Genomic DNA, 57,671 nt, shown 5'->3' on the forward strand with positions numbered 1-57,671 from the left:
GCCATCGGCAGCGTGTTCAGCACGAGGACGAGGCGACCCGGGTCCTCGGGACTGGGGAACGCGTAGACGTCGGTGATGTCCGCGATCGGATCGGACAGGGCGCGCGGCCCGGAGATGTGGTCAGACATGGGGTCCGTTCGGTCCGTCCCAGCCGCGGCTAGTCCGCGGCCTCGTCGAGCAGGGGCCGCAACGCCGGCTGCTGGAGGGCCTCGGCCGCCTGCGGATGGTCCAGCACCTGCTGGAACGCGGCCGCCACCCGCAGCGCCTTGCGGATCTCCTTGACGGTTCCGCCGTAGTTGCGGGCGTAAGCCGCCGCGGGCTGCTCCGCGTCGAGGACGAACTCGCGCAGCGCGCGCACGTCCGGTAGCCCGTCGTACCCCTCGACGTGACGGAAGATCACGTCGAACAGCGCCAGCGTCGGACCCGAGGCGAAGAAGTCGTCCATGTAGGCCTCCCACGGCCCGTCAAAGCTCGTGATGAACGCCAGCTGCGTGTCGTCGTCGAACAGCACGAAGCGCGCCTCGTGGATCGTCTGCACCGCCATGCCGTAGTCGCCCGGGCGGTAGCCGGGCGTGTCCTGCAGGCTGGCCAACGCCGACCGCAACGATGCCGCGTCGCCGTCCTTGACCCGGAAGAACAGGCTGAACTCGCTCGTCGGACCGACGCTCCGCCCCGGTGCGGCCGCTCCATCGTCGGGTGCCGCCATCGTCTACCTCCGTCGTCCCGAGCGCGACAGGTCACGCCCACGCAAGCCCGTATCCAGGTCCGCACATCCGTCGGGCAGTGATGACGCTAGGGCCGGCCCGGGTGGGGGCGCCCCACCCGGCCGAGGGTGAGGTCGAACAACCTCGCGGTCTGCCACACTTCGCCAGATCCTCGGGTTGACACGACCGGTCCGACAGAAGAGGCGCGCCATGGACTCCATCACCAACGACTTCGGAGACGTTCTCCTCTGGTCGTTCTGGTTCTTCATCTGGATCGCAGCGTTCATCGTGTGGTTTCGCTGCCTGTTCGACCTGTTCGGCGACCACACGCTGAGCGGTTGGGGCAAGGCCGGATGGGCCGCCTTGCTGATCTTCGTCCCCTGGGTCGGCGCCCTGATCTACCTGATCGCGCGCAGTCGAAGCATGAACGAGCGTCAGCTGGCCGAGGCGTCAGAGCCGCAGGCCGCCAGCACGTCCAGCTCGGCGGCCGACCAGATCACCAGCGCCAAGGCCCTGCTCGACTCCGGCGCCATCACCCAGTCCGAGTTCGAGAGCGTGAAGGCCAAGGCACTCGCCTGAGGGCCAGGTCACGGGCTCCACCGTCGGACGTCGAGGTGGGTCCTCATCGGAGGGATCGCTCTCGGCGGCGGAGTGGCTAAAGGAGCGGCTGAGGGCGCGGCAGGCTCAGCAGTACTAATGGAGACGATTCGCCAACGAGTCTGCAGTGACGCGCCATTGAAGGCGCACACCTGGGGCCCGAGCATGGTAAAGCAATTCCTCGCAGTTGACCGTGTAGCAGGGTGTCATTGTCAAGTCGCAGGACTTCGCACCGCTCGCGCATAGGAAAACGCGCAACAGCGTGCTCGACACAATAGGAAAGGCCGCTCAGCAGAAGACACCAAACTCACGCGTTGGCTCGAAGAGCTCGCACACAACCAGAACGCGGGCAGGGGCGTCACGGGATCACGAGCTTCTCCTCGACGGTGACGACCGCGTCGCCCGAGATACTGTCCTTGCTGACGGCGGAGCCGGTCAGATTCTCGCCGTGCGCCCCGATAATCGCCCGCACCGCCGCCGGCTGGTTTCGGGCGATCGGCATCGTCACCGAGACGTCATAGGTGCCCGAGCGCAGCGGCTGACCCTTGTCGCTGAAGGGGCCGAACGCGGCCGCGCCGGCCTGGAGCGTTTGTGGATCCTGAGCGACGAATCCGCCCTCCTGGAACACGGATGCCCCAAGCTCGGTCCCGTCAGGCAGGTTGGAGCGCGCTGACACCGACACGGTTCCGTCGTCGTTCAAGGCGACGTCCATCTCCAACTTGGCCTCGAGCGGCGAGGCGGTCGTCAATGTCGCGGTAAGCGTGGTGTGCGACGACGAGCACCCTCCGAGGAGGAGGAGCAATCCCGCGGTTCCGAGAGCGAGGAGCGACCGAGTCATGGCCTGAGGCTACGAGCCAGGTCGGGCTCTCGGGACCATCGATGTGTGGGTCTGCCGGGTTAAGCGCGAGGTACCGGCTACTCGCGTCCCTTGATCGCCTGGTCGACGATCCAGGCGAGGGCGACGCCAAGGACCATGAGGGCTGGCAGCACCCAGATGTCGGTCGCACCAGTGATGAGCCCGCCGACAATTCCGACGGTCCCACCTCCCACGAAGAAGCACAGGAGGACGAAGGCGGGAAGTGTCATCCCTGCGATGCGGCGAGTTCTGCGCAACGTACGCCCTTCATCTCTAGCTGAGCAGCTATGCGCCCAGCGGACCGAACGGGCCCGCAACGAAGCCTGTGGCGGGCCCCTCGACAGCGCCCTCCACAACACTAGTGGGACTGCTGCACGACGAGCTGACAGGTCGTCTCAGGCGGCGAGTGCGACGATGATGGCTTCGAACTCGATCGGGGTCAAACGTCCGAGGCGCTGCTATCGGCGGCGTCGGTGGTAGGTGCGTTCGATCCAGGTGATGATCGCGATCCGCAGGTCGTGGCGGGTGGCCCACCGTTGCCGGTCCAGGACGTCCATCTGCAGGGGCGCGAAGAACGATTCCATCACGGCACTGTCCCTGCGGAGGCGACCTGGCCCATGGACCCGACCAGGTCGTGACGACGCAGCGCGGCCAGGAACTTCCTGGAACGGAACTGCGACCCGCGGTCGGAGTGGACGATGCAGCCGGCCACGTCGGCGCCGCACCTGGTGGACGCGAACCGCTGGACGTCCGCCGAACGGGTCGGGGGCACCACGGGGGCATCCGTCACGGATACGGGAACGGAGAAGGCCCCCGAAGTCGTGTGACTTCAGGGGCCTGGCCTGCGGGTTTCCCCACCGGAGCCGCCTAAGAGAATCGAACTCTTGACCTTCTCATTACGAGTGAGACGCTCTACCGACTGAGCTAAGGCGGCCTGCGCTACCGTCCGAAGCCCCTGAGGGCCACGGCGACGAGCGCGCGCCCTACTCTAGCGGGCGGGAGGCCGAGACTCCAAAGCGGATCCGAGACGTGCGACTCGAGGCCTTCCTACGCCCCCGCCCGGCCGCGGCCGCTCAGGAGCAGGTCGTGCCGTCGTCGGGCACGTCACCGTCCACGAGGTACCCGTCGACCGCCTTGGCGATGCAGGTGTTGTCCGCGCTGTAGGCGGTGTGCCCCTCGCCCTCGTAGGTGAGGAGGACGCCCGAGTCGAGGGTCTTCGCGAGGCCCTGAGCCCAGCGGTACGGGGTGGCCGGGTCGCCCGTGGTACCGACGACGACGATCGGCGGCGCGCCCTTCGCGTGCAGGTCGAAGTCCTGGGCGACCTGCGGGTACGGCCACGGCTCGCAGCCGATCCCGCCGTACGTGAAGAACGAGCCCACGGTCGGCGCCTGGGCCTCGATCTTCTCCGCCTGGGCCTTCATTGCCGCGAGGTCGGTCGACCCGGGGTCGTCGAGGCAGCCGACGGCGCGGAACGCCTCCGCGGAGTTCGTCGAGAACGTGCCGTCCGAGTTCCGGTCGTTGTAGAAGTCGGCGAGGGCGAGGAGCTGCGTTCCCGTCCCCTGGGTCAGCGCCTCCGACAGCGCCGACGTCAGGTACTGCCACGAGTCCTGGCTGTAGAGCGTGACCGCGACGCCGTAGAACGCGAGCGTCGCCGTGAGCGGCCGGTCCGCGTCCTTGGTCTTCAGGGGCTGGCGCTCCGTGCGCAGGAGGAGGTCGTGGATCTGGCTCATCCCGTGGTCGACGCCGCCGGTCAGCGGGCAGCCCTTGCCCGACTCGCAGTCCTTCACGTAGGAACGCAGCGCGTCCTCGAAGCCCACGGCCTGCTCGAGCCCCGTCTCGTCGGCCGACAGCGTCGAGTCGATCGCGCCGTCGAGCACCATGCGACCCACCCGGTCCGGGAAGATGCCCGCGTAGGTGGCGCCGAGCTGCGTCCCGTAGGAGAACCCGAGGTAGTCGAGCTTCTTCTCGCCGAGCACCGCGCGGACGAGGTCCATGTCGCGGGCCGCCGACTGCGTGTCGACGTGCGCCAGGACCGGTCCGGTGTTGGCCTTGCACGCGTCGGCCCACGCGGACGCGGCCTTCTCGTTCGCGGCGAGCCCGGCCTCGGTGTCCGGGTACCAGGCCGACAGCTGCGCGTCCTTCTCCTTGTCGCCCAGGCACACCACGGGCGTCGACTTCCCGACGCCGCGCGGGTCGAACCCGACGACGTCGTACGCCTTGAGCACGTCCGAGCCGAAGAGGCTGGTGGCCGAGTCCACGAAGTCGAGGCCGGAGGCCCCCGGGCCGCCCGGGTTCGTGAGGAGGGCGCCGACCCGCGTGCCCGTCGCGCTGTGGACCTTGATCGCAAGGTCGATGTCGCCCGACGACGCGTCCTGCCACGACACCGGCGCCTTGAGGGTCGCGCACCGGAAGCCGTCGCCGCACTTCGACCAGTCGACGTCCTGGCCGTAGTACGACTCGAACCCCTTCGGGGCGCTCGCCGTGTCAGGTGTGGACGACGTGACCGGGCCAGTCGGCCCGTCGTCGTCGGAACCCGACGTGCACCCGCTCAGCGCCAGCGCGAGCACCGCCGCCACGGCGCCGGCGACGACCGGCGCGCGACGGCGTCGGGCGCGGGGGATCGCGCGGGTGGAGGCGGAGGGTCGGAGGGCGTGGGTGAGGCGAGCGTGGACTCGGTGGGCGCGGGTCACCGAGACACCGTACCCGCCGCCGCCGACCGTTCCCCCGGTCGTCCGGCCTGCGTTGCCCGGGCGGGGGCCGTCAGCCCTGCGGGCGCAGCGCCACGGCCATCGCCTCGACCGCCAGCAGCGGCGCGACGTTCGCCGCCAGACGCTCCCGGGCGGTGCCGATGGCGTCCATGCGCCGCAGCGTCTGCTCGGGCGTGGAGTCCGCGGCGAGGGTCGCGACGGAGTCTGCGAGCTCGACGTTGACGAGGTCGATGCCGCCGTCGGCGCCGGCCGCTCCGAGCTGGACGAGCAGCACGTCCCGGTAGAGCGACAGCAGGTCGGTCATCGCGCGGTCCAGGACGTCGCGCTGCGCGCGGGTCGCGCGGCGCTTCTGCTCGTCCTCGAGGGCCTTGAGCTGCGAGCGCAGCGCCGGGGGCAGGGGTTTGCCCTCCTCCGCGCCGAGCGCCCGGTAGAGGCGCGACTTCTCGTCGGCGTCGCGCTCCTCGGTGGCCGCCTTCGACTCGGCCTGCGCCACCTCGACGAGCTCGCCGGCCGCCAGCACCGCGTCGGGCACGCCCCGGATGCGCCGGGCGAGGTCGAGGACCTCGCGCCGCCGGGCCCGCGCGTCGGGGTCGCGCGCGAGGCGCCGGGCCAGCCCGATGTGCGACTGGGAGGCGTGCGCGACGGCGTCCGCGAGCGCTGGCTCGACGCCGTCGCGCTCGACGAGCAGCCGCGCCACCGCGTCGACCGGCGGGACCCGCAGCACCACGGAGCGCGAGCGCGACCGGATCGTCACCAGCACGTCCTGCGGGCTGGGCGCGCACAGCACCCACACGGTGCGGGGTGGCGGCTCCTCGATGGCCTTGAGCAGGACGTTCCCGGACGTCTCGTTGAGACGGTCCGCGTCCTCGATCACGATCACGCGCCACCGCCCGCCCGACGGCGACCGCTGCGCGAGCTGGACGAGCGGCTCGACGTCCTGGCGGCGCAGGATCGACGCCTCGGTCGCGACGACCTCGACGTCCGCGTGGGTGCCGGCCAGCGCCGTCGTGCACTCGTGGCACTCGCCGCACCCGCCGCGCGGGCACAGCAGCGCCGCGGCGAAGGCGCGGGCGGCGTTGGACCGCCCGGACCCCGGCGGACCGGTGAGCAGCCACGCGTGGGTCATCGCGCTCGGGTCCGCGACCGCGCCCCGCAGGACGGCGACGGCCGCCTCCTGCCCGACGAGGTCGTCCCAGACGCTCACGCTCGCGCCTCCGCGGCCCCCGGCGTGGGCGCCCCCAGGCCGAGGCGGGCGGCGACGTCGACGCGCACCTGAGCCTGGACGTCGTCGACGGCGCCCGCCGCGTCCACGACGACCCACCGGTGGGGCTCGCTCGCGGCCCGGTCGAGGAACGCCTCGCGGACGCGGGCGGCAAACTCGGCGCCGACCGACTCGAGCCGGTCGGGCGCGCCCTTGCCCTCCACGGACGCCCGGCGCTCGGCGGCGAGCACCGGGTCGGCGTCGAGCAGGACCGTGACGGCCGGCATCAGCCCGCGGGTCGCCCAGAGCGAGATCCGCTCCACGTCGTCGGCGGCGAGCTCGCGTCCGGCGCCCTGGTAGGCGACGGACGAGTCGAGGTACCGGTCCGTCACGACCACGGCGCCTCGCTCGAGCGCCGGCCGCACGAGCGTCGCGACGTGGTGGGCGCGGTCCGCCGCGTACATGAGCGCCTCGGCGCGGGCGTCGACGTGGTCGCCGTGGAGGACGGCGTCCCGCAGGACCTGGCCGAGCGCGGTCCCGCCCGGCTCCCGCGTAAGCACGACCTCGCGGCCCGTGACCTCGCCCAGCCACACGCCGAGGAGGCGCGCCTGCGTCGACTTGCCGACGCCGTCGCCGCCCTCGAAGGAGATGAAGATGCCCGGCTCGTCCACGGGCGCCACCCTATCGGGGGCCACCGTCACCCGCGGCGTCACTCCCCCGGGTAGACGACGCCGACCTGCCGGCGGACCTCGTCGAGCGTCCGCATGACGTCGAGCGTGGCCTGCCAGGGCATGCGCTCGCTCTCGAGGAGCCCGGCGTCGAGGCAGCGGGCGACCTCGGCGGCCTGGTACTGCTTGCCCTCGCCGCGGAAGCCGTCGTACCGCCGCTCCGTGCCGTCGGCCCGCACGACCGTGAAGCCGCCGCCGCCGAACGTCCACGGGTCCGCGGCCACGTACCCCTCCGTCCCGGCGATGCGGACCGTCTGGGGCGTGTGCACCCACAGCGACGACTGCACGGACGCGAACCGGCCGTCCCCGAAGTCGAGCGCCACGACGCTCTGCCCGTCGACCCCGGTGTCGGTGAGCGAGCCGACCGCCTCCACGCGGTCGGGCGACCCGAGGACGTCGTGCGCGAACGAGACCGGGTACACGCCGACGTCGAGCAGCGCCCCACCCGCCAGGTGCGGGTTGTACAGGCGGTGCTCCGGGTCGTGCGGGAACGCGTAGCCGTAGTCGCCGAGGACGGTGCGGACGTCGCCGATCTCCCCCGCGTCGATCGCCCGGTGGATCGCAGCGACGTGCGGGAGGAACCGCGTCCACATCGCCTCCATGACGAACAGCCCGGCCGCGCGGGCGGCGTCGAACACGTCGCAGGCCTCGCTGTGCGACCGCGTGAACGCCTTCTCGACGAGCACCGGCTTGCCCGCGGCGAGCGCGAGCAGCGCGTGCTCGCGGTGGTGGGAGTGCGGCGTCCCGACGTAGACGACGTCGACGTGCTCGTCCTCGACGAGGTCCTCGTAGCTGCCGTGGGCGCGGCCGGCGTCGTGCGCGGAGGCGAACGCCTCGGCCTTGCGCCGGTCACGCGAGCCGACGGCGGTGACCGTCCCGTTCGTGAAGCGGCGGACCGCCTCCGCGAACGACCCCGAGATGCCGCCCGCCCCGAGGATCCCCCACCGCACGGGCGGCGCCGTCCGGGGATCGGGGACCAGCCCGGCCGCGGCCGCGGCTTCCTGCGCGGCCAGGACGACGTCGTCGGTGCTCATCCCCCCAGGCTAGACGCCGACGGCGCTCACCGGCTGGTCGCACGGCGGAGCGCCAGGGCGGCGAGCCCCGTGAGGATCAGCAGCGCGCCGAGCGCGAGGGGCGCGCCGACGGAGGCGCCCGTGGCCGCGAGGCCCGACGGTGGTCCTCCCGCCGCGGGTGCCGCCCCCGGCACGACCGCCGACGTGCCGTCCGAGGCCGGGCCCCGGTCGGACGTCGTCGTCGGGGTGGGCCCGGGCGTGGACGTGGCTGCAGCGCCCGCGCCGGGGGTCGGCGTCGGCGAGTCCGTCGGCGAGTCCGTCGGCGTCTCCGTCGGCGTCTCCGTCGGCGTCTCGGTGGGAGTCTCCGTCGGCGTCCCCGTCGGCGTCCCGGCCGCCGTGGCGGTGACCTCGGCCGCCACGCCGCCGCTGCACCCGACCTCGACGGTCTGCTCCGCGGGCTCGAGCGTGACGGCGTCGCCGCCCACGACCGTCACCGTCACGGCGCCGGGCTCGAGGCCGGCGACGGTGTAGCTGCCGTCGTCGGCCGTGGTCGTCGTGCGCACGTCGCCGTCGGACGTGGTGACCCGGACCTCGAGCCCTCCGACCGCGTCGCCCGTCACCGTGCCGGTCAGCTCCACTAGCGGCACGGCGCGCAGCTCGACCCCGCTCACGTCCGAGCCGTCCAGCGCCACGGGCAGCGAGCCGACCGCCCACCCGTCCGGCGCGACCGGGCGCAGCACGGTCCCCGGCGCAGCGACGGCGGGTCCCAGCGCGAAGGCGCCCGAGCCGTCGGTCACGCCGGACGCGAGCCTGGCGCCGTCGGCGGCGAGATCGATCACCGTGCCGGTCGGCGGGGGGCCGCAGGGCCCGGTCACGACGCCGGACACCCGCGACGCGAGCGACGCGAACCAGGTCTGGTAGGTCGGCAGGCCGGCCCTCCACGCGGCGCGGACCGTGAGCGTGCGCACCGGCACGGTCGGCACGAACCAGGCCGACGCGCCGGTGGTGTCGCAGGTCGTGGGGCAGCCGTCGTAGGCCAGCGCGATGTCGTCGTCACCCACGGTCGCGGTGGGTACGGGTAGCTCCGTGACGCCCGAGCAGGCGCTCGAGCGAGGGCTCGCGTCGCAGTAGTTCCAGGTCGACCGCAGCCCCAGCTCGGCGGGCGTCAGCGGCTGGCCCTGTGCCCCGGTCGCCGAGACCGTGAGGGCCTCGGCGTCGATGTCGCCGAAGTTGACGCCCCACGTGCCCGCGGGCGTGGGGGCGGAGAACGAGTACGTGGTCACGGAGTCGCCGCCGACGTCGTTCCTCGCCGGCCCCAGGTTGAGGTACGGACGGCCCTGGCTCGCGCCGAAGAGCGCGCCGAACTGCGTGCTCGGGGGCAGCCACGTGCTCGCCCCCGTGGGGCTCGACAGGGTGCTCGACGTGGAGGTGAACGTCGCGACGGGCAGGCCGGGCGCGAGGGTCACGGTCCCCGTGCGTGCGCCGGGCGTGCCGCTCGTCGTGAACACGGCGTACCCGTCCGAGGGACCGGCACCGGCAGGGGCCGCGAGCGCTACACCGAGCGCGGCGGCGAGGAGCACGACCCACGCCGCCACGACCGACCCGACCACCGGACGGCGGCGCACCCGGCCAGGCTACGTCGGGCCGCCGCTCCGCGCCCGCGCGGCTACTTCGCCTTGGCGGTCGACCTCGTGGCCGTCCGACGCGCCGGCTTCTTGGCCGGCCCCTTCGCCCGCTTCTCCGCGAGCAGCTCCTGCGCCCGCTCGGGGGTGATGGCCTCGACGGCGTCGTCCTTGCGGAGCGTCGCGTTGGTCGTGCCGTCGGTGACGTACGGGCCGAAGCGACCGTCCTTGACGACGATCGGCTTGCCGGACACGGGGTCGTCGCCGAGCTCGCGCAGGGGCGGGGTTGCGGTGGCGCCGCGGCCGCGCTTGGGCTGCGCGTAGATGGCGAGGGCCTCGTCGAGGGTGACCGTGAAGATGGCCTCCTCGCTGGGCAGGGTCCGCGAGTCGGTGCCCTTCTTGAGGTACGGCCCGTAGCGGCCGTTCTGCGCGGTGATCTCGGCGCCCGTCTCGGGGTCGGTGCCGACGACGCGCGGCAGGGACAGCAGGGCGAGCGCCTCGTCGAGGGTGATGGTGCCGAGGTCCTGGGACTTGAGCAGCGAGCCGGTGCGCGGCTTGGGCAGCGCGGCCTTGGCCTTCTTGAGCGCGGCGGCGGACAGGCCCGGGTCGAAGGTGGGCTGAGGCAGCACCTCGGTGACGTACGGCCCGTAGCGGCCGGCCTTCGCGATGATCGTGTGGCCCGTGGCGGGATCGACGCCGACCTCGCGCCCGTCGTCGGCGCCGGCGGCGAGGAGCTCGCGGGCCTTGTCGACCGTCAGCTCGTCGGGCGCGACGTCGTCGGGGATGGACGCACGGGGCGGGGTCTCGCCCTCCTTGACCTCGGCGCCGTTGTCCTCGACGTAGGGCCCGTAGCGGCCGATCCGGACCTGGAGGCCCTCACCGATGTCGATCGAGTTGATGCCGCGCGCGTCGATGTCGCCCAGGTTGTCGACGAGCTCCTTGAGACCGGCGTCCTTCGCGGACTCGCCGCCGAAGTAGAACTCGGTGAGCCACGCCACGCGGTCCCGCTGGCCGGCGGCGATCTGGTCGAGGTCCTCCTCCATCGCGGCGGTGAACCGGTAGTCGATCAGCTCGCCGAAGTGCTCCTCGAGCAGGCGGACGACGGCGAACGCGATCCAGCTCGGCACGAGGGCTTGGCCGCGGGTGGTGATGTAGCCGCGGTCCTGGATGGTGGAGATGGTCGACGCGTACGTGGAGGGCCTGCCGATGCCGAGCTCCTCGAGCTTCTTCACGAGGCTGGCCTCGGTGTAGCGCGCGGGGGCGGACGTGCTGTGGCCGGCGGCCTCCAGGTCGCTCCCCGTGAGCGCGTCGCCCTCGGCGACACGCGGGAGCCGCGCCTCGCTCTTCGAGCCCTCGGCACCCGCCTCGGTCTCGTCGGTGCCCTCCTCGTAGGCGGCGAGGAACCCGCGGAAGGTGATGACGGTGCCCGACGCCGCGAACACGGCGTCCGTCCCGGCGTGCGGCCCGGCGCCGGTCACGGTGCCAGCGACGCGCAGCGACGCCGTCGAGCCCTTCGCGTCGGCCATCTGCGACGCGACCGTGCGCTTCCAGACCAGCTCGTAGAGCCGGAACTCGTCACCCCGGAGCTCGGACGCGACCTGCGCGGGCGTGCGGAAGGAGTCGCCCGCGGGGCGGATGGCCTCGTGCGCCTCTTGCGCGCCCTTGGACTTCGACACGTACGACCGCGGCGACGCGGGCACGTACTCGGGCCCGTACAGCTCGGCGGCCTGGCGACGGGCGGCGTCGGTGGCCTCGGCGGACAGCGCCGGCGAGTCCGTACGCATGTAGGTGATGTAGCCGTTCTCGTACAGCGACTGCGCGACGCGCATGGTCTGCCGCGACGACCACCGGAGCTTGCGCCCCGCCTCCTGCTGGAGCGTGGACGTCGTGAACGGCGCGGTCGGACGGCGCGTGTACGGCTTGGTCTCGAGGGACCGGACGGCGAACGGGGCGCTGTCGAGCCCGGCGACGAGCGCGTCGGCGGCGGGCTCGTCGAGCGTGACGACGCGGTCGCGCGCGGCCGCGGCGGTGAGCTGCCCGCGGTCGTCGAAGTCGCGGCCGGTGGCGACGCGCGACTCGCCCAGCTGCACGAGGCGGGCGGTGAACCGCTGCCCAGCGTCCGGGCCGTCGTCGGGCGCGAAGGCCCCGGTGAGGTCCCAGTAGGCGGCGGGGACGAACGCCATGCGCTCGCGCTCGCGCTCGACGACGAGGCGCGTCGCGACGGACTGGACGCGCCCGGCGGACAGCCCCTGGCGGACCTTGCGCCACAGGACGGGCGAGACCTCGTAGCCGTAGAGGCGGTCGAGGATCCGGCGGGTCTCCTGGGCGTCGACCAGGTTCTCGTCGAGGTCGCGGGTCGTGTCGAGCGCGCGGCGGATCGCCTCAGGGGTGATCTCGTGGAACACCATGCGGTGCACCGGCACCTTGGGCTTGAGCTCCTCGAGCAGGTGCCAGGCGATGGCCTCGCCCTCGCGGTCCTCGTCGGTCGCGAGGTAGAGCTCGTCGGCCGACTTGAGCATCTTCTTGAGCTCGCTGACCTTCTTCTTCTTGTCCGGGTAGACCTCGTAGTACGGCTCGAACCCGTGCTCGACGTCGACCGCGAACTTCCCGAAGGGGCCCTTCTTCATGTCCGCCGGCATCTCGGACGGCTGCGGCAGGTCGCGGATGTGCCCGACGCTCGCCTCCACGTCGAAGCCCTCGCCGAGGTAGCCCGCGATCTTGCGGGCCTTCGTCGGCGACTCGACGATCACGAGCTTGCGGGATCCGGGCATGCTTCCTGCTTCCGTTGAGTCCGGCGGACGACGCGTGAGATCACGCGGCAGCGTGCCGGACCGGGGTGGGTACCGCGGCCGCCGCCGGCACGGGGCGCGACGTCGTCGCGGTGAGCTGGCGCACGGCGAGCATCAGCGCGAAGACCAGCGAGGTCGCCGCGAGAACGCCGAACGCGCCACCAATATACGCAGTCACCTCCGTGCTGCGCCGGACCGACCACAGCGCCCCGGCCATGGCGCGGACCGCCGCGTCGACGTCGTGCAGGGCGCCGAGCGCGACGGCTCCCGTGAGGCCTGCGGCCCCGACGAGGACGATCGCCGCGACGTACGAGCCGGGGCTCCGGCGCGGACGACCCTCCCGGTCGAGCCGCGGGACGTCGAGCGAGGACCGCGACGTGAACGCGCACACGAGGCCCGTCCAGGCGGAGACGACGAGGAGCCCCGCGACGACGTCGCTGGGCCGGTGCCACTGCCCGACGAGCGTCGAGACGCCGGTCGCCGCGGTGTACGCGGCGCCGAGCATCGCGACGAGCGGCCGAGCGCCGCGGGGGACGACGAGCAGGAGCGCCACGGAGACCGACGCGGCGACGGTCGTGTGGCCGCTCGGCAGCGTGTTCGCGCCCGTCCAGCCCTCCGCGAGGTGCGGGCGGGTGAACACGTCCGCCTTGAGCACCTGGGTGGTCAGGTTGGCCCCGCCCACGAGGACGGCGACCTGCAGGGCGAGCCACCACCGGCGCCGCAGGAGCGCGACGCCGATCGCGACGACGATCCCGAGCGCGACGAAGCTCACGGAGACGACGTCGAGCACGGGCTTGGCGAGCTGCCACAGGTGGCCCTGGCCGTACGTCGCGCCGCGGCGGGCGAGCTCGTCCACCCGCTGCCCCCGCGCGCTGTTCACGAACAGCTCCCACAGCACCCAGATCCCGGCGGACGACAGCACGGCGAGCGCGAGTGCGGTCGCGCGCCGCAGCCAGTCGGGCGCGGAGCCCACGGTCACCCAGGGCGCGGCCGCGCCGGCCGGTGCGAGCGGCTGCGACACCGGAGCCTGCGAGGCGGGCGCGGCCGACCCCGGGACGCCCGATCGGGCGGCCCGGTGGTCGGCGGAGGCCTGCATCGTCATCCGATCACCGTAGGCCACGATCGTGTGGATCCTGGTGAGTTTCGGCCCTCAGCTGGTGGACGCCTGCTCGGCGAGCTCGGGTGGGACGGTGTGGCCCGGGGTGTGGAGCAGGCACGCGACGGTGCGCTGCTCCTCGCCGAGGCCGGTCGGTCCGAGCTCGGGGTGGAGGTCCGCGCACTCGGGCATGGCGTGGGCGCACCGGGTCCGGAACGGGCAGCCGCTGGGCAGGTTCTGCAGGTCCGGGGGTGAGCCGGGGATGCCCTGGAGCTCGCGGCGGGGGCCGTGCAGCGGGGGGAAGGAGTGGAGCAGGCCGTAGGAGTAGGGGTGGCGGGGCTCGCGGTAGACCTGGCGCCCGCTCGCCTCCTCGACGATCTCCCCGGCGTACATGATCGCGATCCGGTCGGCGACCTCGACCAGGAGCGAGACGTCGTGGGTGATGAAGATGACCGCGAAGCCGAGCCGGTCGCGCAGGTCCTGGATCTGCTCGAGGATCTGGCGCTGCATGACGACGTCGAGCGCGGTGGTGGGCTCGTCCATGATCAGGACGCGGGGCTCGAGCGCGAGGGCCATCGCGATCATGACGCGCTGGCGCATGCCGCCGGAGAGCTGGTGCGGGTAGGAGCGGACGCGGTCGGGCGCGATCCCGACCATGTCGAGGAGCTCGTGGGCCCGGTCCTCGCGCTCACGGGGGGTCGAGTCGGGGCGGTGGGCCTTGATCGCGTCGGTGAGCTGGCGCCCGACCCGGTAGACGGGGTTGAGGGAGTTCATCGCGCCCTGGAACACGACCGCGATGTCCTGCCAGCGGCCGGCCCGCAGGTCGGCGTCGGACAGGCGGAGCAGGTCGACGGGCTCGCCGTCCTCGGGGTGGTAGAGGACCTCGCCCGCGCTGATCAGCCCGGGCGGGGGCAGGAGCCGGGTCGCCCCGTAGACGAGGGTCGACTTGCCGCAGCCGGACTCGCCGGCGAGGCCGAGGACCTCGCCCTCGTGGAGCGTGAGGTTCACCCCGCGCAGGGCGTGGACCCGGTCCTCGCCGTAGCCGTAGTCGACGGCCAGGTCGCGGATCTCCAGGACGGGGCGACGCTCGGCGTTGCGGGCCGCGCGGGCGTCGGTCAGGACCTGCGGGGCGGACGGGGGTGTCATCGCACGGTCTCCTTGGGCTCCGGGGCGGTGGTGGCGGCGACGGGTGTGGGCCGGGCCGCAGGGTCCATGGGGTGGGCGCGGGGCGGGGCGTAGGTGCGGGGCAGGTCGCGGACCGTCGCGGTGAACCCGATCCGCGGGCGGATGCCGTGCTTGCGCATCTGCCCGGCCGACATGCCCGCGAGCCGCAGGCGCGGGTTCACGAACTCGTCGATGCCGAAGTTGATGAGCGTGAGGGCCATCCCGAGGACGGCGACCAGCAGCCCGGCGGGGACGAACCACCACCACGCGCCCTGGTTGAGCGCCTGGTTGGACTGCGCCCAGTACAGGACGGTGCCCCAGCTCCAGTCGGTCAGGGACATCACGCCGACGAACGACAGCGTCGTCTGGGCCAGGACCGCGAACGTCACGGTCGACACGAAGCTCGAGGCGATGATCGCGGTGAGGTTCGGGAGCGTCTCGAACCAGACGATGCGCCAGGTGGACTCGCCGCTGGCCCGGGCGGCCTCGATGAAGTCGCGCCCTCGTAGCGAGAGCGTCTGGGCTCTGAGGACCCGCGCCCCCCAGGCCCACCCGGTGAACGCCAGGACCAGGGCGACCACGACGTTCCCGGCGTCCTGCAGCTGGCTCACGATGATGATGATCAGCGGGATCTGGGGGATCACGAGGACGACGTTGGCCAGCGCCGACAGCGTCTCGTCGCCGATCCCGCCGAGGAACCCGGCGGTCACGCCGAACAGCACCGCGAGGAACGTCGCGATGACGCCGGCGATGAGGCCGACGAGCATGACGCCGCGGGTGCCCACGACGAGCTGGGAGAACACGTCCCGGCCGAGCTGGTCGGTGCCGAGCCAGTGCGCGCTGGACGGGCCGACGAGCAGGTCGAGCGAGGACGCGTTGGGGTCCTGCGGGGCGATCCAGGGGCCGATGATGCCGATGATCGTGAAGACGACGAGGATGACGAGCCCCGTCATGGACTTGCCGTTGCGGACGAAGACGAACTTCTTGCGCGCCTTCTTGGCGGCACCGGTGCCCACGGGGTCGACCTGCGTCTGCGGGTCGAGGGCGATGGCTGCGGGGTCGAGCGGCATGTTCGACATCTCAGGCCTCCTGGCGGGTGCGCGGGTCGAGGAACACGTAGACGACGTCCGCGAGGATGTTCGCGACGAGGACCGACAACGTGATGACGAGGAAGATGCCCTGCATGAGGGGGTAGTCGTGGCCGCCGATCGCGTTGAACAGGGCGTACCCGATGCCCGGGTAGGAGAACACGAGCTCCATCACGAGCGAGCCCGAGACCACGAACCCGAGCGAGAGGGCGAACCCGGACACCTGCGGCAGGACCGCGTTGCGGGCCGCGTAGCCGAACATCACGAGCCGCTCGGGCAGGCCCTTGGCCTGCGCGACGGTCACGTAGTCCTCCGAGGTCACCGTGACCATCATGTTGCGCATCCCGAGGATCCAGCCCGCGATCGAGGACAGCACGATCGTCAGGGCGGGCAGCGTGCCGTGCTGGACGACCGAGACGATGAAGTCCATGTTCCAGCCCTGCTCCAGGCCCGGCGTGGCGCCCCCGGACCCCGGGAAGATCGGCCACGTCACCGCGAACAGCGCGATGAACAGCAACCCGAGCCAGAAGTACGGGACCGAGGAGAAGAACGTCGTCACGGGCAGGACCGAGTCGGCCCACGTCCCGCGCCGCCAGCCGATCAGGACCCCGACGAGCGAGCCCAGGACGACCGCGATGATGGTCGCGATCCCGACCAGCCCGATCGTCCACGGCAGCGAGGTCTTGATGACCTCCGAGACCGGCGTCGGGAACAGCGTGAACGACGTCCCCAGGTCCCCGTGCAGGATCTGACCCCAGTACTGCCAGTACTGGGTCCACAGGCTCTGCTGCTTGTCGAGGCCGAACAGCACGTACAGCGAGTGGACCGCGTCGGTGCTGAGCTGGCCCTGGTAGCGGTTGATGAGCGACTGGACGGGGTCGCCCTTCATCATCCTCGGGATGAAGAAGTTGATCGTGACCGCGGCCCAGAACGTCAGGGCGTAGAAGCCGATGCGGCGCAGCAGGAACTTCACCGGGTCACCTCCGGGGTGGTCGACGCGGGCACCGCGACGGAATCGGACACGGTGACGGCCGCCGCCCCGAGGTCGGGGAGCTCCGCGCCCGCCGGCACGCCGTCGAGCGCGCCCGCGACCTGGTCCGCGTAGCCCCAGCACGCGACCTGACGCCCGACCCCGATCTGCAGCAGCGGCGGCGTCACCGTGCGGCACACCTCGGCGGCGAACGGGCAGCGGGGCGCGAACCGGCAGCCCTCGGGCGGGTTCACCATGTTCGGCGGCTCCCCGCGCCCACCGGACCGCTCCTCGGCGACGAGGTTCTCCGGGTCCGGCGCGGACCGGACCAGCAGCTGCGTGTACGGGTGCGCGGGGGCCTGGGTCACCGACTCCGAGTCGCCCGTCTCCACCGGCCGACCCGCGTACATGACGTAGGTCCGGTCCGCGAAGTACCGCGCCGACGCGATGTCGTGCGTGATGTACAAGATCGCGATCCCGAGCCGGTCGCGCAGGTCCTGGAGCAGGTTGAGGATCCCGATCCGGATCGACACGTCCAGCATCGAGATCGGCTCGTCCGCGAGCAGCACCTCCGGGTCGGCCGCGAGCGCGCGGGCGATCGCCACGCGCTGACGCTGACCGCCCGACAGCTCGTGCGGGAACTTGTCGATGAACCGGTCCGGGTTCAGCTGGACCCGCTCCAGCAGCCCGCGCAGCGCGTCCTCGAGCTGCTGGCCCCGCAGGCCCCGCTGGTGGATGCGCAGCGACCGGGTGAGCGTGTACCGCACGGTGTGGACCGGGTTCAACGACGCGAACGGGTCCTGGAAGATCATCTGCACCCGGCGCGCGTACCGCCGGAACGCCTTGCCCCGCTTGGCCGTGACGTCCTTGCCGTGCAGCAGGATCCGGCCGTCCGTCTGCGGGTACAGGCGCGCGAGCACGCGCGCGACCGTGGACTTGCCCGAGCCGGACTCACCGACGAGCGCCACCACCTGCCCCGAGCGCAGCGCCACGTCGATCCCGTCGACGGCGTGCACGGCGCCCTTCGCACGCACACCTCGCAACGGGAAGTGCTTGGTCAGGCCGACCGCCTCGAGCACGACGTCGTCGCGCCGGGAACGGCCGGAGGTCAAGGTCTCACCGCCCGGGTCGGGGGCCTTCGCGGTCTGGGTCGGGTCGTCACTCATCAGTCACCTGGGGGGTCGGTCGCCGTCCCGACGCGTCGCGTCGGGACGGGGCGGAGCAGAGGGGGCAGCTGCAGGGTGGGGGACGGTCCCGCCGGCCGACGCACCGAGGCCGGCGGGACCGTCACCCGGTCAGGAGGCCGGCTTGAGCTTCGTCAGCACCAGCGCGACGTTCGGAACCGTGGGCTGCGGGTTCGCGTACGCGTCGTCGTCGCTGGGCCAGCCGGTCCAGTACTTGGTCGACATCTCGGCCGCGGCCGGCCGGGCGTCGACGCCCAGCGCGGGCACCTGGTCCACGTAGACGTCCTGGAGCGTGTCGAGCGCGGTCTTGCGGCTCGCGTCGTCCGTCGCCGCCAGGTAGTCGCTGAACGCCTTCTTGGCGTCGTCGCTCTGGAACCGCCCGTAGTTCCACACGGCCGTCTTCCCGACCGGCACGTAGTAGTTCGGGTCGAACATGTTCGAGTACATCTCGTACGGCGTGATGCCCGCGTTGGTCCAGTGGAGGGCCGCGTCGAACTTCCCGACGTTGAGGTTCTCGGTCCAGGTGTCGACGTTCGGGGTCTCGACCTTGGCCGTGATGCCGATCGTCTTCAGCGAGTCGGAGATCAGCTGCAGCGACGTGATGTAGTCGTTCCAGCCCGAGGGGTCCTGGAGCACGATCGAGACGGGCTTGCCGTCCTTGCCGATCAGCTTGTCGCCCTGGTACTTGTACCCGGCGTCGGTGAGCGTCTTCTTCGCGCCGTCGACGTCGACCTTGAAGGTCTGGTCCTTGTACTTGTCCGAGATGAACGAGTCGCCGGCCGGCGTCGGGATCGCGGTCACGTTCGTGAGCTCGGGGAAGATGCCCGACTCCGCGATCTTGCTGGCCTTGGCCCGGTCGAGGACCTGGTTGACGGCGCGGCGCACGGCCACGTCGTCGAACGGCGCCTTCGACGTGTTGAGGATGAGCTGGTCGATCCCGAGGCCCGCGGGGAAGAAGTACGTGTTGTGGGCCGGGTCCTTGCTCTTGTAGACCTCGTCGATGTTGGGGATGAACGTCCAGCCCCACTGCGCCTCGCCGGTCTGGAGCGCGGTGATGAGCGCGTCGTTGCCCTTGTACGCGGTGTAGCGCAGCTCGGGGACGGCGGGCTTGTCGCCCCAGTAGCTCGGGTTCTTGTCGAGCGTGACCGTCTGGCCCGAGAAGTTCTTGAACACGTACGGGCCCGTGCCGACCGGCGTGGTGACGGGGTCCTTGGTCGGGTCGGCGATCTTCTCCCAGAGGTGCTTCGGGACGATGAAGAGCTGGGCGACCTTGAGCGTGTTGATGTACTGCGAGCCGTCGAAGTCGACCGTCACGACGTTGCCGTCGACCTTGATGTCCTTGTACTTCAGGCCCTCGGTGTTGAGCGCGTCGTTGTCCTTGCGCAGCTGGAGCGAGTACGCGATGTCGTCGGCGCTGAAGGCCTGGCCGTCCGACCACTTCACGCCGTCGCGGGCCGTGATCTTGGCCTGCGTGTAGTCCGCGTTCCAGTCGATCGCCGTGGCGAGCCACGGGATGTACTTGTTCGCCGGGCGCGTGTCGTTGGCCTGCATGAGCGGCTCGTAGATCGCCCACTTGTAGCCGATCATCGCGCCGGCCGACGTGTTGAGGAACGGGTTCGAGTTGTTGGTGACCGGACCGTTCGGCATGCCGACGGTCAGCGGCTGGTTCGACGTCGCTGCTCCGCCGGTGCTCGTGTTGTTCTTCGCGGCGTTGTTGTCCGCGTTGCCGCCACCGCAGCCTGCGGCCACGAGGGCCAGGGCTGCGGCGCCGACCACGGCGGGAGCGATTCTGCGCATCTTCACGGGTGTGCCTCCTTGCACGTGTGCTCTTCGACTGCGGATCGTCGAGCGAGCCGGCAGGTTACCGGACGGGCCTCGACGGTTCGGGGTTCTGGACGGTGGTGTCAGTCCTCCGGGGAAGGGTCGGGGCCGGCGGTGCGGCCGCTGGGCGTCAGGGGCTGGTGGGGCGCGGGCGCGGCGGCGAGCGTGACCCGGAGGTCCGCCACCGAGCGTCCGACCCGGAGGAGGTGGTCCCCGGCGGGCAGGGTCCACGCGTGCGCGGCGACGTCCCACGTCTCGAAGGCGCGGCGCGGCACGCGGACGTACGCGACGACGCTCTCGCCGGCGTCGGCCGCGACGGTCGCGAAGCCGCCGAGCCAGCGGACGGGCCGGTCGGCGTCGGGCGCGAGCGGCTCGACGTAGACCTGGACGACCTCGTGGCCGGGCCGGACGCCCGCGTTGCGCACGGTGACGTCGAGCTCGACCGCCCCGGCGGAGACGGCGGTGAGCGTCGCGTCCTCGTACTCCCACGTGGTCCAGCCGAGACCGTGCCCGAACGGAGCAGCGGGTGCCGGCCCGCCCTCCTCGGCGAGCCGTCGTTGCCAGCCGCGGTACCCCACGTCGACGCCCTCGCCGTAGTCCACGACGCCGTCCTGGGGAATCGCTGACGGAACGGGCACGTCCTGATAACGGACCGGGAGGGTCCAGGGGAGACGCCCTGAGGGTTCGGTGAAACCTGCCAGGACGTCGGCCAGGGCGGCCCCGCCCTCCTGCCCGGCGAGCCAGGCCCACAGGACCGTCCCGGCGTCGTCGAGCCACGGGAGCTCGACCGGCGCGCCGGCGTTCACGACCACGATCGTGCGCGGGTTGGCGGCCACGACGCGGCGGACGAGCTCGTCCTGGTTGCCGGGGAGCGCGAGCGAGGTCCGGTCGAAGCCCTCGGACTCGACCTCCTCCGTCGTCCCGACGACGACGACCGCGACGTCGGCGGCCGCGGCGAGCCCGACGGCGGCCGCGAGCTCCTCCTCGGCGGACGGGCCGGGGAGCCGGTGCACGATCTCGCCGCGCACGAACGAGTCGTAGCCGACGGGGTGCACGACCTGGAGGCGGGCGTCGAGGCGGACGGTCCGCGGCTCGGTCACGTCGATCGCGACGACCGCGGCCGAGGGGTGGTTGTGCTCCGAGGCGAGGATGACCTCCTCGGCCACGACGCGGTCGGACGTCGAGGCGACCCGGGAGTCGACGACGGTCTCGTGCCGGCCGACCGTACCGACGCCGAGCTCGTGCGTCCCCGGCTCGTCGAGCCGCACGTCCGCGGTGACGCGCAGGGTCGTCGCGCGCGGGTCGGTGTTCGCGAACCAGCCCAGCCAGGCCGGGTCGGTCCGGGTCGCGAGGACCTGGCCGTCGCCGTCGAGCAGCTCGAGACGCACGCCCGGCTCCCCGGTCACGGGGTCGGTGCACCGCTCCGCGGCGTCGAGCTCGGGCGGGTTGAGGCGCGACCGGGCACCCGCGTGCACGTCGAGCCGGACGCCGTCCGGCAGCGCCCTGCGCAGCGCGGGGACGGGGAGCTCGAGCCGGTCGGGGTTGACGAAGCCGGAGCCGCCGCCCTGCACGAACGGCTCGACGGCGGCCGGGCCGAGCAGCGCGACCGCGCCGGGCGTCCCGTCGGGCCGGACCGCGAGCGCCTCGAGGTCGAGGGGCAGGAGCGCGGCGTCGTCCTTGAGCACGACCATCGCGCGGGCCGCGAGCTCGCGGAGCAGCGCGGGCGTCTCGGGGGCCGCCTCGGCGCGGTGGCCGGGGACGTCGGGGGTGGCGCCCGGGCCGCCGAGCGCGCCGACGCGGTCCGCGAGCCGCAGGATCCGCACGACCTTGTCCTCGAGCTCGGCGACGTCGACCTCGCCCGAGCGGACGGCGTCGAGCAGGCCGTCGCCCCAGGGTCCGTCGGGGCCGGGCATCTGCAGGTCGAGGCCGCCGCGCACGGCGGGGACGACGCTCTGCGTCGCGACCCAGTCGCTCACGACGACGCCGTCGAAGCCCCACTCCCCCTTGAGCACGCCCTCGACGAGGGGCGCGTGCTCGGTCAGGGGCGCGGAGGTCTCGCCGTCGTCGAAGCCGTTGTACGCGGCCATGACGCTCCACGCGCCGGTCTCGGTCACGAGCCGCTCGAACGGCGCGAGGTACACCTCGCGCAGCGTGCGCTCGTCGACGCGGGCGACGTAACGCGTGCGCTCGGTCTCGGAGTCGTTGGCGATGTAGTGCTTGACGCACATCCCGACGCCGCGCGCCTGAGCCTCGCGGACGAGGGCGTCGGCGATCGCGCCGGTGAGGACCGGGTCCTCCGAGTAGCACTCGAAGTGGCGGCCGCCGACGGGCGTGCGCTGGAGGTTGATCTGGGGGGCGAGGACGACGTCGACGCCGTGACGGCGGGCCTCGTCGGCGAACAGGGCGCCGACGCGGGCGACCAGGTCGAGGTCCCAGGTGGCGGCGACGGCGCTGGGGGCGGGGAGCGACGCGGAGGTCTCGCCCGGGACGTCGCCGGTCCCCCGGACGCCGGCGGGGCCGTCGGAGACGACGACGCCGCGGAGGCCGACGCGGTCGACCGGGGTGGTCGACCACATGCCGGCGCCGACGACGAGCGCGACCTTCTCCTCGGTCGTCAGCTCGGCGGCGATCGCGGCGAGCTCCGCTTCGGTGCGGGCTCGGGCTGCGGTCTCCAGCGACACTCGGTGCTCCCGTCCTTGGGCTTCTTCCGGGTCCGACGGCGGTGCCGGACTCGGTGACGAGCGCCATACAACCACACTTACTGACTTGTTAGTAACTCCCCGCGGGTCACGATATGGTTGCGGCCATGACGAGCGGATCGGACGACGTGGTCTCCGCGCCCCGGACCACAGCAGGCACGGCGGTCGCGCAGCCCCCGCCGCCCACGGCACCCCCCACCCAGGCCTCGCGCGCCCGCCGGCCCCGCAGGGCGACGGCCGAGCGCCGGGAGGAGATCCTGCGCGCCGCCACCCGCGTGTTCGGCTCGAAGGGCTACCACAACGGGTCGCTCCAGGAGGTCGCCGGGCAGGTCGGCATCACGCACGCCGGCGTCCTGCACCACTTCGGCTCCAAGGACCGCCTGCTCTGGGCCGTGCTCGAGTACCGCGACCGGGTCGACGTCGAGCACCTCGAGGGTCAGCACATCCCCGGCGGGCTCGACCTGTTCCGACACCTCGCGACGACGGCCCGCGTCAACGCCGCGCGCCGCGGCATCGTCCAGACGTACACCGTGCTCACCGGCGAGGCGGTGACCGACGGGCACCCCGCCAGCGAGTGGGTGCGCGACCGCTTCACCGTGCTGCGCGGCAACATCGCCGACGCCCTGCGCACCGTGGTGCACGAGCGCGCCACCGCCCGCGGCGAGGCCGTCACCGACCCCGAGCTCGACGGCGTGGCGCTCGACCGCGCCGCGAGCGCGATCATCGCCGTCATGGACGGCCTCCAGACGCAGTGGCTGCTCGACCCCGCCGCCGTCGACCTCGCCGACTCCTCCGCGTTCGCGATCGAGGCGATCCTCACGGCCGCGCTGGCCGGCAGCGAGCGCCCCCACCCGACCGCAGGCTCGGGATCCGTCCCCATCGAGGCGTGACACGCCCAGGAGTTCCACAGGTTCGCTCCAGCGTCAGTCCACACACCGGGGTCACAGTGGTCTCATGACCACCGTGACCAGCGCCCCCCGCCTCACCCGCGCCGACGGCTCGCCCGTCCGCGTGCTCGTCGTCGACGACGAGCCGAACCTCGCCGAGCTCCTCACCTCGGCCCTGCGTTACGAGGGGTGGGACGTCCAGGCCGCGCTCGACGGCCAGGGCGCCATCAAGCTCGCCCAGCAGATCGACCCCGACGTCGTGGTGCTCGACATCATGCTGCCCGACCTCGACGGCCTCTCCGTGCTCCGCCGCATCCGCCAGACGCACCCCTACCTGCCCGTGCTGTTCCTGACCGCGCGGGACGGCGTCGAGGACCGCGTCGCCGGGCTCACGGCCGGCGGCGACGACTACGTGACCAAGCCGTTCAGCCTCGAGGAGGTCGTCGCCCGGATCCGCGCGCTCCTGCGCCGCAGCGGGGCCGCGACCGCGCAGCGCGACTCGACCATCACCGTCGGCGACCTCGTGATGGACGAGGACGCCCACGAGGTCCTGCGCGGGGGCGAGGAGATCCACCTCACGGCGACCGAGTTCGAGCTGCTGCGCTACCTCATGCGCAACGCCAAGCGCGTGCTCTCCAAGGCGCAGATCCTCGACCGCGTGTGGCAGTACGACTTCGGCGGCCAGGCGAACATCGTCGAGCTCTACATCTCCTACCTGCGCCGCAAGATCGACGCCGGCCGCGAGCCCATGATCCACACGCTGCGCGGCGTCGGCTACGTGCTCAAGCCGGCCGCGTCCCAGGCCACGGCACCCGTCGGGGCCGGCACCCACTCCGCGTGAGGCTTCCCCGGCCCGCCGACGCGCGGGGCCCCCTGACCCTGCGCCGCCAGCTCGTCCTGGTCGTGACCGGGGTGCTCGTCGCCCTGCTCGCCGTGCTCGCCGTCGTGTCCGCGCTCGCGCTGCGGGGGTCGCTGAGCGGGCAGCTCGACGACCAGCTCCGGGCCGCCGCCGAGCGGTCCGCGAACTTCCCGGGCCGGGTCGGCAGCACGCCGACCACCTCGACGGACACCGGCTCGACGGGCACCGGCGCGACGGGCACGGGCGACGACGCCGGTTCCGACCGCCGCCAGCAGTACGCGCAGCAGCTCGCCGCCCGCTGCGGCACCGCGTCCGACCTGCCCGGCGGGTCGACGCCGCCGCCCGGCCAGGGCGCCGGTCAGATCGTCGTGTTCTACGCCGGCGGCGAGGTCGTCGACGCCGGCTTCTACGACGACGCCGGGTGCTTCGTCGCGCTCACCGACGACGAGGTCGCCGACCTCGTCGCGGTCCCCCACGACGGCGAGGTCCACCAGGTCGACGTCGGCGACCTCGGCTCGTACCGCGCGATCGCGACGACCACGCGCAGCGGGCAGCCGTCGGTCACGGCCCTGCCCACCGCCACCATGGACGCGACGATCCAGCGGTTCGTGCTCATCGAGGTCGCGCTCGCCGTCGGCGGGCTCGTCATCGCGGGCGTCGTCGGCTCGCTGCTCGTCCGCCGGTCGCTCGCGCCGCTCGACCGCGTCGCCGGCGTCGCCGAGCACGTGTCCGAGCTGCCGCTCGCCGAGGGCGAGGTCGGGGCGCTGCACGGCGTCGACCCGCGCGACACCGACGAGCGCACGGAGGTCGGCAAGGTCGGGGCGGCGCTCAACCGCATGCTCGACAACGTCGGCACGTCGCTCGCGGCGCGCCACCGGTCCGAGACCCAGGTCCGGCAGTTCGTCGCCGACGCGAGCCACGAGCTGCGGACACCGCTCGCGTCCATCCGCGGCTACGCGGAGCTCGTGCGCCGCTCCCCCGAGGCCCTTCCCGACGGCGCCGCCCGGTCGCTCGACCGGATCGAGTCCGAGGCGTCCCGCATGGGCGTGCTCGTCGACGACCTGCTGCTCCTCGCCCGCCTCGACGCCGGCCGACCGCTCGACCGCGCGCCCGTGGACCTGGCCGCGCTCGCCGTCGACGCCGTCACCGACGCGCACGCGGCGGCGCCCGACCACCGGTACGAGCTGGACCTGCCCGGCGAGCCGGACGACGACGACGGAAGCCCGGACCACGACGGCCTCGTCGTGGCCGGCGACGAGGCGCGGCTCCGCCAGGTGCTCACGAACCTCGTCGGCAACACGCGCGTCCACACCCCCGCCGGCACGCGCGTGACGGTGGGCGTGCGCGCGGACGGCGACGACGTCGTCGTGAGCGTGCAGGACGACGGCCCGGGCATCCCCGCGGGCCTGCTGCCGGACCTGTTCCAGCGCTTCAGCAGAGGCGACACGTCGCGCAACCGCGTCAGCGGCTCGACAGGGCTGGGGCTGGCGATCGCGCACGCGATCGTCCTCGCGCACCACGGGACCGTCGAGGTCGAGAGCAGGACCGCCGACGCCGGCTCGCCCACCGGAACGACGTTCACCGTGCGCCTCCCCCGCTCCGCCTGAGGCCGCGACGGAGCTAGCCGGCCGATCCGTCCCCGAGCCCGAGGTCGCGGATCAGACGCGGGACGTCGACGCGGAGCGTCTGGAACATCAGGTCATCGTTCACCTTGTCGTAGTGGTGCGCCACGAGGTTGCGCATCCGCGTGATCGCACGCCAGTCAACGGTCACGTACGAGGCCTTGAACGAGTCGGGAAGCTTCTCGACGACGGTCGCGATCTTGACGAGGACGTGCGCCCCAGCGTTGCGGAGCAGCGCACCGTCGGGTGTCGGTGCACGGTACGCGTCCTCCCCCTGACGCACGATGTGGGCGGCTTCGGCTGCGAATCCCTCGAGGTCTCGGAGCCGGCGGGCGGTCTTGGCGTCGTCGCTCACGCGGCCACCGGCCGACGCGGCCCTTCGAGGCGGTCCAGACCCGACGAGCCGGCGGAGACGAGGTCGACATGGACCGTGAGCAGCTGTTCGAGCTCGTCTTCGAGGGCCAGGAGATCGATGATGCCGCTCCCTGCCGGCAGAGTGACGATGAGGTCGAGGTCGGACTCCGGAGTGTCGGTTCCCGCTGCGACGGAGCCGAACACCACCGGGTCGCCCGCTCCGGCACGTTCAAGGACATCGAGGACCTGCGCGCGTCGAGCGCCCAGAGCGTCCGACGGCCGGAGCCGCAGCTCGGGTTCCAGGGCTGCGCGCGTCTCGGGCGTCGCCCGACGTCGCCCCGACTCGATCGCCGCGATCAACGGCTGCGCTACGCCGGAACGCGCCGCGAGCGCGCGCTGACTGAGGCCGAGCAGCGCGCGACGCGTCCGGACGAGATCTCCGTACACCAGGTCCATCAGGCCACGATAACAACCGCGTTATCAGGGCGCGCCCGTCAGGACACGGCGACGAAGTGCTCGACGACGGGGAACGGGTCGTAGAACGGGTGCAGCAGCGCGCGCCAGCGCGCGTAGCGCTCCGAGCCGCGGAAGCCCTCCTCGTGCGCCGCGACGTCCGACCAGTCCACGAGCAGCAGGTACGTGCTGGGCGACTCGAGCGAGCGCGACAACGTCAGGCCCCGGAACCCGGGCGTCGCCTCGATCAGCGGCCGGGCCTCGCGGAACGCCGCCTCGAAGGCCGCCTCGCTGCCGGGCCGGACCGGCAGCACCGCGTGCTCGCGCACCGGCGGCCGGCCCGCCGCGCGCGGCCCGCGCCACTCCTCGCCCAGGACGGCGTACACGACCTCGTCGGTCCACTCTCCCTTGACGGTCTCGTTGCTCGCGAGGTGGGCCTCCCGCCGCATCCCGGCCCCCCGGAGCACACCCGCCGACGCCGCGTTGCGCGCGTCCAGCCGCCCCACGACGCGGTGCAGGCCCAGGCCGTCGAACGCGAGCCCCAGGAGCGCCTCGACGGCCTCGGTCGCGTAGCCGTGACCGTGGTGGCGCGGGTCGAGCACGTAGCCGACCTCGCCCGCGCCCTGCTCGGCGTCCTGCCACATCAGCACGACGTCGCCCACGAGCGTGCCGTCGTCGGCGCGGCACAGCGCGAGCCACAGCGACTGCCCGGGGCCGGTGAGCTCGCTGCGGTTGCGCGTCGGGTCGAGGAGGAGCGCGGCGATCTGCCGCTCGTCGCGGGGCTCGTAGAGCAGGAACCGGCAGACGTCGGGCCGGGACTGGTAGGCCGCGAGCGCCGGGGCGTCGTCGACCGTCAGGGGGCGCAGCACCAGGCGGGGCGTGCGGACGGGGTAGGCGGGCGAGAGCATGGCCCCGACCCTACGGCCGCGTACCCCCTCGACGCCGCGCCGCCCGAGGCTCATCGCAGGCGCACAGGTTGTGCCGGGGAGCGACCGAGGTCGGCGGCCGAGAGTCGTGGGCATGACGACGACACAGCTCCCCCACGAGGCGGCCCCGCCGCCCGAGGTCGCGGCGTCCGGGCCGTCAGGAAGCGCGCCGCCTCAGCGCCTGGCCGCCCGCGCCGCCGACGCGACGACCGACACCGGACTCGCGCTCGACCTCGTCATCCCCGTCTACAACGAGGGCCGCACGCTCGAGGCGTCGGTCCGGCGCGCGCACGCCTACCTGACCGGCTCGCTGCCGTTCCGGGCCCGCCTCACGATCGCCGACAACGCGTCGACCGACGACACGCTCGCCGTCGCGCTGCGCCTCGCGGACGAGCTCCCCGGCCTGCGCGTCGTGCACCTCGACGCCAAGGGCCGGGGCCGCGCGCTCCACGCCGCGTGGGGATCGTCCGACGCCGCGGTGCTCGCCTACATGGACGTCGACCTGTCGACCGACCTCGCGGCACTGCTCCCGCTCGTCGCCCCGCTGCTGTCGGGGCACTCGGAGGTAGCGATCGGCTCGCGCCTGAGCGCCGGCTCGCGCGTCGTCCGCGGCCCCAAGCGCGAGCTCATCTCGCGCTCCTACAACCTCATCCTGCGCGGCACCCTGCACGCCCGGTTCTCCGACGCGCAGTGCGGCTTCAAGGCGATCCGCGCCGACGCCGCCCGCCAGCTCCTGCCCCTCGTCGAGGACACGGGCTGGTTCTTCGACACCGAGCTGCTGGTCCTCGCCGAGCAGGCCGGGCTGCGGATCCACGAGGTGCCGGTCGACTGGGTCGACGACCCCGACAGCCGCGTCGACATCGTCGCGACCGCGACCGCCGACCTGCGCGGGATCTGGCGCCTCGTGCGCGACCTCAACGCCGGGCGGATCCCGCTCGACGAGGTCCGCGCCGCGCTCCCCCGCCGCGCCTCCGACGACCAGCGCCCGCTCTCCCGCCGCCAGACGCTCCTGAACCAGGCGCTGAGCTTCGGCGTCGTCGGGGCGCTGTGCACGGCCGCGTACGCGCTGCTGTTCCTCCTGCTGCGCGGGTCGGTCGGCTCGCAGTGGGCCAACTTCCTCGCGCTCGCCGTGACCGCGGTGCTCAACACGGGCCTCAACCGCCGGCACACGTTCGGCATCCGCGGGAGCGCGGGCGCGGCCCGGCACCACGGCCAGGGGCTCGTGGTCTTCGGGCTCGGCTGGGCCCTCACGGCGGGCTCGCTCGCCGTCCTGCACACGACGGCGCCCGGGGCCTCCGGCCTCGCGCAGCTCGTCGTCCTCTGCGTCGCCAACCTCTGCGCGACGCTCCTGCGCTTCGTCCTGTTCCGCAGCTGGGTCTTCGCGCCCCGCGCCACCGAGGGGAGCTCCCGATGAGCACCACGACCGACGCCTTCCAGGCGCCCGCACCGCCGCCGCCCCCGGGCTCCGGCCCCGCGGCGTCGTCCGAGCCCGCCACCGCCTCCCCGTCCGGCCCGACGACGGCGCTCGCCGCCCCCGACGACCCCGCGGCCCGCGTGGGCCGGCTGAGCCTGCGGGCGCGCCTCGGCGTCGTCGGCATGCTCGTGGGCGCCGGCGTGTTCTGGCTGATCAACCTCGGCGCCAACGGCTGGTCGAACTCGTTCTACACGGCCGCCGTCCAGGCCGGCTCGCAGAGCTGGTCGGCGTTCCTGTGGGGCTCGTCCGACGCCGCCGGGTCGATCACGGTCGACAAGCCGCCGGCCTCGCTGTGGCTCCCCGAGCTCGCCGTGCGGGTGTTCGGGCTGAACACCTGGAGCGTGCTCGTCCCGGAGGTGCTGCTCGGGGTGGCGAGCGTGTGGCTGGTCTTCGCGGCCGTGCGCCGCTCGTTCGGACCGGGCGCCGGGTTCCTCGCGGGCGCCGCGCTCGCGCTCACGCCCGTCGCGACCCTGATGTTCCGGTTCGACAACCCCGACGCGCTGCTCGTGGCGCTCATGGCGGCCGCGACCTACTGCGTGCTGCGCGCCGTCGAGGACGGCCGCACGCGCTGGATGCTGCTCGCCGGCGCCGCGGTCGGCCTCGGCTTCCTCACCAAGCAGATGCAGGTATTCCTCGTGCTGCCGGGCCTCGGCCTGGCCTACCTGTGGGCCGCGCCCGTGTCGCTCGGCCGGCGCATCCGCGACTCGCTCCTCGCCGTCGGCACGCTCGTCGTGACGGCCGGCTGGTGGGTGCTGCTCACCGTCGTCGTGCCGGCCGGCTCCCGCCCCTACATCGGCGGGTCGCAGAACAACTCGTTCCTCGAGCTGACGTTCGGCTACAACGGCTTCGGCCGCCTCACGGGCGACGAGACCGGGTCGGTCGGCGGCGGGGGCGGCGGCACCACCGGCGGCCAGTGGGGCGCGACCGGGCTCGGGCGGCTCTTCGGCTCCGAGTTCGGCGGGCAGATCGCCTGGCTGTTCCCCGCCGCAGCGATCCTCCTCGTGGCCGGGCTCGTCCTGACCGCGCGCGCCCGGCGCACCGACCTGCGCCGCGCGTCGTACATCGCGTGGGGCGGCTGGCTCGTCGTGACCTGGGCCGTCTTCAGCGAGATGTCCGGGATCTTCCACACCTACTACACCGTCGCCCTCGCGCCCGCGCTCGCGGCGCTGGTCGGGGCCGGCGGCGCCCAGCTGTGGCGCCGTCGGGACTCGTGGTGGGCCGTCGGGGTCCTCGCGGCCGCGACCCTCGCGACCGCCGTCTGGTCGTACGTGCTGCTCGACCGGTCGTCGACCTTCCTGCCCTGGCTGCGCGTGGTCGTGCTGCTCGGCGGGTTCGTCGCGGCGGTCGCCCTCCTCGCCGGCCGGCTCATCGGGCCGCGCGACAGCGCCGGGAACGCCGTGCTGCGCGGGGCGGCGGCGCTCGCCGTCGTCGTCGGGCTCGCGGGCCCCGCGGCCTACTCCGTGCAGACGCTCACGGAGGGCCACACCGGATCCCTCCCGACGGCGGGACCGACCGTCCAGTCCTCCGGGTTCGGTCCCGGCGGCATGGGCGGCGGGCCCGGCGGCCAGGGCGGTGGACGCGGCGGCATGGGCGGACCCGGCGGGCAGCAGGGTCAGGGCCAGCAGCAGGGCGGCCAGGGCCAGCAGCCGCCGAGCCAGGGCGGGCAGGCCCAGGGCGGGCAGACCGGCCAGACCCAGCAGGGCGGCCAGACCCAGGGCCAGATGCCCGGCGGCGCCGTCGGCTTCGGCGGCGGCGGGGGCGGCATGGGCGGGCTGCTCGACGGGACGACGGTGAGCAGCGAGCTCACGACGATCCTCCAGGCCGACGCCGGCTCGTACCGCTGGGCGGCCGCCACCACCGGGTCGCAGAACGCCGCGAGCTACCAGCTCGCGTCCGGCGAGTCGGTCATGCCGATCGGCGGGTTCAACGGGTCCGACCCGTCGCCGACGCTCGCGCAGTTCAAGGAGTACGTCGCGCAGGGCGAGATCCACTACTACGTCGGCTCGAGCTCGGGAGGGTTCGGCGGGTCGATGGGCGGCTCGGGTGCCGCGTCGGAGATCGCGTCCTGGGTCGAGGACACCTTCCAGTCCCAGACCGTGGACGGCGTCACGATCTACGACCTGAGCACCGGCGCCACGAGCTCGGCTTCGTGACACCACGCCGCCCTGCCGCCGAGCGCGGCAGGGCGGCGCCCAGGACGCACCCGGCGGGCTCCCGGCGTGCGTCCAGGCATGGTCGAAGGCTTCAGAAATGAGTGGCATGATCATCCCCACCATGACCGCGACGACCTCGACGCCGAGGCCAACAGGGCCCTCGGCGGTGACGGAGAAGGCGCACCGCCCCGTGCGGAGCGTCCATCGGTCGACGCGTCGTGCGCTTCCCGCCCCGGTCCTGCGCACCGCCCCCGGCGTGGAGCTCGACCTCGACGCCACCGCGTACGAGCGCCCCGACGTCGAACCCGTCAGCACGACGACCGGCAACCTGCCCGGCGTCGCCGTGCTGGTCCGCGACCTCGTCATCGGTCGCGTGCCCTTCGGCGTCGTGCGGGCCGCCCTTCCGGGCCGCGTCGCGCAGCGCGGCCCCGGCCACGCCCACCCGCACGCCGCCCACCCCCACGCCGCGCTGCTCGCCCAGATGCTGAGCTTCGTCGGCGTCGGCGCGCTGTGCACGACCGTCTACGCGCTCCTCTACCTCACGCTGTCCGACCTGTGGGGCGACCAGACCGCCAACTTCGCCGCGCAGCTCGTGGCCGCCGTCCTCAACACGGCTCTCAACCGTCGGCACACCTTCGGCGTCCGCGGGCGCGAGGGCGCGGCCCGTCACCACGGCCAGGGACTGCTCGTGTTCGGGCTCGGGTGGGGGCTGACCGCGGGCGCGCTGGCCCTGCTCGGCGTGCTCGTGCCCGGCGCGTCGCACGTCCTCGAGCTCGGGGTGCTGTGCCTCGCGAACCTCGCCGCCACGGCGTCGCGGTTCCTGCTGTTCCGGTTCTGGGTGTTCACCCCGCGCGGGGCCTGCGCCCCCACCCGCTGACCGGTACCGATCCGCCGAAGCAGGCCCCCGGGAGGGGTACCTCGGCGTCAGAGGATCGGGATGTTCCGGTCGAAGACGTTCTCCGGGTCGTAGCGCCGCTTGAGCCCGCGCAGCCGGTCGAGCGTCGCGCCCGGGTAGACCCGCTCCACGCGCTCGGGCCGCCGGTCCGTCGACAGGCTCACGTACTCGCCGTGCGCCACCGGGTCCATCGCGGTGTCCCAGGCGGCGTCGAGGAGTCCCGGGTGCCCGAAACCCACGCCGGACACGTCGAACTGCTGCCCGTCGCGGTGCGCGTACGCGGTCGCGTCGGACGGCACGTCGTTGACAGCCCCGCCGACGGCGCGCACCTGGAACATCTGGAAGCCGCCGGTCTCGAACGCGTCGGCGGCGGCCCGGGCGGCGCGGTCGTCGAGGTGGTCGACGAGCGTGTTGCGGAACGTCCCGCCCGGGCCGTCGGACACGTGCGGGGCGTCCTGCGGCGCGACGACCGCCGCGTACGGGGCGAGCTGGGCCTGCTGCTGCAGCAGCGGGGCGACCCGGAGCAGCGGCTCGAGCGCACGCTCGGCCAGCCGGACGTCGTCGGACGCGATCACCGTCATAGCCTGCGCGAGCGGTGGGTTCTCGCCGCGCCCGGGCTGCAGCGTGAGGAAGCTCGTGAGCTCCCGCGGCGCGGTCTCGACGGCCGTGCCCCACGCCTCGAGCAGCCCGCGCGCGTCGGACGCGTCGTACAGCATGACGGCGAGCACGACGGGCGGGACGTCGTAGACCTCGAGCTCGACCGCGGTGACGATCCCGAGCCCGCCGCCCGCGCCGCGCATCCCCCAGAAGAGCTCGGGGTGCTCGTCGGCGGTCGCGTGCACCAGCGTCCCGTCGGCGAGCACGACGTCGTACGCGACCGCGTGGTCGATGGTCAGCCCGTGCAGGCGGCCCATGAACCCGACACCGCCCGCGGTTGCGAGCCCGCCGACTCCCACGTCGCCGAAGTCGCCCGAGCTCATGCCCCAGCCGTGCTCGGCGAGCGCCTCGGCCACGTGGCCCCAGGTCGCGCCCGCGCCGAGGCGGACGCGGCGCGAGGCGGGATCGAGGACGGTGACCTCGTCGAGGGCCTTGAGGTCGAGGACGACGCCGCCGTCGTTGGTCGACAGCCCGGAGATCCCGTGCCCGCCGCTGCGGACCGCGAACGGGAGCCGCCCCGGCCCGTCCCACGCGCCGCGCACCTGCTGCTCGCGCGCGTAGCCGAGGCCCTCGACGACGTCCTGGGCGTCGCGGGCCCGGAGCACGACCCCCGGTTTGCCGCCGCGGATGTACGACGAGCGCGTCAGCGCGTAGTCCCGGTCGCCCGGCTCGACGGCCTGGTCGCGCAGGCGCGCGGGGATCCCGTCGTAGTCGACGCCGGGGGCGCGGAGCGCGAGGGCACGCGGGCTGCGCACAGGCCCGGTCTCCGTGCCCGACGACGCCCGCTCGGCCGCCACGGCCTCGCGTACGGCGGGCGCGACCTCCTCGGCGAAGGTGGCGAGGTCGCGCGGGTTGTCGGACCCGAGGATGAACGTCGCCACGCCGTCCTCGAGCGCGAACCGGACGAGCTCGTCGATCCACTGCTCGACCGGGCCGTCGATCGCGCCGCCGCCGTGGGTGGTCGACGACCCGGCACTCGCACCTGCGGAACCCGGCCGGAAGCGGCCTCCGACGTTGAGGATGCGGCGGACCTCGCGGGGGTCGCGGCCCGCGCCGTCGGCGGCCTCGTCGATCACGGCGTTGCCGCGCGCGAGGTCGCCGGGCGTCAGGTAGCCGAGCGACGGGAGCCAGCCGTCGGCCCGGGCACCCGTGAGCCGCAGCATGCGGGGCTTGTAGGCGCCGAGCCAGAGCCCGATCGCATGGTCGGGGCGCGGCCCGCGGCGGGCGCCCGCGACGTGGTGGTGCTCACCGCCGGCGCGGAGGACGGTGCGGTCGTCGGCGTCCCAGATGCCGCGGATGACGTCGATGGCCTCCTCGAGCGCATCGACGCCCTGGCCCGGCGTGAGCCGGTCGCCGCCCATCGCGGCGATGCCGTCCCAGAACGCGCCCGAGCCCAGGCCGAGCTCGGCGCGCCCGTGCGACAGGAGGTCTAGGCTCGCGGCGGCGCGCGCGAGCACGGCCGGCGGGCGCAGCGGGAGGTTGGCGACGTTGGGCGACAGGTGCACGCGCTCCGTGCGGGCCGCGACGAACGACAGGAGCGTCCACGTGTCGAGGAAGCCCGCGTTGTACGGGTGGTCCTGGAAGGTCACGAGGTCGAGGCCGACCTCCTCCGAGAGGACGGCGAGGTTCACGACGTCGTCGGGCGCGCCCGCCTGCGGTGTCAGGAAGGACCCGAAGACGAGGTCGTGGCCGTAGTCGCTCATGTTGCTCCGTCTCTGCGCGGCGGACGTCCCGCCGGATCGTCTGCTCGACAACTGATCTGCACGACAGACTATTCCAGCGTATCCTGGTGCCGTGACCACGACGACCACGACCACCGCGAAGGGCGACGCCGAGGACGGTGCACGGCGTGACGCCTCGACGGTGAGCGAAGCCTGCCGCCGCGTCGACCTCGGCCAGTCGCTCGGGATCCTGCTGCGCCGCTGGCACGACGCCGTCGACCTCGCGCTCGCCGGGATCCCGCACGGGCCGCGCGGCTTCCAGGTGCTGGGCGCCGTCGTGCACGACGAGCCGCCCACGCAGGCCGCGCTCGCCGAGTCGCTGGGCATCGACCGGACCGTCATGACCTACCTGCTCGACGACCTCACGGCCGAGGGGCTGGTCGAGCGGCGCGAGGCGGAGCACGACCGGCGCGCCCGCCGGGTGGTCGCCACCGCGAGCGGGCGGGCCGCGCTGCGCCGGTTCGAGGACGCCGTCCGCGTCGCCGAGGAGTCCGTGCTCTGCGGCCTCGACGACGACGAGCGCGAGCTCCTGCAGGGGCTCGTCCGGCGCTCGGCGCACGCGTCGCCGGCCTGACCCCCGTTCACCGACCGTGACGTAGGCGTCCGTGGTCGGGTGCGCGAGCGGGTGCGGCCGTCACGGTGCCGGGGTCAGGAACCCGTCCTCCACGAGTCCCCGGACGGCAGGGAACAGCTCGGACGCGAGGTCGTCCGCGGGGACCTCGAAGAGCGCGGCGATCGCGGACGTGAGCTGCCCGACCGTGAGCTCGCCGTCGCACGCGCCCGTCAGCGCGGCGAGAGCCGTGGACGCGTGGACCGCACGCCCGAACCCGTCGCCCTGACGCAGCAGCAGGACGTTCGGGTCCGCGGCGCCGGGGGTCAGGTAGCGCTCCTCCGTGACGTCGCCGGCGACGACGAGGCGCGTCCCCGCGAGCGCCGACGACGTGCCCAGCCCCACGAGCCGGTCGTGCGCCCGCAGCGACGCGGCGAGGTGGCCGCCCAGCGGCTGGCGGACCGGGCCCGTGTGCTCCTCGAGGCGACGCAGGGTCACGCGCCCGTCGGCGGCCCCGGCCGGGTCCGGGCGGCGCAGCGTCACGATCCCGAACCCGATCGCCTCGACGTCGCGGCTCGCGAAGTCGTCGAGCCAGGCCCCGTACGCCCGCGCCCAGGTGCCGGGCTCGCGCTCGGGCGTCGTCCCGCCGTCGCGGATCCAGGTCTCGGCGTACTCCGCCGGGTCCTGGACCTCGCGCTGGACGACCCACCCGTCCAGCCCTGCCTCGTCGAGCCACGCACCGACGCGCTCGGTCCACGGCTCGCCGCGCCGGTGCTCCCAGTTCCCGAGCAGCTGCGCCACCCCGCCGGGCGCCAGCACGCTCCCGACCTCCCGGACCAGGTCCCGCACGACTGCGTCGCCCGAGCGGCCGCCGTCGCGGTACTCGTAGTCGGGCAGCGGCGAGCCGGTGTGCGGGGTGATGACGAACGGCGGGTTGGAGACGACGAGGTCGAACTCCTCGCCCGCGGCCGGCTCGAGCATCGAGCCCTCACGCAGCTCGACCCCGCCCTCAGCGACGTAGGCCTCCGCGCGGGGTACCTCGGCGAGAGGGGGGCGGTTGAGGGACACGTTGAACGCGGCGAACGCGAGCGCCCGCGCGGAGATGTCCGTGGCGACGACGGCGCCCGCGTGCCGGGCCGCGTGGAGGGCCTGGATGCCGCAGCCGGTCCCGAGGTCGAGGACGCGGCCGACGGGCGTGCGCATCGTGACCTGCGCGAGCGTCGTGGACGCGCCGCCGGCGCCGAGCACGTGGTCAGCGGCGAGCCGCACGCCCGTCTGGAGCTCGCCGAGGTCGGAGGCCAGCCACCAGGTGACGTCGCCCGCCGCGTCGACGGCCTCGTAGGGACGCAGGTCGACCGCCGCGAGCACCTCGTCGTCGGCGCCCGACCCCGACGCGTGCGCGATCCCGAGCCGGACGGCGCCCTCGGAGCCGAGGCCGGGCAGCGCGGCATCGAGCAGGCGGCGCGGGACCGGACGGCCCAGCACGAACGCGTGCGTGAGCACCGCCACGGGCTCCGGGTCCGGACGCCGGAGCGCGGCCGTCGTCGCGCGCACGGCCGGGACGTCCTGCTCACGGTGCAGCGCCGCCGCGGCGAGCGGGCCCAGGACCGACTCGACGCCGCCCACCGTGAAGCGGGCGGCGTCGAGGTCGGCGCGGAGCGCGTCCAGCAGACGCGGGTCGGTGCGGGGTGCGGGACGGGAGCTCATGCCCCCATCCTCCCGGTCAGCTGCAGTTCTTCGACACGTAGTCCGAGATCTTCTGGCCGGCGTCCTGCATGGTTGCGGCCTCGGACTGCAGGTCGGTGTCCTGGAGGGCGGAGGCGAAGGCGGTGGGGTCCGACGTGTCGACGCCGGACACGGCGTCGGAGAAGTCCGCGAAGAACTTCTTCATGCTGGCCCAGGACTCCTTGATCTCGTCGGGGGCCTCGACGTCCTTGATCTTGTCGTTGATCTTCGAGACCGCGTCGACGGCGCCCTTCGGGTCGGACGGGTCGACGCCCGACAACGCGTCGTCGAGCTCGAGGCTCTCGTCGAGCTTGCAGAAGTCGGCCTTCGAGCTCCCGCCGCCGGAGCCGGAGTCGGACGAGCAGGCGGTGAGGGTCGGGGCGGCGAGCGCGAGGAGCGCGACGGGCAGGACGGCACGGGTCATGAGCTTTCTGGTCACCCGCTGATCGTTCCCTATGACAACGCTACGGGTCCAGGTCGTCCACAGGGCAGACCTCCCCATCGACGACGGCGCCCCCGTCCGGTACGCCGCGCGCCCGCCCGGCGTGGGCCGGGCGGGCGCGGGTGGTCGGGGACGGCCGGGGCGGCGTCGTCGACGGCGTCAGTTGACGGGCACGGCCGCGCAGTGCGTCGAGGCCCAGTCGTCGACGTTCGTGCCGGCCGTCTGCAGGGCGGTGAGGTCGTCCTGCGTGAGCCCGTTGGACTGCATGGCCTTCGCGACGGCGTCGGGGTCGCTCGTGTCGACCTTCTCCAGCGGCGTGGCGGCCTTGTCGAAGAAGTCGACGATCGTCTTCCAGTCGTCCGCGATGTCGGCCGGCGCCTTCACGGCGGCGAGGTCGTCACGCGACTGGATGATGCCGTCCACCCAGTCGGCGGTGCCGACGTCGTCCGGGTTCTGGAGGTCGTTCATCTCGTCGGTCAGGTCGGCGTCGGCCTGGCAGAACGCTCGGGTCGTCGGGTCGGTCGCGCCCTTGATGGCGTCCTGGACGTCGTCGTCGCTCGCCGCGATCGCGATGATCGCCGCGAAGCCCGCCAGCGCAGCGACCGTGAACGCGATGCCGATGCCGAGGCCCCACGCCGCCAGGGTGTTCTTGAGGCCAGCCTTCTTGGACTTGCTCAGCGCGACCGCGCTCAGGACGAGGCCGACGACGGGCGTGAAGAACGCGAGCACGAAGCCCGCGATGCCGAGCCCGCGCCCCGGCTCGCCCGCCATCGCCTGCCGGCGCTCGCCCGGCGGCGGGAACCCCGGCTGTCCCGGATAGCCGGGCTGCGCCGGATAGCCGGGCTGCGCGGGGTACTCCCCCTGGCCCGGGTAGCCCGCGTAGGGCGGCGGCGCGGGCGCTTCCGCGGGCTGGGGCGTGGGAGCAGCGTCCGCCGCAGGGACCCCCTCGGGCGGCGCCCCGCCGGGCGTGGCGTACGGGTCGGGGACCGGCTGGTTGGGGTCCTGCTGCGTCATGCTGGCTCGTTCCTCGTGAAGCGCGACGTCATGCGGATGCACGACGGAACCCGATGATTCCCTGTGCGGGCGCTGCGCGTCCAGCGTGGCGAATGGGGAACGCTCCCCATCCGCGGTCGCGCGTCAGCCGAGCGGGAGGACCTCGGCGACGACCGGGAAGTGGTCGCTCGCTCGCGCCAGCACCTCCAGGTCGACGCGCCGCGCGACGCCCGTGAGCCGCGGGCCGACGAGCACGACGTCGAGCCGCTTGCGCGGGCGCTTCGTCGAGAACGTAGGACGACCGTCGCCCGCGCCGGCGTCGGCGAGCCCGTGAACCCCGAACGCCTCCCAGGCCGGGCCGCCCGGCTCCTCGTTGAGGTCCCCGGCGACGACGACGTCGCCCCAGCCGCCCGGTGACAGCTCCCCCACCGCGGCCTCGATGAGCGCCTGGTGGCCGGCCCGCTCGTCGTCGTCGAGCGAGAGGTGCACGGAGGCGACGGTCGCCTCGAACGCGTCCACGCCGTCGGCGGCGGGGAGCCGGAGCCGCGCGACCGCCGCCCCTCGGAGCGTCGGGAACCAGTGGCCGCGGCGGACGAGCTTCAGCGGGAGCCGCAGCGGCCGCATTCCGACGACCTCGACACCCGGGCGCACCAGGAGGGCGGTGGTGCGGGCACCGGCGATCCCACCGGGAACCGCGACCGTGAGCCCGGCGTCGCGGGCGAGGGCGTGGAGACGCTCGCGCGTGAGCCACCACTTGGGGGGCTCCTGGAGCGCGACGACGTCGGCGTCGGTCTCGCGCAGGACGGTGAGCACGGCGTGCCGGTCCTGCTTGAGCGAGCGCACGTTGTAGCTGAGGAGCCGCACGTGGCCAGCCTACGGACGCGCGGGCGGCGGGGTCGCCCCAGTCGCGTCCGGCGGGGGCACCGCACGCAGGAGTGCGGCCGTGAACGCGACCCCCCGGCCGAGCGCCGCGACCGTGACGTGCTCGTCGATCCCGTGGATCGAGGCTCGCTGCGCCGTCGTCAGGTCGAACGGCGAGAACCGGTACACGTGGGCGGAGATCGCGCAGTAGTGCCGCGAGTCGGACGCGCCGAGCTGGACGTACGGGGTGAGGACGGCGTCCGGGTACGACGCCGCGAGCGCCGTCCGCAGCAGCTCCCACTGCGTGCCCTCGGCGGGCGAGACGGGCGACGGGTCCTCGCCCGAGACGACCCGGAGCGTGATGGTCGGGTCGTCGATCACCCGCGTCAGCCGGGCGACGACGGACGCCACGGTCTCCCCGGGCAGGATCCGGATGTTCGCGTTCGCCCGGGCGGTCTGCGCGAGGACGTTGGCGCCCGGGCTGCCCTCGAGCTGGGTGATCGCGACCGTCGTCCGCACGAGCGCGGCCGGCTCGACGCCGAGACGCGTGAACGCCCGGGCGACGACAGGCGCGAGGCGGCCCGCGTTCGCGAAGACCCGTCGCATCGGGCCGTCGACGTGGTCGGCGAGCGTCGCCAGCAGCGCCCTGACCGGCTCGGACAGCCGCGGCGGGAACGGGTGGGCGTCGATCCGCGTGATGGCCCGGGCGAGGCGCACGGTCGCGCCGTTGGCGGCCGGCGTCGACGCGTGGCCGCCGTCGTCGCGCGTGGACAGCTCGAGGTCGAGGATGCCCTTCTCGGCGATCCCGACGACGGCCGTCGGCGCCGCGACCCCGGGCATCGCTCCTTGCACGACGGCGCCGCCCTCGTCGAGCACGAGCCACGGCCTGATCCTCCGCTCGCCGAGCCGGCGCACCGCCTCGCGGGCGCCGTCGCCGGCGGTCTCCTCGTTGTGCCCGAACGACAGGTAGACGTCGCGGGGCGGCACCCAGCCGGACGCGACGAGCGCCTCGACCGCCTCGAGCACGACGACGAGCGCGCCCTTGTCGTCGAGCGTCCCCCGGCCCCACACGACGCCGTCGCGCACGACCCCGGCGAACGGCGGGTGCGTCCACCCGGCGGCGGGCGCCGCGACGTCGTCGACGGGCACGGGCAGCCCGGGCACGGCGACGACGTCGTAGTGCGCCATGAGGACGACCGGCTCGCGCTCGCCGGCCTCACCGCCCGTCCCGCGCCACCGGAACAGCAGGCTGTGGCCCTCGGCGGCGTCGGGCGCCGCGGTCACGAGCTCGCGCTCGAGCACGCGGTGGACGTGCGGGTACAGCGCCTCGAGGAGCGCGACGAGCTCGGCGAAGCGGGCCGCGTCGACCTCCTCCGCGACACGCGAGGAGACCGTCGGGACGCGGACGAGCGCGGACAGGCGCGCGGCGACGTCGTCGGGCGTGGGCAGCGTCGGGGTCACGGGGCCTCCAGTGAGGTGTCGCTGAACGCGAGGCGCGGGACGAAGGCGAGCAGGACGGCGGACACGAGGGCGGTGACCCCGCAGATCAGCCACACGGCGTGGTACCCGCCGAGCGAGCCGGCGGTCCCCTCACCGCCGGTGAGCTTCGCCGTCGTGCCGGACACGAGGGCGAGCGCGAAGACCGCGGACGCGAACGAGCCGCCGATCGTCTTGGTGGTGTTGGTGAGGCCGGTCGCGACGGCGGTGCGCTCGCGGGGCGCGGCGGCGGCCGCCGCGGCGGGCAGTGCCGCGACCAGTGCGCCCGAGCCGAGGCCCGCGACGACCATGTTGACGACGACCTGCGCCACCGAGTCGTGGAACGGCACGAACAACAGGTACCCGACGGCAACCAGCAGGGCGGCGCCGATGAGCGTCCGGCGGGGCGTCAGCGCCGCGGAGACGCGGGCGAACAGCAGCGCGCCCACGAGGCACGCGATCACGTACCCGCCGATGAGGTAGGAGACGGTCGCGGCGTCCGCGCCGAGCCCGTAGCCGTAGTCGGCGCGGTCCGTGCGCGCGAAGGTCGAGAGGGCGTCCTGCGCGCCGAGCACGCTGATGCCGAACAGCCCGGACGTCACGAGCACGGGCCAGAGGGTCGCCCGGCGCATCACGCGCAGGTCGACGAGGGGGTCGTCCTGCCGCAGCTCCCAGCGCGCGAACGGCCACAGCAGCGCCAGCCCGAGCGCCATGAGCGCCCACACCCACCACGCGCCCGGCCCCTCGACGCGCAGGTACATGAGCCCGGCGCTCACTCCCAGCAGGGCCAGCGTGAGGAGCACCGCTCCCCCGGTGTCGATCCGGCCGCCGGCGACGTCGGGGCTCTCGGGGACCTTGAGCAGCACGACGACGAACGCGGCGGTCACGGCGAGCGCGGGGACGCTCAGGGTGATCCAGAGCCGGTCGCGGCCGAGCGCGTCCCCGAGCTGCCCGGCCAGCAGCGCGCCGACGATCGCGCCGGCCTGGAGCGCGGCCACGATGAGCCCGGTGGCGCGGCGCGTCAGCCCGCGAGCGTCGGCCGTGCCGCGGGCGCGGTGGTGGACGAGCGCGACCTCGAGCGGCAGCCACACGGTGTACGTGCCCATGAGCGTCCAGGCGACCAGGTACGTCACGAACGAGGGCGCGAACGCGACGCCCCACGCCGCGAGGGCGGTGACCGCCGTCGTCCACAGGAGCACCCGGCGATAGCCGACGACGTCGCCGGCCTTGGCGAGCACGGGCACGCACAGCCCCGAGAACAGCAGCTGGGCGGCCTGGAACCAGTTGACGTCGGCGTCGTGGATGCCGAGGTGGCGGGCGACGTCCGTGAGCAGCGGCGTGTAGTAGCCCTGGATGATGCCGCTCGTCAGCTCGACGAACACCAGGAACCCGACGACGCCGCCGAGCGCCGCGAGGCGGCTCCGGCGCACGCCGGGCGGGTTCACGGGCGCCGGGGGCGCGGACGGCTGCGTCACGCGTGCAGAGTACGGGGCGCGCGGGCGTGGTTCCGCCTACCGGCCGAACCCGCCTGGCCGGCGAGACGCCCGCTAGGGTTCGCGCCGTGAGCCCGTCGACCCTGACCCGCCCCCGCGCGCTGCTGCGCGCGCTCGCCGCGGCCTTCGTCCTCGTGGGGTCCGGGCTCGCCGCCGGGCCCGCGCACGCGAGCTCGGCCGACGTGAACCGGATCGACGACGCGGCCTTCGTCGTGACCGTCGCGAAGGACGGCGGCGTGCACGTCGAGGCGACGCTCGACGTGACCTACGCGGAGCCCGAGGACCTGCCGTCCCTGTGGTGGAGGGTGCCCACCCGCGTCCCTCTCGAGGACGACGACAGCGGCGGGACGAGCGCGGACGACGAGCCGGTGGCGGTCCAGACGCTCTCCCACCTGACGAGCACGGCCCGCCTGGGCGACGACGCCGCGACCACCCGGAGCCTGCCCGTCGACGCCGACTCGCTCGGCGGCGTCGACTATCTCGACGTCACGTGGCCCGACTTCCTGGACGCCCCGGTGAGCAGTGCGCGCTTCACGCTCTCGTACGACGTCGCGGGCGCGGTGCTGGCGCAGGGCGGGTCGCCGGCGGCGCTCGCCCTAGGGCTCGTCGACGGCTCCGCGACGCTGCCGCTCGACCGGGCGAGCGTGCGCGTCGTCGGGCCGCGAGGACCGGTCTCCGGTCTCACGTGCGCGACCGCCACGAGCGGCGTCGTCTACTACGACTACCGCGACACCACCTGCACGCCCGACGACGGCGGCGTGCGCGCCACGATCGGCGGCGACCACGGGCTCGTCGTCGGGGCGCCCGAGGTCCCGGGCGCGACCGGGCAGGAGCCGACGCTCGCGTCCCGCTGGGACGACACGATCGACAGCTTCGACGCCGACTACACGGTCGGCGCCGACGGCTCGCTCGACGTCACCGAGACGATCGTCTACCGGTTCGGCGTCGACGCGAACCAGCACGGCATCATCCGGTCCCTCGTCTCCCGCGAGCCGTGGTCCACCTGGCGCGACCGCACCTACGGCGTCGACGTCCTGGGCGTCACGAGCCCCAGCGGCGCCGACGCGACCGTCCACCGGTCGACGACCGGCGCGGAGCGGCTGCGCACGACCGACCTCCGCATCGGGAGCAAGGACGAGCGGGTCCGCACCCCGACCGCGACCTACGTGCTCCGCTACCGCGTCGACGGCGCGTTGCTGCAGCGCGACGGGCACGACGAGCTGTCCTGGGACGTCACGGGGAACATGTCGTCGGCGCTGCACCGGGCCGTCGACGTGACGGTCCACCTCCCCGCCGACGCCACCGCGGCCCGCTGCTGGGCCGGGGAACCGGGCTCGACCGACCCGTGCGAGGACGCGACGTCGTCCGGCAGGACCGCGACCTTCCACGCCGCGGACCTCGACGGCGGCGCGGGCCTGACGATCGACGTCACGATGCCGACCGGCAGCGTCGCCGCGACGGGCCCCGACCTCGCGTTCCGCGCGGCGCCGGAGTGGCTCGGGGTGTACCTCCGCCTGCTCGTCGGCGGCGGGGCGCTGGGCCTGGTCGTGTCCGTCGTCGTCGCCGTGGCGTACCGCCTCACGCACCGCGACGCGCGCGACCGCGGTGTCGCCGTGCCGGCCGGGCCGCGCAGCACGCCCCCGGACCTGCCGCTGCCCGTCGCGGGGACGATCGTCGACGGCGTGATGTCGAGCCGGGAGACGACGGGCGTCCTGCTGGCGCTCGCGGCAGCCGGGGTCGTCGCGTTCGAGCCGCGGGGCGACTCGTTCGGGCTGCGGGTCGCGAGGCCGCGGGCCGGGCGTGACCGGTTCGAGCGGGCCGTGGTCGCCGCGCTCGAGAAGCGCGTGGCCCAGGTCGAGACGGACGACGCGCCCGACGAGGACGACCGCCCGCCGCTCACAGGGACCGCACTGCGGGTCGCGCTGCAGGACGCCCACGCGGCGCTGCGCAAGGCCGTCCGTACGGACCTCGACGAGCGGCAGAAGACGCCGGAGTCCGCGCTGTTCCGGCGCAAGGTGCGCATGCGCACCGGCGACCCCGTCCGCTGGCCGTGGACGCTCTTCGCCCTGCCCGTGCCCGGCCTCTTCCCCGTCGTCGTGGTGGTCCGGTTCGTGCACGGGCTGCGGCCCACGGACCGGTCGGCGCTCGGCGCCCGCCACGTCGACGAGACCCGCGCGTTCCGCCGGCACCTCACCGAGCTCGGGGAGTCCCGCGCCCCGTCGAGCGCCGCCGCGCCGGTGCGATACGCGTCCGACGACGGCGCGGTGCCCGGGATGCTGTCGGGCGGCGGGCCGGGCCTCGGTTCCGTGCCGCGGGCGGGTGGCCGGTCGCACGCGTACGACACCGGCCTCGACCCGCTCGCCACGCAGGACGACCTGTTCGGGACGCTCCTGCCGTGGGCTGCGGCGCTCGGCGTGGCCGACGACTGGTACGAGCGGCTCGGGGTCCTCGTCCGCGACGGCGTCCTCACCGCGCCGGACGGGCTCGCCCTGAGCGCAGGCCGGCACGACCTCTGGTCGGGGTACTGGATCGCGCACACGACCGCCTCGGCGGCGGTCTGGACCTCGTCGTCGGGCGGATCGTCCGGCACCGGGTACAGCGGCGGCAGCTCCTACTCCGGCGGCGGCGGGTTCTCGGGCGGCGGAGGTGGGGGCGGCGGCACGTCGTCGTGGTGAACGTCGCCGCGCCGTTCGCCGATGGTGACGTCGGGCGTCCTGTGGTCGGGTCCGCGGGTGGGTGCGGACAGGCGGTTCGGACTGCGTCGCCTTCAGGCCCTTGGGGGCCTTCCGGCTCCGTGACGTCCTTCACCACCGGTCCGCACCCACCCGCTCCCGCCGTCACCTCGCCTCGGCAGCCCGGCCACGCGCCGTCGTCGGACGCGAGATACCGAGATGCGCTCGAGTCACCGATGCAGACTCGGTATCTCGGCCCCGACTCGGTATCTCGGCCGACACGGGCAGGGGTCACACCGTCCACCGCCGTCTGACCCATCACCGTCGGCGGGCGGGGTGTCGCCGTCGGCGGGGGCGTCCGTTCTCGGACGTGCTGTCAGGGGACGCGCGTGACCTCCGGCTCCGCGTCGCGCGCGTCCTGCGCCTCGGCCTCGGCGAGCTCGGCCTGGTCAGCCTTGGACGCACGCAGCCGGGACATGATGATCGCGCCGAACGCGACGGCCGCCGCGACGCACGCGATGGTGACGCGCAGGAACTGGTTGGCGTCGTGCCCGGCGCTGAGCAGCACGACCGCCGGGGCGATGAGCAGCGACACCAGGTTCATGACCTTGATGAGCGGGTTGATCGCCGGGCCGGCGGTGTCCTTGAACGGGTCGCCGACGGTGTCGCCGATGATCGTGGCCTCGTGCGCCTCGGAACCCTTGCCGCCGTGGTTGCCGTCCTCGACGATCTTCTTCGCGTTGTCCCAGGCGCCACCCGAGTTCGCGAGGAACACGGCCATGAGGACACCGCACGCGATCGCCCCGGCCAGGAAGCCGGCGAGCGGCCCGACGCCGAGCCCGAACCCGACGGCGATCGGCGCGCACGCGGCGAGGAGGCCGGGGGTCGCGAGCTCGCGCAGGGAGTCGCGGGTGCAGATGTCGACGACCTTGCCGTACTCGGGGCGCTCGTCGAACGTCATGATCCCGGGGTGCTCGCGGAACTGGCGTCGCACCTCGTAGACGATCGCCCCCGCGGCGCGCGTCACGGCATCGATCGCGAGGCCCGAGAACAGGAACACGGTCGCGGCGCCGAGGATCACCCCGACGAGCGTGACCGGGGAGATGATCTCGTAGCTGAGCATCGACGAGACGACACTGCCGAGCCCGCCGACGTCGACCTTGTCGTCGACGAGCGCCCGGCCGACCGCGTCGGCGTAGGAGCCGAACAGCGCGGTCGCCGCGAGGACGGCCGTCGCGATCGCGATGCCCTTGGTGATGGCCTTGGTGGTGTTCCCGACGGCGTCGAGGTCGGTGAGGATCTGGGCCGCGTCATTGTCCTCAGCGCCCTCCGGGTTCTCCGACTCGGTCCCCACGGCCATCTCGTAGATGCCCTGCGCGTTGTCGCTGACCGGCCCGAACGTGTCCATCGCGACGATCACGCCCACCGTGGTGAGCAGGCCGCAGCCCGCGAGCGCCACGAGGAACAGGGACAGCCACACGGACCCGCCTGCGAGCAGGAACGCGGCGAGGATCGCGGCCGCGACGACGCCCGCCGTGTAGACGGCCGACTCGAACCCGACCCCGATGCCCGAGAGCACGACGGTCGCCGCCCCCGTGCGGGACGTGGCGGCGACGTGGAGGGTGGGCTTCGACGTCGTGCCCGTGAAGTAGCCCGTGAGCCACAGGATGACGCCCGCGAGGACCACGCCGACGACGACCGCGAGGCTCGCGACGATCCGCGGGTCCGCCGTCACGCCGGTCAGGTCGGCGGTGCCGCCGAGTCCGTCGAACGAGTCCGGCAGGTAGACGAACGCGGCGATCGCCGCGAGGACCGCGCCGACCAGCGCGGACACGTAGAAGCCGCGGTAGATCGCGCGCAGCCCGTTCTCGGTGCCCCGGACGCGCGTGATGAGCACGCCGAGCACGGCGACGAACGCCCCCATCGCGGTGACGATCAGCGGGAAGACGAGCCCCTTCTCCCCCATGACCGCCTTGCCGAGGATCAGCGCGGCGACGAGCGTCACGGCGTAGGACTCGAAGAGGTCGGCCGCCATGCCGGCGCAGTCGCCGACGTTGTCGCCCACGTTGTCGGCGATGGTGGCGGCGTTGCGGGGGTCGTCCTCGGGGATGCCCTGCTCGACCTTGCCGACGAGGTCGGCGCCGACGTCCGCGGCCTTGGTGAAGATGCCGCCGCCGACGCGCATGAACATGGCGAGCAGCGCGGCCCCGAACCCGAAGCCCTCGAGGACGCTCGGGGCGTCGCCCTGGAAGATCAGCACGACGACCGCGGCCCCGAGCAGCCCGAGGCCGACCACCGACATCCCGACGACGCCGCCGGTGCGGAACGCGATGCGCGCCCCCTCGGTGCGGCCGTCGGGCTTCGTGGCGGCGGCCGCGACGCGCAGGTTCGCGCGGGTCGCGAGCCACATGCCGAGGTAGCCGATCGCGGCGGAGAAGCACGCGCCGAACAGGAACGCGACGGACCGCCCGACCCGGATGCCCGCGTCGCCCGGCAGCAGGAACAGCAGGCCGAACACGACGACCGCGAAGATCGCGAGGGTCCGGAACTGGCGGCTGAGGTACGCGGACGCGCCCTCCTGGACGGCCTGCGCGATGTCCTGCATCTTGGTCGTGCCCTCGGGCGCCGCGAGCACCTGTCTGCGCAGGGTGTACGCGACCGCGAGCGACGCCAGCGCGATCACTCCGATCACGACCACGATCGTGACGCTGGAAGAACCCAGATCGAGCATCCGTCCTCCTCGACGACTGCTGGGGAGCGGCGGGCCTCGTCGCCCCCGCACGTGCGCCGAGTGTACGCAGAACGGTTGGTGGGGTGACAGAGGCAGCGCGGGAATCCGCCCGGATGTCGCGGGGTTCGCCTGGCATGAGGATCGTGCGGCCGACGACGTTCGGCGGACCCGAGGTGCTGCAGGTGCTCGACGAGGACGCGCCGTCCCCCGGGGTCGGTGAGGTGCTCGTCGGGGTGCGCGCCATCGACGTCAACCCGGTCGACTGGAAGCTGTACTCAGGCGCGTTCGGCGCCGATCCCGGGCTCCTCGGCGCCGTCGGGACCTCGGTCTCGGGCGTCGTCCTGGCGCTCGGGGAACCGGGAGCGGACGGGCCGTCGCTCGCCGTCGGCGACGCCGTCGTCGCACGGGCCGTGCACGGCACGACCTACGCGGAGCGGGTCGTGGCAGACGCCGCCGCGGTGCACGCGCTCCCGGCCGGCGTCGGCTTCGAGGAGGGCGCGGCCCTGCTCGTCGCGGGCGGCACCGCGTTCCATGCGCTCGACGCTGTCGGGCTGGGCGACGGCGAGCACGCCGGGCAGACCCTCCTCGTGCATGGCGCTGCCGGCGGCGTCGGGTCGATGGTGGTCCAGCTCGCGGTGCTGCGCGGCGTCCGGGTGATCGCGACGGCGAGCGAGCGCAACCACGACTACCTGCGCGGGCTCGGGGCCGAGCCGGTCACGTACGGGGACGGGCTCGCGGACCGGGTCCGGGCGCTCGCGCCGTCGGGCGTCGACGCGGTGCTCGACCTCGTCGGGACCGACGAGGCGGTCCGGACCTCGCTCGAGCTCGTCGCCGACCGCGACCGGGTCGCGACGATCGTCCCCGGCGCCGCGGCGCGCGGCGCCGGCGTCCGGGCCCTCGGCGGCGGCCCGGGCTCCGACCCCGGCACCGCCGTCCGCCAGGCGTCGATCCCCGTGCTGCTGCGCCTCGTCGCAGACCGCCGGCTGCGCGTCGCCGTCACCGTGACCTACCCCCTGGACCGCACCTCCGACGCCCACCGCGCCGGACGCGACGGGCACACGCGCGGCAAGGTCGTCGTCGTGCCCTGACCCCTGCCGCCCGCCCCTACACTTCCGGGAGTTGTGCGGTCGGACGAGGGGGGCGCGCGTGGCGCAGTGGGAGGACGATCTCCGGGCCGTCGTCGAGCACCGGGGCGCGGCGCTCGTGGCCCGGGCGCGGACGCTCGTCGCGAGCGACGACGACGCGAGCAGGGACGACGCGCACGACCCGGCCGTCGACCTCACCGTCGACGCGCTCGCCGCGGCGTTCCGGCGAGGTCGCCGCAGCTCCGACGACCAGGGATCCGTCCGCCTCGTCACCGACGACGACCTCGACGCCCTCGAGGCCGCCGTCCACCGCGAGCAGGACCGCCTCGCCCCCGCCCGCGGCCCGTCCATACCGACCGCACGGCCCGACGACGGCCCCTCCGACGCGCTCTCGGCCCGCCTCCCCGAGGTGGTCGCCCAGGTCCGGGCGGCCCGGCGCCGCGGGAGGCGACGCGCCCTCGTCGCTGGCGCGGCCGTCGTCGTCGTCGCGGCGCTCGCGACCACCGCGTTCGCCGCACGCCCCTGGGACCGCGCGCCCGACCCCCGAGGCACGGACACCCCGTACGCCGGCGCGTGCGGCGCGACGTTGCCCGACGGGACGTCGTTGCTCCCCGTGGCGCTGAGCGACGAGGAGTCCGCCGACGGCATCCTCCTTCCCGACCAGACGTGGTTCGCCACCTACGACGGCGACATGTCGGCGCTCACTCCGGACGACCGCGAGCTGCTGGGCACCTTCGATCCCGAGGTGGTCCTCACCAGCGACGGCACCGTCGTCGCGCTGGGCGTGAGCACGGGCGAGGTCACCTACGACGACCCGGCGGACGGGAGCCGCACCGTCGCGCCGCCGTGGCCCGGTCTCGCGGACCGCGGCGACCCCGGGGACGTCAGCCGGTTGGCCGACTACGCCGACGACGGCGGGGGCTCGACGCAGGTCGCGGTCCGGTTCGTGCCGTGCGGCGGCGGGGACCTGCCCGCCGGCGACTACCGCGCGTACCTCTACGGGTCGGCCGCGGACGGGTCCGCGCACGTGCTGTCGGACCCGTCGCCCGTCCTGGTGCTCGCCGCGACACCCGCCGGGTACCAGCCGCCGTGGCTGGAGGGATCAGCGCTCGCGTGCGGCGAGAGCGTCGACGAGTTCCTCACCCGCATCTCGACGCGTCCCGTCGTCGACCTGGACGAGCGGCGGGTCGCCGTCCACGACGACGGCGTGTCCTACCGCCTCCGGAACGACGCGGACACGGACCTACGCATCAGCCTGCCGACGCACGTGGCGATGGCCTGGACCCAGGGCGGGACGATCGTCGGCGTCGGGACGGACGAACGCAGGTCGGCGCCGACCACCGTGAAGGCGGGGGCCACCGTGACGCTGTCCGCCCGCCCCTGGGACACGCACGACTACTGCGGGACCGGCGCGGGCAGCGCGCCGTCGAGCCGCCTCCCCGCCGGGACGTACCAGGTCTTCGGCTACGCTCGCGTCCCCGCGCACGAGCCGGGCGAGCCCGATGCCTGGTTCTTCGAGGGCACCGGGCCGAGCTCCGTCGTCGTGCGCGAGGACGGCTCGGTCACGTACGGGTGACCGGACGATCGAGTCATCGCCACATCGCAGGGGGAAACGCATGGCGCAGTGGGAGGACGACCTGCGGGCCGTCGTCGAGCACCGGGGCGCGGCCCTGGTGGAGCACGCCCGGGAGCTCCTGCCGGGCGCGGACCCGACCGACGACGGCCGCGCGGTCACGCTCACGGTCGACGCGCTCGTCGCCGCGTTCCGTCGCGGCGGCCGCCGCGCGGCCGGTGAGCACGGGAGCGTCCGGCTCGTCGACGACGACGACCTCGGCGTCCTCGAGGCGGGAGTCCGCCGCGAGCAGGACCGCCTCGCCCCCGCGGGCGGCGCACCCGCTCCGGCCGCTCCGGTCCCCCCGCCCGACGACGGCCCCTCCGACGCGCTCTCGGCCCGCCTCCCCGAGGTGGTGACCCGGGTCCAGGCGGCGCGCCGCCGCGGGAGGCGACGCGCCCTCGTGGGCTCCGCGGCCGTCGTCGTCGCAGCCCTCGCGACCACCGCCTTCGCCGCACGCCCCTGGGACCGGGCCACGCAGGAACCCGCGCCCACCGACACCCCGTACGCCGGCGCGTGCGGGGCACCCCTGCCCGCAGGAAAGTCCCTCCTGCGCGTCAGCTACAACAAGGACGCATCGGACGGCAGCAGCATCGTCGCCGGCCAGACGTGGCACGCGGAGTTCGACGCGAGCTCCACGCCCGACCCCACGAGCCTCGCCGTGGCCGAGACCCTCACGCCCGAGATCGTCGTGACCCGCGGCGGGAAGGTCGTGGCCCTCGGCGTCAGCACACCCGACGACACCTTTCAGGACGAAGACGGCAACGCCCCGTCCGCCCCGAGCTTCACGGACATGACCGACGGAGGCCCCGCCTTCTTCTCCGTGCGGTTCGTGGCGTGCGACGGAGGTGATCTCGCCGCGGGCAGCTACCAGGCGCGGCTCTTCGCGACCACCGACGACGGCTCGGCGCACGTGCTCTCCGCCGCCGCGGACCTGACCGTCCTCTCGGCGGCGGCCGACGGCTACCAGCCCGCGTGGCTCGAGGGGTCCGCGCTCGCGTGCGGCGAGCAGGCGGACGACTTCGTGACGCGGGCGAGCGCCCTCGCGTACGACGGTCTCGACCAGATCGGAAGCGCGACCTACGACGACGGCGACGCGGTGATCCTCCGGAACGGCGGGCGCGCGGCACGGAAGGTCGAGCTGCCGCGCGGCGCGGTCGCCTGGGTCCAGGACGGCCGGATCGTCGGCGTCGGACCGGACGAGCGCGCCTCGCGGGCGACGACCGTCCGCGCGGGGAAGCAGGTCGAGGTCTCCGCGCGCCCCTGGGACGCGACCGACTACTGCACGCCGACGACCGGCGGAAAGCCCGGGCACCTGCCCGCCGGCACCTACCAGGCCGTGCTCTACGGGCGCGTCCCGGCCGGCGAACCGGGTGCGCCCGACCGCTGGATCCTCGACGACGAGCGCGGCAACGACCTCGTCGTCGGCCTGGACGGCAGCGTCTCGTACGGCGGCGCCGCCGCCAGCGCCGGAGCAGCGCTCACGCAGAAGGGCTTCCAACCCTCGTGGGTCCGTGGCAGCGCGCTGCAGTGCGGGATGACGGACGATGCGTTCACCACGACGTCCGCAGCGCACGCTGCGGCTGAGATCGGGGGCTCTTTCAGCCTCGACAACGACGGGCGCCTCGGTTCCGAGCTCACGGTGCGGGGCTCGGGAAAGCAGTCCCTCACCACCCCGTCTCGGATCGGCGTCGCCTGGTTCACCACGACGCGGGGCGACATGCCGGGCCGGCTGGTGTCGTTCGGGTCGGACCTGGGGCCGGGACGCAGGGCGACCGTCGACGGCACCACATCGAGGGACACCACGCTCGACACCGTGGACACCTGCGCTCCCGGTGCCGACGGGACCTTCGCCCTGAAGCTCCCGGCCGGGAGCTACTGGGTTGCCTTCTACACCTGGGTCAGGCGCCCCGGCGGGCAGCCGCAGTGGCTGACTGACGGCGGCGCGATGGGCGTCACCGTCGAGGACGACGGCACGGTGACCGGCCGCTGACGCCGGGCCCCAACGTTTTGCCGCGGTCGTTCGTCACCATGCATGACGACGTCGGACGGCTCGCTTCGAGCCCGGCGCGCCACGTACTCGAAGGGGATCCATGAGGGGTTGGGAGTCGGAGCTCGCCGGACTGGTCGAGCACCGGGGCGCCGCGCTGCTGCGGTACGCGACCATGCTCTGCGGGAACGGGGGCGAGGCGGAGGACCTCGTGCAGGACGCCGTCGTCAAGGTGTTCTCGCGGCTACGCGGCCCGGCGGGCCGGACCGCGGCGCACGCGGAGCCCGGCGCGGTCACGCTCGTCACCGACACAGCGCTGACGAACCTCGAGGGGTACGTCCGGCGGGCGATCCTCACCGGCTACCTCGACACCTATCGCCGCCGACGGCGCTGGGCCGGGATCCGGCACCTGTCCGCCGGCCCCGACCGCGTCGTCGGGCACGAGGACGGGGTCGGTGACCGCGCCGACGTCACCGCCGCCCTGGCCTCGCTCACCCCCATGCAGCGGGCGTGCGTCGTTCTGCGGTTCTACTCCGACCTCACCGTCCCCCAGGTGGCGACCGAGCTGGGCTGCGCGCCCGGCACCGTGAAGCGGCACCTGCACGACGCGAACACCACCCTGCGGGGCCGGCTCGGCGCGCTCGACGACGGACCACCCGACCCGACGTCGCCGCCGCCTCGCTCCGTCCTGCCCACGCAGCCCGAGGGGAGCGCCCGATGACCCCGCACGACCTCGACCCGTACCGCGCCGACCTCTCCACGCGGCTGCGCGCGCTCGGCGCGGCCGACGACGCGACCGACGGACCTCTCGCGGAGGTCACCGCCGCGCTCACGGCGAGAGCCCGGCGTCGACGGCGGGGCCGCACCGTGGGCGCGAGCGCCGCGGTGGCCTCCGTGGTGGCCGCGGCCCTCGTGCTCGTCCCCGGTTCGCCGACGGCGCTGCTCGACCGCGACGAGCCGCGCCCTGCCGCCTCCACGGACGTCGGCGTGGAGGGGCTGTGCGGGCTCGCGGTGACGCCCGGCTACAGCAGCCCGGACGCGGAGCCGATCGGCCTCGACGTGAACGCGGAGCGCACCACCGTCACCTCCGACGAGACCTGGTCGGCGGACGTCACGCACACCTTCCCCGCCCCCGGCGGCGGGGAGGCGGCCGAGCTGACCTGGGACGACACCGAGCTCGTGCTCGTCGGCACGGAGGGCGCGGACGCGGGGCGCGTCGTCGGCGTCGGGAGCGTGCCGCTGTCCCGGGGAGGCACGGTCAGCCCCTCCGACGCGGACGGCGTGCGCGCCCACGACGCGACCGGGTTCGTCGGTTGCGACGGCGAGCCCGTGCCCGCGGGCCAGTACCGGGCGGTGGTGGTCGACCTCGTCGACCAGGACCGGGCCGCGTCGCAGGGCCTGACCGGCCTGAAGGGCGTCGAGCGGACGTCCCCGGCCTTGCCGCTCACCGTGCGGTCCCCGAAGACCGTGCCCGCCGGCGCGACCCGCCCCGCCTGGCTCGACGGGACCTCGCTGTGGTGCGGCATGAGCGAGAGCGACCTGTTCCGCGCGATGCCCGACGCCGCGGACGCGCCCCTGACGACCGGTCCGGCGCCGCTGCGCTCGCCGACGTTGCCGGACGCGTCGGACCGGCCCGGGATCCGCATCGACAACCGCGGCCCGGACGACGTCGCCGTGACCGTCGGGGCCCACCCGACGATCGCGTGGATCGACGCGAGCACCAAGAAGGTCGTCACGTTCGGCGCCGACGAGCTCGCCTCGACCCGCCGGCTGACGGTTCGGAGCGGCGCGGGCCTCGACTACCGCGCCACGGGCTATGACACGCAGAACTACTGCGGGTCGACGACCGGCGGGGCCCCCGGCGCGACGCTGCTGCCCGGGCTGTACGAGCTCGTGCTCTACACGCGGGTCCCCGAGGGCGCGGCCGACGGCTCGGCCGCGTTCCTCTACGGGGCCGGTCCCGAGGTCCGCGTCAAGGACGACGGCACGGTGACGACCGACCTCGGCGGGCGGACGGACACCATGGCCGACGACTGAGCGCCCCGCGATCACCCGCTCCCCCGCGCGCCCAGCGACCCCACCCTCACTACGCTCGGGACTGACGGACCGTCCGGTGAACCGCCGGGGGGTCCTCGTCGTCGGGCACCACGGGGGCCGCACGGCACCCGCGCCGTCCCGGCGGTCGCGGAGGTGCCATGGCGCGGTGGCAGGACGAGCTTCGACGGCTGGTCACGGAGCGCTCCGGCGCGCTCCTCGACGCCGCCCACGGCGACGTGCCCGCGCTCGAGGACGCCCTGGTCGAGGTGTACACGACGTCGGCGCCGAGCCGACGCGGGCACCGGAGCGAGCGCCCCGACCGCGGCGGTCGCCACGGCTCACCGGGACGGGTCACGCTCGAGCTCGACGACGAGCTCGACGGGCCGTCCGCGCTCGTCGAGGCCGCGCTCGTCCGCACCGCGACGCGGCGCAAGACGGTCTCCACCACCGCCGGAGCTGACGGGAGCGCGACCGGCGCGCCGAGCGACGAGGCCGGCGCACCGGACGGTGCGAACGTCGTCGACGTCGAGGCTGTCGAGGCGCGGGTGACGCGCGCCCGACGCCGCCGGGCCGCGGCGGGCTGGGGGGCGGCCGGCGTCACCGCGGTGGCCGCGGCGGCGCTGGCGCTCACGGTCGCCGTCGGCGGCGCAACCCCCGCACCCACCCCCTCGCCGACACCACGGACCGCGGTGCCCGTCGCGTCGTTCCCGTGCGGGACGCCGTCGGGCGGGGACGCGGCCGGCGGCGGTGCCGAGACCTTCTCCGTGAGCCTCACCGCCCAGACCGACGTGCTCACGCCCGGCGCCACCTGGGTGGGGACGGTCGCGACGACCGCGGCGGGGCCCGATCCCGCGGCCGTCGACCTCGGCGCGTTCGCGCCCCGGCCCCTCCTGCTGCGCGACGGGATCGTCGTCGCGACCGCCCTGCGCCCCGGCGGCCCCCTCGTCGAGGGCCCGTCGTTCACGGCGACCACCTTCAGGCCCTGCCCGGGGGTGTCGGTCGACCCGGGCGCGTACACGGTCGTCGTGGACCAGCCCGTGCGGGTGGGCGGCTCGGAGTACCGGGTCGTCAGCAACGCCGTCGCCGTGCGGGTCGTGACGCCCGAACCCACGGGCTACCGCCCGGCGTGGCTCGACCGGAGCCCGTTCGCCTGCGGGTCGACCCTCGAGGAGGTCGCCGTCCGCACCGGCGGCGCGACGCCCGCCGCGCTCCTCCTCGACAGCTCCGAGGTCGAGGCCGGCGGCGTGACCCTGTCGTTCGTCAACCCCGATGCGACGACCGTGACGTACCGCGGCAACCGCGAGCTCGGGCTGCTCTGGGTCCAGGACGGCGTCGTGCGGTCCGTCGGGCACGACCTGTCCCCGAGCGACGGCACGGTGGCGGTCGCCGGGCAGACGACGTTGCGGCTGACGGGGCGGTGGGACACCACCGACTACTGCTCGCCGTCCGGCGACGGGAGCGCCTACCCGCACCGTCTCCCCGCCGGCAGCTACGAGGTCTACGGGTACGCGCGCGTCACGCCGCCGAGCGACCGCCGGGACGGCGTCGCATGGTTCGTCCAGACGGAGGGCCCCGCCGTCGTGCGGATCGGCGCCGACGGCGCGGTGCGCGGGAGGTGACCGTGCCCGACGACGCGTGGAGGCACGACCTGCGAGCCCTCCTGGAGGAGCGGGGGGCCGGCTTGCGGGCGTCCGCGGCACGGCTGTGGCCCGACGCCGCCGACGCCGCCGACGCCCTCGCCCGCGCGCTCACCCGGGTGTTCACCGGCTACCGCCCCGACCGCGCGATGGACGACGCGGTCCGCGACGCGCAGGCGGTCGTCGTCGTGGACGACGAGGCCCTGCTCGACGACCTCGAACGGGCCGTCACCGAGGAGCTGAAGCGGGGAGCACCGGATCCCGGGGCCGGGTCCGGCTCGGCGCCCGGACCCGATCCCGAGGCGGCGGTCCCGACGACGCTGCTGTCCGCCGTCGAGACGCGCGTCGCCGCCGCACGGCACGCCCGCGCGGGCCGGCACCGGGTCACGATGGCCGCGGCCGCCGTCGTCGGGCTGGCCCTCGCCGCGGGCGTCGCGTGGGGCGCCGGGTACGGGCCCGGCCACGGCTCGCCCACCTCGGCGGCGACGGCGCAGGGCGCGGGCTTCGCGGCCCCGCCCGCCTACCCCCGCGGGTCGTCGGTCGAGTGCGGGACCCGTCTCGACGTGCGTGACGCGCCGACGGGCGCCGTGACGCTCCGGCTCCGCGACACCACGCGCCGGATCGTCGCGACCGGCCGGTGGGCGGGCACCGTGACGGTCGACGCCGACGACGTCGTCACCGAGCACGTGGCCCTGGTCGGGTCCCCGCGGATCGTCGTCGTGGGCCCGCGCCACGAGCCGTTGGCGGCCGTCGGGGTCGGCGGCGTGCTGTGGTTCGACGTCGCGTCGGGCCGGTCCAGCGTGCGCGCCGTCGTCGTGTTCACCGGCTGCCTCGGGTCACGTCCGCTGGGACCCGGCACGTACGAGGTCGTCGCGGTGCAGGGCTACCAGGACCGCGCCGACTGGCCGTACGGGCCCGTCTTCACGGCGGTCAGCGCGCCCGTGACGGTCACCGTGACCGGGCGGGGCGCAGCGGCCACCGATCCGGCCGACCTCGAGGTGGCGGGCGCGGAGATGGGAGACTCGGGGGGTGCCTGACAGCCTCGCCCCCACCGTCCTGAGCCCCGACGCGACCGCCCACCTCGACGACCTCGCCGCGTTCGTGGCCGCCGCCCCGTCGTCGTACCACGCCGCCGAGGAGGTCGCCCGGCGCGCGGAGGCAGCCGGGTTCGAGCGCCTGTCCGAGGCGGACGCCTGGCCGGACCCGGCCACGGGCGGACGCTACGTCGTCGTACGCGACGGCGCCGCGATCGCCTGGACCGTGCCCGCGGGCGCGACGCCGACCACGCCCGTCACGGTGCTCGGCACCCACACCGACTCGCCCGGCTTCAAGCTCAAGCCCCGCCCGACGACCGGCGGACACGGCTGGCTGCAGGCCGGCGTCGAGGTGTACGGCGGACCGCTGCTCAACTCCTGGCTCGACCGCGAGCTCGAGCTGGCCGGCCGGATCGCGGTCCGGGGCGACGACGGCACGGTCACCGAGCACCTCGTCCGGACCGGCCCGATGCTGCGGATCCCCCAGCTCGCGATCCACCTCGACCGCGCCGTCAACGACGGCCTCGCGCTCGACAAGCAGCGCCACACCCAGCCGGTGTGGGGGCTCGCGACCACCGGGGTCCCCGGGGCCGAGCCCGACGCCGACGTGGTGGCGGCGCTCGCCGACGCCGCGGGCGTCGCGCCCGGTGCGGTCGACGGGTTCGACGTCGTCGTCGCCGACACGCAGCCGCCGCGGCGGTTCGGCGCGCGCGGCGCGCTGTTCGCGTCCGGGCGGCTCGACAACCTGCTCTCCACGCACGCCGCGCTCGCGGCGCTCCTCGCCTCCGCCGACGGTGACGCTGCGTCCGCCGACGGTGACGCTGCGTCCGCCGACGGTGACGCGCCCCGGGTCCGGATGGTCGCGGCGTTCGACCACGAGGAGCTCGGGTCGGCGTCGCGGTCCGGCGCCGCGGGGCCGTTCCTCGCCGACGTCCTCGACCGCGTCTACGCGGGGCTCGGCGCGACCACGGAGGACCGGCACCGGGCGTTCGCGGCGTCGTGGTGCGTGTCGAGCGACGTCGGGCACGCGGTGCACCCGAACTACCCGGAGCGCCACGACCCGGCGAACCACCCCGTCGCGGGCGGCGGCCC

The 57,671-nt window shown here is 74.2% G+C and carries 45 protein-coding genes, 1 tRNA gene and 1 pseudogene (2 of these 47 running past the window's edge); 17 read left to right on the top strand and 30 right to left on the bottom strand.

The features are described 5' to 3' along the window. Together ACLQ14_RS14925 and ACLQ14_RS14930 are read right to left on the bottom strand one after the other, a co-directional pair. Nucleotides 1–128, bottom strand: the 5' portion of a protein-coding gene (locus ACLQ14_RS14925; RefSeq protein ID WP_425814385.1) for a DUF4331 family protein. 1,021 nt of this gene lie to the left of the window's left edge; 128 of the gene's 1,149 nt are visible here — the first part of the coding sequence; it begins with the start codon at nucleotides 126–128; the stop codon falls past the left edge of the window. A gap of 29 nt (nucleotides 129–157) precedes the next feature. Next, nucleotides 158–706 (bottom strand): hypothetical protein, encoded by a 549-nt coding sequence (locus ACLQ14_RS14930; RefSeq protein WP_425814387.1) that lies wholly within the window; start codon nucleotides 704–706, stop codon nucleotides 158–160. A gap of 208 nt (nucleotides 707–914) precedes the next feature. On the opposite strand from ACLQ14_RS14930, the gene ACLQ14_RS14935 reads away from it, so the two are divergent. Then, entirely contained in the window at nucleotides 915–1,283 is a 369-nt protein-coding gene (locus ACLQ14_RS14935; protein WP_425814389.1) for an SHOCT domain-containing protein, read from the top strand. 376 nt (nucleotides 1,284–1,659) lie between these two features. On the opposite strand, the gene ACLQ14_RS14940 is transcribed toward ACLQ14_RS14935, so the two are convergent. The 17 genes and pseudogenes from ACLQ14_RS14940 to ACLQ14_RS15020 form a co-directional block, all read right to left on the bottom strand. Then, a complete protein-coding gene (locus tag ACLQ14_RS14940) occupies nucleotides 1,660–2,139 on the bottom strand; it encodes a hypothetical protein (protein ID WP_425814391.1) in 480 nt (159 codons plus the stop codon). A 77-nt stretch (nucleotides 2,140–2,216) separates the two neighbouring features. Then, a complete protein-coding gene (locus tag ACLQ14_RS14945) occupies nucleotides 2,217–2,387 on the bottom strand; it encodes a hypothetical protein (protein ID WP_425814393.1) in 171 nt (56 codons plus the stop codon). 165 nt (nucleotides 2,388–2,552) lie between these two features. Then, nucleotides 2,553–2,857: pseudogene (locus ACLQ14_RS14950) on the bottom strand (IS3 family transposase); the annotation flags it as partial. 161 nt (nucleotides 2,858–3,018) lie between these two features. Beyond that, a tRNA-Thr gene (locus ACLQ14_RS14955) sits at nucleotides 3,019–3,091 on the bottom strand. A 139-nt stretch (nucleotides 3,092–3,230) separates the two neighbouring features. Continuing rightward, nucleotides 3,231–4,847, bottom strand: a complete 1,617-nt coding sequence (locus tag ACLQ14_RS14960; RefSeq protein ID WP_425814395.1) for an alpha/beta hydrolase — start codon at nucleotides 4,845–4,847, stop codon at nucleotides 3,231–3,233. Nucleotides 4,848–4,917: 70 nt separating this feature from the next. Next, nucleotides 4,918–6,069, bottom strand: coding sequence for a DNA polymerase III subunit delta' (locus tag ACLQ14_RS14965; RefSeq protein ID WP_425814397.1), 1,152 nt, complete (start codon nucleotides 6,067–6,069; stop codon nucleotides 4,918–4,920). After that, nucleotides 6,066–6,737 carry a dTMP kinase gene (gene tmk, locus ACLQ14_RS14970; RefSeq protein WP_425814399.1) on the bottom strand — a complete coding sequence of 224 codons (672 nt, stop codon included), beginning with the start codon at nucleotides 6,735–6,737 and terminating at the stop codon, nucleotides 6,066–6,068. Before tmk ends, ACLQ14_RS14965 begins: the two co-directional genes overlap by 4 nt. Nucleotides 6,738–6,775: 38 nt before the next feature. Next, a complete protein-coding gene (locus tag ACLQ14_RS14975) occupies nucleotides 6,776–7,828 on the bottom strand; it encodes a Gfo/Idh/MocA family protein (protein ID WP_425814401.1) in 1,053 nt (350 codons plus the stop codon). Between the two features lie 26 nt (nucleotides 7,829–7,854). Then, nucleotides 7,855–9,432, bottom strand: a complete 1,578-nt coding sequence (locus ACLQ14_RS14980) for a carboxypeptidase-like regulatory domain-containing protein (protein ID WP_425814403.1) — start codon at nucleotides 9,430–9,432, stop codon at nucleotides 7,855–7,857. 41 nt (nucleotides 9,433–9,473) lie between these two features. Continuing rightward, nucleotides 9,474–12,200, bottom strand: coding sequence for a type I DNA topoisomerase (topA, locus tag ACLQ14_RS14985; RefSeq protein WP_425814405.1), 2,727 nt, complete (start codon nucleotides 12,198–12,200; stop codon nucleotides 9,474–9,476). A 40-nt stretch (nucleotides 12,201–12,240) separates the two neighbouring features. Next, on the bottom strand, nucleotides 12,241–13,320 hold the full coding sequence (locus tag ACLQ14_RS14990; protein WP_425814407.1) for a phosphatase PAP2 family protein: 1,080 nt from the start codon (nucleotides 13,318–13,320) through the stop codon (nucleotides 12,241–12,243). A gap of 48 nt (nucleotides 13,321–13,368) precedes the next feature. Then, nucleotides 13,369–14,460 (bottom strand): ABC transporter ATP-binding protein, encoded by a 1,092-nt coding sequence (locus tag ACLQ14_RS14995; RefSeq protein WP_425814409.1) that lies wholly within the window; start codon nucleotides 14,458–14,460, stop codon nucleotides 13,369–13,371. Then, nucleotides 14,457–15,557: an ABC transporter permease gene (locus ACLQ14_RS15000; protein WP_425814411.1), complete on the bottom strand. Its 1,101-nt coding sequence runs from the start codon at nucleotides 15,555–15,557 to the stop codon at nucleotides 14,457–14,459. Before ACLQ14_RS15000 ends, ACLQ14_RS14995 begins: the two co-directional genes overlap by 4 nt. Nucleotide 15,558: 1 nt before the next feature. Beyond that, nucleotides 15,559–16,539, bottom strand: a complete 981-nt coding sequence (locus ACLQ14_RS15005; protein ID WP_425814413.1) for an ABC transporter permease — start codon at nucleotides 16,537–16,539, stop codon at nucleotides 15,559–15,561. Then, nucleotides 16,536–17,702, bottom strand: coding sequence for an ABC transporter ATP-binding protein (locus tag ACLQ14_RS15010; RefSeq protein WP_425814415.1), 1,167 nt, complete (start codon nucleotides 17,700–17,702; stop codon nucleotides 16,536–16,538). The genes ACLQ14_RS15005 and ACLQ14_RS15010 overlap by 4 nt, the downstream gene beginning before the upstream one ends. Before the next feature lie 129 nt (nucleotides 17,703–17,831). Then, complete coding sequence (locus tag ACLQ14_RS15015) at nucleotides 17,832–19,517, bottom strand: ABC transporter substrate-binding protein (RefSeq protein WP_425814538.1); 1,686 nt, start codon at nucleotides 19,515–19,517, stop codon at nucleotides 17,832–17,834. A gap of 107 nt (nucleotides 19,518–19,624) precedes the next feature. After that, nucleotides 19,625–22,222, bottom strand: a complete 2,598-nt coding sequence (locus ACLQ14_RS15020; RefSeq protein ID WP_425814417.1) for a beta-glucosidase — start codon at nucleotides 22,220–22,222, stop codon at nucleotides 19,625–19,627. Nucleotides 22,223–22,347: 125 nt separating this feature from the next. Between ACLQ14_RS15020 and ACLQ14_RS15025 the strand changes: the two genes are divergently transcribed. From ACLQ14_RS15025 to ACLQ14_RS15035, 3 genes are all read left to right on the top strand, one after another. After that, nucleotides 22,348–23,130, top strand: coding sequence for a TetR/AcrR family transcriptional regulator (locus tag ACLQ14_RS15025; protein ID WP_425814419.1), 783 nt, complete (start codon nucleotides 22,348–22,350; stop codon nucleotides 23,128–23,130). Nucleotides 23,131–23,194: 64 nt separating this feature from the next. Next, a complete protein-coding gene (locus tag ACLQ14_RS15030; RefSeq protein ID WP_425814421.1) occupies nucleotides 23,195–23,968 on the top strand; it encodes a response regulator transcription factor in 774 nt (257 codons plus the stop codon). Continuing rightward, nucleotides 23,965–25,593 carry a sensor histidine kinase gene (locus ACLQ14_RS15035; RefSeq protein ID WP_425814423.1) on the top strand — a complete coding sequence of 543 codons (1,629 nt, stop codon included), beginning with the start codon at nucleotides 23,965–23,967 and terminating at the stop codon, nucleotides 25,591–25,593. The genes ACLQ14_RS15030 and ACLQ14_RS15035 overlap by 4 nt, the downstream gene beginning before the upstream one ends. A 13-nt stretch (nucleotides 25,594–25,606) precedes the next feature. Here the strand turns inward: ACLQ14_RS15035 and ACLQ14_RS15040 are convergent, their stop codons facing one another. The 3 genes from ACLQ14_RS15040 to ACLQ14_RS15050 are packed head-to-tail and all read right to left on the bottom strand — an operon-like array spanning nucleotide 25,607 to nucleotide 27,323. Next, nucleotides 25,607–25,963, bottom strand: a complete 357-nt coding sequence (locus tag ACLQ14_RS15040; RefSeq protein WP_425814425.1) for a DUF86 domain-containing protein — start codon at nucleotides 25,961–25,963, stop codon at nucleotides 25,607–25,609. Further along, complete coding sequence (locus ACLQ14_RS15045) at nucleotides 25,960–26,418, bottom strand: nucleotidyltransferase domain-containing protein (protein ID WP_425814427.1); 459 nt, start codon at nucleotides 26,416–26,418, stop codon at nucleotides 25,960–25,962. The genes ACLQ14_RS15040 and ACLQ14_RS15045 overlap by 4 nt, the downstream gene beginning before the upstream one ends. Before the next feature lie 38 nt (nucleotides 26,419–26,456). After that, on the bottom strand, nucleotides 26,457–27,323 hold the full coding sequence (locus ACLQ14_RS15050; protein WP_425814429.1) for a GNAT family N-acetyltransferase: 867 nt from the start codon (nucleotides 27,321–27,323) through the stop codon (nucleotides 26,457–26,459). A gap of 112 nt (nucleotides 27,324–27,435) precedes the next feature. On the opposite strand from ACLQ14_RS15050, the gene ACLQ14_RS15055 reads away from it, so the two are divergent. From ACLQ14_RS15055 to ACLQ14_RS15065, 3 genes are all read left to right on the top strand, one after another. Next, nucleotides 27,436–28,755 (top strand): glycosyltransferase, encoded by a 1,320-nt coding sequence (locus tag ACLQ14_RS15055; protein WP_425814431.1) that lies wholly within the window; start codon nucleotides 27,436–27,438, stop codon nucleotides 28,753–28,755. Next, nucleotides 28,752–30,968 carry an ArnT family glycosyltransferase gene (locus ACLQ14_RS15060; protein ID WP_425814433.1) on the top strand — a complete coding sequence of 739 codons (2,217 nt, stop codon included), beginning with the start codon at nucleotides 28,752–28,754 and terminating at the stop codon, nucleotides 30,966–30,968. The genes ACLQ14_RS15055 and ACLQ14_RS15060 overlap by 4 nt, the downstream gene beginning before the upstream one ends. Nucleotides 30,969–31,089: 121 nt before the next feature. Further along, nucleotides 31,090–31,845: a GtrA family protein gene (locus ACLQ14_RS15065; RefSeq protein ID WP_425814434.1), complete on the top strand. Its 756-nt coding sequence runs from the start codon at nucleotides 31,090–31,092 to the stop codon at nucleotides 31,843–31,845. A 47-nt stretch (nucleotides 31,846–31,892) separates the two neighbouring features. On the opposite strand, the gene ACLQ14_RS15070 is transcribed toward ACLQ14_RS15065, so the two are convergent. Continuing rightward, nucleotides 31,893–34,223, bottom strand: coding sequence for an LLM class flavin-dependent oxidoreductase (locus ACLQ14_RS15070; protein ID WP_425814436.1), 2,331 nt, complete (start codon nucleotides 34,221–34,223; stop codon nucleotides 31,893–31,895). A 91-nt stretch (nucleotides 34,224–34,314) separates the two neighbouring features. On the opposite strand from ACLQ14_RS15070, the gene ACLQ14_RS15075 reads away from it, so the two are divergent. Continuing rightward, entirely contained in the window at nucleotides 34,315–34,815 is a 501-nt protein-coding gene (locus tag ACLQ14_RS15075; protein WP_425814437.1) for a MarR family winged helix-turn-helix transcriptional regulator, read from the top strand. Nucleotides 34,816–34,875: 60 nt separating this feature from the next. On the opposite strand, the gene ACLQ14_RS15080 is transcribed toward ACLQ14_RS15075, so the two are convergent. From ACLQ14_RS15080 to ACLQ14_RS15105, 6 genes are all read right to left on the bottom strand, one after another. Further along, nucleotides 34,876–36,498, bottom strand: coding sequence for a DUF7059 domain-containing protein (locus ACLQ14_RS15080; protein WP_425814439.1), 1,623 nt, complete (start codon nucleotides 36,496–36,498; stop codon nucleotides 34,876–34,878). 16 nt (nucleotides 36,499–36,514) lie between these two features. Then, the gene (locus ACLQ14_RS15085) at nucleotides 36,515–36,955 is read right to left on the bottom strand and encodes a hypothetical protein (RefSeq protein ID WP_425814441.1); all 441 of its coding nucleotides are present in this window, start codon (nucleotides 36,953–36,955) and stop codon (nucleotides 36,515–36,517) included. 162 nt (nucleotides 36,956–37,117) lie between these two features. Next, nucleotides 37,118–37,972: a DUF4190 domain-containing protein gene (locus ACLQ14_RS15090; protein ID WP_425814443.1), complete on the bottom strand. Its 855-nt coding sequence runs from the start codon at nucleotides 37,970–37,972 to the stop codon at nucleotides 37,118–37,120. A 123-nt stretch (nucleotides 37,973–38,095) separates the two neighbouring features. Next, nucleotides 38,096–38,815: an endonuclease/exonuclease/phosphatase family protein gene (locus ACLQ14_RS15095; protein WP_425814445.1), complete on the bottom strand. Its 720-nt coding sequence runs from the start codon at nucleotides 38,813–38,815 to the stop codon at nucleotides 38,096–38,098. A 9-nt stretch (nucleotides 38,816–38,824) separates the two neighbouring features. Further along, on the bottom strand, nucleotides 38,825–40,273 hold the full coding sequence (locus ACLQ14_RS15100; protein WP_425814447.1) for a M20/M25/M40 family metallo-hydrolase: 1,449 nt from the start codon (nucleotides 40,271–40,273) through the stop codon (nucleotides 38,825–38,827). Next, nucleotides 40,270–41,763 carry an MFS transporter gene (locus ACLQ14_RS15105; RefSeq protein WP_425814449.1) on the bottom strand — a complete coding sequence of 498 codons (1,494 nt, stop codon included), beginning with the start codon at nucleotides 41,761–41,763 and terminating at the stop codon, nucleotides 40,270–40,272. The genes ACLQ14_RS15100 and ACLQ14_RS15105 overlap by 4 nt, the downstream gene beginning before the upstream one ends. A gap of 86 nt (nucleotides 41,764–41,849) precedes the next feature. Between ACLQ14_RS15105 and ACLQ14_RS15110 the strand changes: the two genes are divergently transcribed. Further along, nucleotides 41,850–44,456: a DUF2207 domain-containing protein gene (locus ACLQ14_RS15110; protein ID WP_425814451.1), complete on the top strand. Its 2,607-nt coding sequence runs from the start codon at nucleotides 41,850–41,852 to the stop codon at nucleotides 44,454–44,456. Nucleotides 44,457–44,829: 373 nt separating this feature from the next. Here the strand turns inward: ACLQ14_RS15110 and ACLQ14_RS15115 are convergent, their stop codons facing one another. After that, nucleotides 44,830–47,184: a sodium-translocating pyrophosphatase gene (locus ACLQ14_RS15115; RefSeq protein WP_425814453.1), complete on the bottom strand. Its 2,355-nt coding sequence runs from the start codon at nucleotides 47,182–47,184 to the stop codon at nucleotides 44,830–44,832. A 134-nt stretch (nucleotides 47,185–47,318) separates the two neighbouring features. On the opposite strand from ACLQ14_RS15115, the gene ACLQ14_RS15120 reads away from it, so the two are divergent. From ACLQ14_RS15120 to ACLQ14_RS15155, 8 genes are all read left to right on the top strand, one after another. Then, nucleotides 47,319–48,272, top strand: a complete 954-nt coding sequence (locus ACLQ14_RS15120; RefSeq protein ID WP_425814455.1) for an NADP-dependent oxidoreductase — start codon at nucleotides 47,319–47,321, stop codon at nucleotides 48,270–48,272. 58 nt (nucleotides 48,273–48,330) lie between these two features. Continuing rightward, nucleotides 48,331–49,845, top strand: coding sequence for a hypothetical protein (locus ACLQ14_RS15125; RefSeq protein WP_425814457.1), 1,515 nt, complete (start codon nucleotides 48,331–48,333; stop codon nucleotides 49,843–49,845). 40 nt (nucleotides 49,846–49,885) lie between these two features. Then, nucleotides 49,886–51,874, top strand: coding sequence for a hypothetical protein (locus ACLQ14_RS15130; RefSeq protein ID WP_425814459.1), 1,989 nt, complete (start codon nucleotides 49,886–49,888; stop codon nucleotides 51,872–51,874). 100 nt (nucleotides 51,875–51,974) lie between these two features. Beyond that, nucleotides 51,975–52,592: a sigma-70 family RNA polymerase sigma factor gene (locus tag ACLQ14_RS15135; RefSeq protein WP_425814460.1), complete on the top strand. Its 618-nt coding sequence runs from the start codon at nucleotides 51,975–51,977 to the stop codon at nucleotides 52,590–52,592. Then, nucleotides 52,589–53,908, top strand: a complete 1,320-nt coding sequence (locus ACLQ14_RS15140) for a hypothetical protein (RefSeq protein WP_425814462.1) — start codon at nucleotides 52,589–52,591, stop codon at nucleotides 53,906–53,908. The genes ACLQ14_RS15135 and ACLQ14_RS15140 overlap by 4 nt, the downstream gene beginning before the upstream one ends. Before the next feature lie 158 nt (nucleotides 53,909–54,066). Continuing rightward, a complete protein-coding gene (locus ACLQ14_RS15145; RefSeq protein WP_425814464.1) occupies nucleotides 54,067–55,527 on the top strand; it encodes a hypothetical protein in 1,461 nt (486 codons plus the stop codon). A 2-nt stretch (nucleotides 55,528–55,529) separates the two neighbouring features. After that, nucleotides 55,530–56,582 carry a hypothetical protein gene (locus ACLQ14_RS15150; RefSeq protein WP_425814466.1) on the top strand — a complete coding sequence of 351 codons (1,053 nt, stop codon included), beginning with the start codon at nucleotides 55,530–55,532 and terminating at the stop codon, nucleotides 56,580–56,582. After that, on the top strand, nucleotides 56,575–57,671 hold the 5' portion of the coding sequence (locus tag ACLQ14_RS15155) for a M18 family aminopeptidase (protein ID WP_425814468.1). 292 nt of this gene lie beyond the right edge of the window; only the first 1,097 of its 1,389 coding nucleotides appear in the window; the start codon lies at nucleotides 56,575–56,577; its stop codon lies beyond the right edge, outside the window. The genes ACLQ14_RS15150 and ACLQ14_RS15155 overlap by 8 nt, the downstream gene beginning before the upstream one ends.

Source organism: Luteimicrobium sp. DT211 (assembly GCF_049844995.1).
In the GTDB taxonomy this organism is placed as follows: Bacteria; Actinomycetota; Actinomycetes; order Actinomycetales; family Cellulomonadaceae; genus Luteimicrobium.

Coding starts and splice junctions, on each gene's coding strand:
- ACLQ14_RS14930 (WP_425814387.1), bottom strand. CDS start 706: ATGGCGGCACCCGACGATGGAGCGGCCGCACCGGGGCGGAGCGTCGGT.
- ACLQ14_RS14935 (WP_425814389.1), top strand. CDS start 915: ATGGACTCCATCACCAACGACTTCGGAGACGTTCTCCTCTGGTCGTTC.
- ACLQ14_RS14940 (WP_425814391.1), bottom strand. CDS start 2,139: ATGACTCGGTCGCTCCTCGCTCTCGGAACCGCGGGATTGCTCCTCCTC.
- ACLQ14_RS14945 (WP_425814393.1), bottom strand. CDS start 2,387: ATGACACTTCCCGCCTTCGTCCTCCTGTGCTTCTTCGTGGGAGGTGGG.
- ACLQ14_RS14975 (WP_425814401.1), bottom strand. CDS start 7,828: ATGAGCACCGACGACGTCGTCCTGGCCGCGCAGGAAGCCGCGGCCGCG.
- topA (WP_425814405.1), bottom strand. CDS start 12,200: ATGCCCGGATCCCGCAAGCTCGTGATCGTCGAGTCGCCGACGAAGGCC.
- ACLQ14_RS14990 (WP_425814407.1), bottom strand. CDS start 13,320: ATGACGATGCAGGCCTCCGCCGACCACCGGGCCGCCCGATCGGGCGTC.
- ACLQ14_RS14995 (WP_425814409.1), bottom strand. CDS start 14,460: ATGACACCCCCGTCCGCCCCGCAGGTCCTGACCGACGCCCGCGCGGCC.
- ACLQ14_RS15000 (WP_425814411.1), bottom strand. CDS start 15,557: ATGTCGAACATGCCGCTCGACCCCGCAGCCATCGCCCTCGACCCGCAG.
- ACLQ14_RS15010 (WP_425814415.1), bottom strand. CDS start 17,702: ATGAGTGACGACCCGACCCAGACCGCGAAGGCCCCCGACCCGGGCGGT.
- ACLQ14_RS15015 (WP_425814538.1), bottom strand. CDS start 19,517: ATGCGCAGAATCGCTCCCGCCGTGGTCGGCGCCGCAGCCCTGGCCCTC.
- ACLQ14_RS15025 (WP_425814419.1), top strand. CDS start 22,348: ATGACGAGCGGATCGGACGACGTGGTCTCCGCGCCCCGGACCACAGCA.
- ACLQ14_RS15030 (WP_425814421.1), top strand. CDS start 23,195: ATGACCACCGTGACCAGCGCCCCCCGCCTCACCCGCGCCGACGGCTCG.
- ACLQ14_RS15045 (WP_425814427.1), bottom strand. CDS start 26,418: ATGGACCTGGTGTACGGAGATCTCGTCCGGACGCGTCGCGCGCTGCTC.
- ACLQ14_RS15050 (WP_425814429.1), bottom strand. CDS start 27,323: ATGCTCTCGCCCGCCTACCCCGTCCGCACGCCCCGCCTGGTGCTGCGC.
- ACLQ14_RS15055 (WP_425814431.1), top strand. CDS start 27,436: ATGACGACGACACAGCTCCCCCACGAGGCGGCCCCGCCGCCCGAGGTC.
- ACLQ14_RS15060 (WP_425814433.1), top strand. CDS start 28,752: ATGAGCACCACGACCGACGCCTTCCAGGCGCCCGCACCGCCGCCGCCC.
- ACLQ14_RS15065 (WP_425814434.1), top strand. CDS start 31,090: ATGACCGCGACGACCTCGACGCCGAGGCCAACAGGGCCCTCGGCGGTG.
- ACLQ14_RS15070 (WP_425814436.1), bottom strand. CDS start 34,223: ATGAGCGACTACGGCCACGACCTCGTCTTCGGGTCCTTCCTGACACCG.
- ACLQ14_RS15080 (WP_425814439.1), bottom strand. CDS start 36,498: ATGAGCTCCCGTCCCGCACCCCGCACCGACCCGCGTCTGCTGGACGCG.
- ACLQ14_RS15090 (WP_425814443.1), bottom strand. CDS start 37,972: ATGACGCAGCAGGACCCCAACCAGCCGGTCCCCGACCCGTACGCCACG.
- ACLQ14_RS15115 (WP_425814453.1), bottom strand. CDS start 47,184: ATGCTCGATCTGGGTTCTTCCAGCGTCACGATCGTGGTCGTGATCGGA.
- ACLQ14_RS15120 (WP_425814455.1), top strand. CDS start 47,319: ATGAGGATCGTGCGGCCGACGACGTTCGGCGGACCCGAGGTGCTGCAG.
- ACLQ14_RS15130 (WP_425814459.1), top strand. CDS start 49,886: ATGGCGCAGTGGGAGGACGACCTGCGGGCCGTCGTCGAGCACCGGGGC.
- ACLQ14_RS15135 (WP_425814460.1), top strand. CDS start 51,975: ATGAGGGGTTGGGAGTCGGAGCTCGCCGGACTGGTCGAGCACCGGGGC.
- ACLQ14_RS15140 (WP_425814462.1), top strand. CDS start 52,589: ATGACCCCGCACGACCTCGACCCGTACCGCGCCGACCTCTCCACGCGG.
- ACLQ14_RS15145 (WP_425814464.1), top strand. CDS start 54,067: ATGGCGCGGTGGCAGGACGAGCTTCGACGGCTGGTCACGGAGCGCTCC.